55 protein-coding genes, 1 other RNA gene and 1 other annotated feature are annotated in these 57671 nt (G+C 56.1%); of the genes, 27 read left to right on the top strand and 29 right to left on the bottom strand.

Going from position 1 to position 57671, the window contains the following annotated elements; translation table 11 throughout:
- Positions 1-13: 13 nt before the first annotated feature.
- Both N5C09_RS18505 and N5C09_RS18500 read right to left on the bottom strand, forming a co-directional pair.
- The gene (locus tag N5C09_RS18505) at positions 14-895 is read right to left on the bottom strand and encodes a helix-turn-helix domain-containing protein (protein ID WP_279749627.1); all 882 of its coding nucleotides are present in this window, start codon (positions 893-895) and stop codon (positions 14-16) included.
- Positions 896-912: 17 nt separating this feature from the next.
- Positions 913-1518, bottom strand: a complete 606-nt coding sequence (locus N5C09_RS18500) for an NAD(P)-binding domain-containing protein (protein ID WP_063865309.1) — start codon at positions 1516-1518, stop codon at positions 913-915.
- Positions 1519-1638: 120 nt separating this feature from the next.
- Between N5C09_RS18500 and N5C09_RS18495 the strand changes: the two genes are divergently transcribed.
- Positions 1639-2550 (top strand): LysR family transcriptional regulator, encoded by a 912-nt coding sequence (locus tag N5C09_RS18495; RefSeq protein ID WP_347881079.1) that lies wholly within the window; start codon positions 1639-1641, stop codon positions 2548-2550.
- Positions 2551-2557: 7 nt separating this feature from the next.
- On the opposite strand, the gene N5C09_RS18490 is transcribed toward N5C09_RS18495, so the two are convergent.
- From N5C09_RS18490 to N5C09_RS18460, 7 genes are read right to left on the bottom strand one after another with little or no spacing between them, the layout of a single operon-like run.
- Positions 2558-4756: a sugar-binding domain-containing protein gene (locus N5C09_RS18490; RefSeq protein ID WP_279749625.1), complete on the bottom strand. Its 2199-nt coding sequence runs from the start codon at positions 4754-4756 to the stop codon at positions 2558-2560.
- Complete coding sequence (locus N5C09_RS18485; protein WP_279749624.1) at positions 4725-7421, bottom strand: response regulator; 2697 nt, start codon at positions 7419-7421, stop codon at positions 4725-4727. Before N5C09_RS18485 ends, N5C09_RS18490 begins: the two co-directional genes overlap by 32 nt.
- Before the next feature lie 2 nt (positions 7422-7423).
- Positions 7424-7858, bottom strand: a complete 435-nt coding sequence (locus N5C09_RS18480) for a globin (RefSeq protein ID WP_279749623.1) — start codon at positions 7856-7858, stop codon at positions 7424-7426.
- Positions 7855-9249: a DUF3131 domain-containing protein gene (locus N5C09_RS18475; protein ID WP_279749622.1), complete on the bottom strand. Its 1395-nt coding sequence runs from the start codon at positions 9247-9249 to the stop codon at positions 7855-7857. Before N5C09_RS18475 ends, N5C09_RS18480 begins: the two co-directional genes overlap by 4 nt.
- A complete protein-coding gene (locus N5C09_RS18470) occupies positions 9234-10781 on the bottom strand; it encodes a DUF3131 domain-containing protein (RefSeq protein WP_279749621.1) in 1548 nt (515 codons plus the stop codon). The genes N5C09_RS18475 and N5C09_RS18470 overlap by 16 nt, the downstream gene beginning before the upstream one ends.
- A complete protein-coding gene (locus tag N5C09_RS18465) occupies positions 10778-12109 on the bottom strand; it encodes a DUF3131 domain-containing protein (protein ID WP_279749620.1) in 1332 nt (443 codons plus the stop codon). Before N5C09_RS18465 ends, N5C09_RS18470 begins: the two co-directional genes overlap by 4 nt.
- Positions 12106-13920: a glycosyltransferase gene (locus N5C09_RS18460; protein WP_279749619.1), complete on the bottom strand. Its 1815-nt coding sequence runs from the start codon at positions 13918-13920 to the stop codon at positions 12106-12108. Before N5C09_RS18460 ends, N5C09_RS18465 begins: the two co-directional genes overlap by 4 nt.
- Before the next feature lie 284 nt (positions 13921-14204).
- Between N5C09_RS18460 and opgC the strand changes: the two genes are divergently transcribed.
- Genes opgC through N5C09_RS18435 form a run of 5 tightly spaced genes read left to right on the top strand, consistent with a single transcriptional unit; the run spans position 14205 to position 18311 of the window.
- Positions 14205-15422, top strand: coding sequence for an OpgC domain-containing protein (gene opgC / locus N5C09_RS18455; protein ID WP_193034839.1), 1218 nt, complete (start codon positions 14205-14207; stop codon positions 15420-15422).
- 10 nt (positions 15423-15432) lie between these two features.
- Complete coding sequence (locus N5C09_RS18450) at positions 15433-16332, top strand: hypothetical protein (protein ID WP_193527754.1); 900 nt, start codon at positions 15433-15435, stop codon at positions 16330-16332.
- A gap of 11 nt (positions 16333-16343) precedes the next feature.
- Positions 16344-17549, top strand: a complete 1206-nt coding sequence (locus N5C09_RS18445; protein ID WP_279749618.1) for a SpoIIE family protein phosphatase — start codon at positions 16344-16346, stop codon at positions 17547-17549.
- Entirely contained in the window at positions 17546-17884 is a 339-nt protein-coding gene (locus N5C09_RS18440) for an STAS domain-containing protein (protein ID WP_112792914.1), read from the top strand. Before N5C09_RS18445 ends, N5C09_RS18440 begins: the two co-directional genes overlap by 4 nt.
- Positions 17885-17891: 7 nt before the next feature.
- Positions 17892-18311 carry an ATP-binding protein gene (locus tag N5C09_RS18435; protein ID WP_279749617.1) on the top strand — a complete coding sequence of 140 codons (420 nt, stop codon included), beginning with the start codon at positions 17892-17894 and terminating at the stop codon, positions 18309-18311.
- An 87-nt stretch (positions 18312-18398) separates the two neighbouring features.
- Here N5C09_RS18435 and N5C09_RS18430 read toward each other — a convergent pair whose 3' ends face one another.
- The 6 genes from N5C09_RS18430 to N5C09_RS18405 form a co-directional block, all read right to left on the bottom strand.
- Complete coding sequence (locus tag N5C09_RS18430) at positions 18399-19574, bottom strand: cupin (protein WP_279749650.1); 1176 nt, start codon at positions 19572-19574, stop codon at positions 18399-18401.
- Positions 19575-19585: 11 nt separating this feature from the next.
- Complete coding sequence (locus N5C09_RS18425; protein ID WP_279749616.1) at positions 19586-20377, bottom strand: aldolase/citrate lyase family protein; 792 nt, start codon at positions 20375-20377, stop codon at positions 19586-19588.
- On the bottom strand, positions 20359-21102 hold the full coding sequence (locus N5C09_RS18420; RefSeq protein WP_279749615.1) for an alpha/beta hydrolase: 744 nt from the start codon (positions 21100-21102) through the stop codon (positions 20359-20361). The genes N5C09_RS18425 and N5C09_RS18420 overlap by 19 nt, the downstream gene beginning before the upstream one ends.
- A gap of 8 nt (positions 21103-21110) precedes the next feature.
- Positions 21111-21875 (bottom strand): SDR family oxidoreductase, encoded by a 765-nt coding sequence (locus tag N5C09_RS18415; RefSeq protein ID WP_279749614.1) that lies wholly within the window; start codon positions 21873-21875, stop codon positions 21111-21113.
- Between the two features lie 3 nt (positions 21876-21878).
- Positions 21879-23201 (bottom strand): histidinol dehydrogenase, encoded by a 1323-nt coding sequence (gene hisD / locus N5C09_RS18410; protein ID WP_279749613.1) that lies wholly within the window; start codon positions 23199-23201, stop codon positions 21879-21881.
- A 75-nt stretch (positions 23202-23276) separates the two neighbouring features.
- Positions 23277-24515 (bottom strand): MFS transporter, encoded by a 1239-nt coding sequence (locus tag N5C09_RS18405; protein ID WP_279749612.1) that lies wholly within the window; start codon positions 24513-24515, stop codon positions 23277-23279.
- A gap of 308 nt (positions 24516-24823) precedes the next feature.
- Between N5C09_RS18405 and N5C09_RS18400 the strand changes: the two genes are divergently transcribed.
- The 5 genes from N5C09_RS18400 (at position 24824) to N5C09_RS18380 (ending at position 30769) form a co-directional block, all read left to right on the top strand.
- Positions 24824-25894 (top strand): LacI family DNA-binding transcriptional regulator, encoded by a 1071-nt coding sequence (locus N5C09_RS18400; RefSeq protein WP_279749611.1) that lies wholly within the window; start codon positions 24824-24826, stop codon positions 25892-25894.
- The gene (locus N5C09_RS18395; protein WP_279749610.1) at positions 25891-26862 is read left to right on the top strand and encodes a nuclear transport factor 2 family protein; all 972 of its coding nucleotides are present in this window, start codon (positions 25891-25893) and stop codon (positions 26860-26862) included. Before N5C09_RS18400 ends, N5C09_RS18395 begins: the two co-directional genes overlap by 4 nt.
- A gap of 104 nt (positions 26863-26966) precedes the next feature.
- The gene (locus N5C09_RS18390; protein WP_279749609.1) at positions 26967-28109 is read left to right on the top strand and encodes an ester cyclase; all 1143 of its coding nucleotides are present in this window, start codon (positions 26967-26969) and stop codon (positions 28107-28109) included.
- Complete coding sequence (hisD, locus tag N5C09_RS18385; protein WP_279749608.1) at positions 28110-29405, top strand: histidinol dehydrogenase; 1296 nt, start codon at positions 28110-28112, stop codon at positions 29403-29405.
- Between the two features lie 53 nt (positions 29406-29458).
- A complete protein-coding gene (locus N5C09_RS18380; protein WP_279749607.1) occupies positions 29459-30769 on the top strand; it encodes an amidase family protein in 1311 nt (436 codons plus the stop codon).
- 83 nt (positions 30770-30852) lie between these two features.
- Here N5C09_RS18380 and ssrA read toward each other — a convergent pair.
- Together ssrA and smpB are read right to left on the bottom strand one after the other, a co-directional pair.
- Positions 30853-31216: a transfer-messenger RNA gene (gene ssrA / locus N5C09_RS18375) on the bottom strand.
- Between the two features lie 89 nt (positions 31217-31305).
- Positions 31306-31788, bottom strand: coding sequence for an SsrA-binding protein SmpB (gene smpB / locus N5C09_RS18370; protein WP_003863115.1), 483 nt, complete (start codon positions 31786-31788; stop codon positions 31306-31308).
- A gap of 156 nt (positions 31789-31944) precedes the next feature.
- Here smpB and N5C09_RS18365 point away from each other — a divergent pair, with 156 nt between their 5' ends.
- The gene (locus tag N5C09_RS18365) at positions 31945-32382 is read left to right on the top strand and encodes a type II toxin-antitoxin system RatA family toxin (RefSeq protein ID WP_003863117.1); all 438 of its coding nucleotides are present in this window, start codon (positions 31945-31947) and stop codon (positions 32380-32382) included.
- Positions 32372-32659, top strand: coding sequence for an RnfH family protein (locus tag N5C09_RS18360; RefSeq protein WP_131637726.1), 288 nt, complete (start codon positions 32372-32374; stop codon positions 32657-32659). Before N5C09_RS18365 ends, N5C09_RS18360 begins: the two co-directional genes overlap by 11 nt.
- Positions 32660-32718: 59 nt before the next feature.
- Here the strand turns inward: N5C09_RS18360 and bamE are convergent, their stop codons facing one another.
- From bamE to nadK, 3 genes are all read right to left on the bottom strand, one after another.
- Complete coding sequence (gene bamE / locus N5C09_RS18355) at positions 32719-33057, bottom strand: outer membrane protein assembly factor BamE (RefSeq protein ID WP_063450054.1); 339 nt, start codon at positions 33055-33057, stop codon at positions 32719-32721.
- Positions 33058-33195: 138 nt separating this feature from the next.
- Positions 33196-34857 carry a DNA repair protein RecN gene (recN, locus tag N5C09_RS18350; RefSeq protein ID WP_063450053.1) on the bottom strand — a complete coding sequence of 554 codons (1662 nt, stop codon included), beginning with the start codon at positions 34855-34857 and terminating at the stop codon, positions 33196-33198.
- A gap of 85 nt (positions 34858-34942) precedes the next feature.
- Positions 34943-35821: an NAD(+) kinase gene (gene nadK / locus N5C09_RS18345; protein WP_063450052.1), complete on the bottom strand. Its 879-nt coding sequence runs from the start codon at positions 35819-35821 to the stop codon at positions 34943-34945.
- Between the two features lie 122 nt (positions 35822-35943).
- On the opposite strand from nadK, the gene grpE reads away from it, so the two are divergent.
- The gene (gene grpE / locus N5C09_RS18340) at positions 35944-36537 is read left to right on the top strand and encodes a nucleotide exchange factor GrpE (protein ID WP_063865224.1); all 594 of its coding nucleotides are present in this window, start codon (positions 35944-35946) and stop codon (positions 36535-36537) included.
- 51 nt (positions 36538-36588) lie between these two features.
- Here the strand turns inward: grpE and N5C09_RS18335 are convergent, their stop codons facing one another.
- Complete coding sequence (locus tag N5C09_RS18335) at positions 36589-37875, bottom strand: HlyC/CorC family transporter (protein WP_063450050.1); 1287 nt, start codon at positions 37873-37875, stop codon at positions 36589-36591.
- A gap of 19 nt (positions 37876-37894) precedes the next feature.
- Positions 37895-38686, bottom strand: coding sequence for an inner membrane protein YpjD (locus N5C09_RS18330; RefSeq protein ID WP_107535614.1), 792 nt, complete (start codon positions 38684-38686; stop codon positions 37895-37897).
- Between the two features lie 166 nt (positions 38687-38852).
- Here N5C09_RS18330 and ffh point away from each other — a divergent pair, with 166 nt between their 5' ends.
- From ffh to N5C09_RS18295, 7 genes are all read left to right on the top strand, one after another.
- On the top strand, positions 38853-40214 hold the full coding sequence (gene ffh, locus N5C09_RS18325) for a signal recognition particle protein (RefSeq protein ID WP_003863132.1): 1362 nt from the start codon (positions 38853-38855) through the stop codon (positions 40212-40214).
- Between the two features lie 137 nt (positions 40215-40351).
- A complete protein-coding gene (gene rpsP / locus N5C09_RS18320) occupies positions 40352-40600 on the top strand; it encodes a 30S ribosomal protein S16 (RefSeq protein WP_022649067.1) in 249 nt (82 codons plus the stop codon).
- A gap of 15 nt (positions 40601-40615) precedes the next feature.
- Positions 40616-41155 carry a ribosome maturation factor RimM gene (gene rimM / locus N5C09_RS18315; protein WP_006811638.1) on the top strand — a complete coding sequence of 180 codons (540 nt, stop codon included), beginning with the start codon at positions 40616-40618 and terminating at the stop codon, positions 41153-41155.
- A 30-nt stretch (positions 41156-41185) separates the two neighbouring features.
- The gene (trmD, locus tag N5C09_RS18310) at positions 41186-41953 is read left to right on the top strand and encodes a tRNA (guanosine(37)-N1)-methyltransferase TrmD (protein WP_003863138.1); all 768 of its coding nucleotides are present in this window, start codon (positions 41186-41188) and stop codon (positions 41951-41953) included.
- Positions 41954-41996: 43 nt separating this feature from the next.
- A complete protein-coding gene (gene rplS, locus N5C09_RS18305) occupies positions 41997-42344 on the top strand; it encodes a 50S ribosomal protein L19 (RefSeq protein WP_002914145.1) in 348 nt (115 codons plus the stop codon).
- Positions 42345-42476: 132 nt separating this feature from the next.
- Entirely contained in the window at positions 42477-42881 is a 405-nt protein-coding gene (locus N5C09_RS18300; protein ID WP_063450049.1) for a DUF2946 domain-containing protein, read from the top strand.
- A 38-nt stretch (positions 42882-42919) separates the two neighbouring features.
- The gene (locus N5C09_RS18295; RefSeq protein WP_203463629.1) at positions 42920-44290 is read left to right on the top strand and encodes a PepSY-associated TM helix domain-containing protein; all 1371 of its coding nucleotides are present in this window, start codon (positions 42920-42922) and stop codon (positions 44288-44290) included.
- Between the two features lie 2 nt (positions 44291-44292).
- Here the strand turns inward: N5C09_RS18295 and N5C09_RS18290 are convergent, their stop codons facing one another.
- The 3 genes from N5C09_RS18290 to N5C09_RS18280 are packed head-to-tail and all read right to left on the bottom strand — an operon-like array spanning position 44293 to position 46537.
- Positions 44293-44775 carry an OmpA family protein gene (locus N5C09_RS18290; protein WP_063450047.1) on the bottom strand — a complete coding sequence of 161 codons (483 nt, stop codon included), beginning with the start codon at positions 44773-44775 and terminating at the stop codon, positions 44293-44295.
- Positions 44776-44787: 12 nt separating this feature from the next.
- Positions 44788-46008, bottom strand: coding sequence for a diguanylate cyclase DgcN (dgcN, locus tag N5C09_RS18285; protein ID WP_063865220.1), 1221 nt, complete (start codon positions 46006-46008; stop codon positions 44788-44790).
- On the bottom strand, positions 46001-46537 hold the full coding sequence (locus tag N5C09_RS18280) for a YfiR family protein (RefSeq protein WP_279749605.1): 537 nt from the start codon (positions 46535-46537) through the stop codon (positions 46001-46003). The genes dgcN and N5C09_RS18280 overlap by 8 nt, the downstream gene beginning before the upstream one ends.
- 478 nt (positions 46538-47015) lie before the next feature.
- Between N5C09_RS18280 and aroF the strand changes: the two genes are divergently transcribed.
- Genes aroF through N5C09_RS18265 form a run of 3 tightly spaced genes read left to right on the top strand, consistent with a single transcriptional unit; the run spans position 47016 to position 50151 of the window.
- Positions 47016-48086: a 3-deoxy-7-phosphoheptulonate synthase AroF gene (aroF, locus tag N5C09_RS18275; RefSeq protein WP_063450045.1), complete on the top strand. Its 1071-nt coding sequence runs from the start codon at positions 47016-47018 to the stop codon at positions 48084-48086.
- Positions 48087-48096: 10 nt separating this feature from the next.
- Positions 48097-49218: a bifunctional chorismate mutase/prephenate dehydrogenase gene (gene tyrA, locus N5C09_RS18270; protein ID WP_279749604.1), complete on the top strand. Its 1122-nt coding sequence runs from the start codon at positions 48097-48099 to the stop codon at positions 49216-49218.
- A gap of 60 nt (positions 49219-49278) precedes the next feature.
- Positions 49279-50151: an SMP-30/gluconolactonase/LRE family protein gene (locus tag N5C09_RS18265; RefSeq protein ID WP_193034711.1), complete on the top strand. Its 873-nt coding sequence runs from the start codon at positions 49279-49281 to the stop codon at positions 50149-50151.
- On the opposite strand, the gene pheA is transcribed toward N5C09_RS18265, so the two are convergent.
- The 4 genes from pheA to bamD form a co-directional block, all read right to left on the bottom strand.
- Positions 50148-51308, bottom strand: a complete 1161-nt coding sequence (pheA, locus tag N5C09_RS18260; RefSeq protein WP_063865216.1) for a bifunctional chorismate mutase/prephenate dehydratase — start codon at positions 51306-51308, stop codon at positions 50148-50150. The genes N5C09_RS18265 and pheA overlap by 4 nt on opposite strands.
- A gap of 30 nt (positions 51309-51338) precedes the next feature.
- Positions 51339-51464, bottom strand: a sequence feature (Phe leader region).
- Complete coding sequence (gene pheL, locus N5C09_RS18255) at positions 51416-51463, bottom strand: pheA operon leader peptide PheL (protein ID WP_100229775.1); 48 nt, start codon at positions 51461-51463, stop codon at positions 51416-51418. Its footprint overlaps the feature before it by 48 nt.
- 104 nt (positions 51465-51568) lie before the next feature.
- Positions 51569-51910: a ribosome-associated translation inhibitor RaiA gene (gene raiA, locus N5C09_RS18250; protein ID WP_008502470.1), complete on the bottom strand. Its 342-nt coding sequence runs from the start codon at positions 51908-51910 to the stop codon at positions 51569-51571.
- 267 nt (positions 51911-52177) lie between these two features.
- Positions 52178-52915, bottom strand: coding sequence for an outer membrane protein assembly factor BamD (gene bamD, locus N5C09_RS18245; RefSeq protein WP_063450041.1), 738 nt, complete (start codon positions 52913-52915; stop codon positions 52178-52180).
- 131 nt (positions 52916-53046) lie between these two features.
- On the opposite strand from bamD, the gene rluD reads away from it, so the two are divergent.
- The 3 genes from rluD to clpB all read left to right on the top strand — a co-directional run bounded on the left by rluD (position 53047) and on the right by clpB (position 57458).
- Entirely contained in the window at positions 53047-54027 is a 981-nt protein-coding gene (gene rluD, locus N5C09_RS18240) for a 23S rRNA pseudouridine(1911/1915/1917) synthase RluD (RefSeq protein WP_279749603.1), read from the top strand.
- Positions 54024-54755 (top strand): purine nucleoside phosphorylase YfiH, encoded by a 732-nt coding sequence (gene yfiH, locus N5C09_RS18235; protein ID WP_063450039.1) that lies wholly within the window; start codon positions 54024-54026, stop codon positions 54753-54755. The genes rluD and yfiH overlap by 4 nt, the downstream gene beginning before the upstream one ends.
- A 129-nt stretch (positions 54756-54884) precedes the next feature.
- Positions 54885-57458 carry an ATP-dependent chaperone ClpB gene (gene clpB / locus N5C09_RS18230; protein WP_279749602.1) on the top strand — a complete coding sequence of 858 codons (2574 nt, stop codon included), beginning with the start codon at positions 54885-54887 and terminating at the stop codon, positions 57456-57458.
- The last annotated feature ends 213 nt before the right edge of the window (positions 57459-57671 follow it).

Genomic DNA, 57671 nt, shown 5'->3' with positions numbered 1-57671 from the left:
CGCGGGCTTTTGCTCAAACTGTCGGGCTTTTGCTACGAACCATCGTCTTGCGATAGTGCGAGGGCGTCACGCCGTTATGCCTGAGGAAGACGGCTGCAAAGTGGCTGGGGCTGGTGTAACCCACGTTCAGGGCAATATTGATAATGGAATCAGTGGATTCCGACAGCATGCGCCGCGCTTCCTCCATGCGTAGTCGGATAAAATAGTGGGAAGGCGAAAGCCCGGTAGACTGTTTAAAGGCGCGGCTAAAATGGTATTCGCTCAGATCGGACAGCTTAGCCAGCCGTGCCAGGTCAAACGGCTGGGCTAACCCGTCACGCATTGCCGTGAAGACCCGGTGCAGTTTAAATGCCTGCAAGCCCCCGCGGTGTCGTTTCGCACGGGTGCCGTAGGTGCGAATAAGGTGTACCGCCAGCGCCTGTGCAATCCCCTGAATAAACGGGCCACTTGGTGGATTTTGCAAATACAGCTCGCGGCGTATCTGCTCCAGCAGGACGGACAGCGTTTCGTCGCGCGCGCCCGAAACCTCCCGCAATTCACACTCCTGCATCATGGCCACGCCGATGTAAACATGCATGACGACGAACGGTGTCTCTGGCTCGGCGCGCCAGCGCATTTCGCTTGGGTAGTCCGCCGTCGTGAGAAAAAAATCACCTGCGGCAACGCGGTTTGATAACCACGCTTCCCCGGGAGAGCGCTCCTCAACGACGGCATTACCTGAAAGGATCCAGACGATAAAAGGCTCCGGTACCGCCGGAATAATGACGTTTTCCTGAACGTGCCTTCGCGCCAGAATTTGCACGAAGACATCCCGGGAGGATTGCGCCCTATGCTCCCTGAGCAGTTCGCCGGGAAGGTACTCTTCAAACGTCTCTGCGGAAGTACGCTGCGTCATGTTTATCGTGCCTTTCGTTATGCCAGTTGCACCAGGTTTACCGCCGGAAGAGGCCCGCCGGGGAATTGCTGAAGCGTACCGCCGACCTCCAGGCTGCCTAAATCGATAGTTGCGAAACCGAGCTGCGCTGCCAGCGCGCTGACGTCCGCCTTCGCGTCTGGATGGTCTCCGGAGAGAAAGACGACACGACGACCACCCGCCTGCGCCGGATCCTGAGCCAGCACCCCTGCAAGCAGGGTATTAAAGGCTTTCACGACGCGTGCACCCGGCGCCCACTGGGTCACAACCTGGCTCGAGTTTTTCCCGCCCAGTTCAGCCAGCGTAAAGCCTGGCAGTATGACCGGGTTGGTCGCGTCAATCAGGATACGCCCATCCCAGTGAATACCCCTTAACGCGGCTTCGGTTTTGTCCCAGTTTGTGCTGACAAAAACGATATCGGCGTCAGCGGCCTGATGTACGGTGCCGGCGCGCGCCCCGTGTCCCAGTCTATCGACCACCGCAGCCAGGCTTTCCGGCCCGCGGCTGTTACTCAGAATAGCGTTTATGCCCGCTTTAACCAGCTGTCCTGCAAAGGCTTGCCCGATTGCGCCAGCGCCGATAATGCCTACCGTTGTTGTTTTCATGCTGAATATCCTTCAATGATGCGTAGTGAACATGCACAGAGAGTAGTAATCTTTAACCTATCTGAATAGCCTATATAATTAGATGGAATCCATCTGCTGGAGCGATACATGCTGGACGGTATGTCTGTTGATCAACTGCGCACCTTTATTGCCGCCGTTGATGAGGGCAGTTTTTCCGCCGCCGGGCGCAGGCTGCGGCGCGCGCAGTCGGTTGTCAGCGCGACGCTGGCCAATCTTGAGGCGCAGGTCGGGTTTCCATTATTCGATCGTTCCGGGCGCTATCCGAAACTGACGGAGGCGGGCGTCGCCATGCTGGAAGCGGCACGTCTTGCCGCTGCCGGGATGGATGCCTTTAAGGCTAAGGCGCGCACCTTAGCGGAAGGACTTGAGCCTGAGCTGGTGGTGTCCGTCGACGTGATGTTTCCCGTTGCACAGCTCACCGCTGCGGTGCAGGCGTTTCATCAGGCATTTCCTGACACGCCGCTGCGTTTGTATGTGGAGGCGCTGGGGGCGGTGCTCCAGCCTTTGCTGGACGGTCACTGCCGGGTGGCGATAACCGGATCGCTGCCGCATCTTCCGGCGGGATGTACCTCAGAATTCCTTCTCAGCGTGCCTGCGGTGGCCGTTGTCTCCCCTGAGCATCCGCTGGCGACCGCGTCTGGCCCGATCCTTCGTTCACTCTTACAGGAACACGTCCAACTGGTGCTGACCGATCGCTCCGCTCTCACCGTGGGCCGAAGCTTTGGCGTCATGTCGTCGAAGACCTGGCATTTGGCGGATATGGGCGCGAAGCACGCCTTCCTGCGTGCCGGACTGGGGTGGGGCTATATGCCGCTGCCAATGGTCGAGGAAGATCTCGCAGCGGGAAAACTGGTTACGCTGAACGTGCAGATGCAGCCCGACGTCGGGACCGGTTTTTCCATGCAGGCGGTGCACCTGGAAGAACATCCGCCCGGCCCGGCCGGGCGCTGGTTCGTTAACATGCTGAAAATGCAGGCTGGCATGGCGGGTAACAATAACAGCGTCGGGTAGCCAGCATTTATGGCTCAGGAGGGCTTTCCACCCTCTCAATGCGCTGGTTGGAACCCACGGTTTTACCGGCGCGATCCGAAATCACATACTCAATGGTAACGTTATGCCTGGTGGTCGGTGTGACGGTGATGTCCTTGATCCTGCTGCCCGAATCGGGGGGAAGCGTAAGGGTTGTATTGCCTTTAGCCAGCACCCGACCATGTTGCTTCACCTGCCACTTCAGACGACACGCCTCACAGGCGGACCAGGTGTCATTGATTGCCCACAGGCGAACCGTTGCTTCGTTCCCCTGACGCCACACCGCCGTCACGGGTTCAATCGACGGCAGAATGGGCTGATAGGCTTTTTGCAGCGCGTAGTAGCCCGCTTTCGGCTTACGCAGATAATCCACGACGCCCCAGTTGATGGAGGGCCAGGTTTCTACAAACATAAAGTGGAAGAGGGCGGTAACCGGCTGATAGCGCTGCCGGCGATAGCTCTCTGCCGCCATTGCCACCAGCTCCGCCTGGTAACGCTGGGTGTTGGCAATCATCTCCTGAATGGTATTACCCCGCGGAATATTGGCAAATTTAAAGGTCTGGAAGGGCTGGAAGTTATGGTATTTCCAGTGCGTCCAGCCGGGATCGTCGGCGGCGGTGCTTTTCGGCCACATCAGGCGGGCGGGAATGATGGTTTTCAGGGTTGAGAGTCGCGGTAGCGCCTGAGCGCCAAACTCCGTGATGATTGCGGTTTTGGCGGGGCCGAGCAAATCGCGCATGGTGCCAAAGTACCAGCCAGCCCAGTAGTGTTCTTCCACCGCGGAAAAACGATGCACAATGCGCGAGGTGTCTTGCGCAAGCGCGTCTCCCACGCGTTTCGTCAGGTTCTGGTTCAGGGTTTTATTCCAGTCGGGGAAGCGTTTTTCCATCCACGGTGAATTCCACGGCGGCTCGTTATGACCGCCCCAGACGATAATGGCCGGGGAATTGCCAAATTGTTCAACCATCTCGCGGGTCTGCCGCGCGGCATTGTCCGCAAAGGCGTCGCTGTTGTTGTAACCCCATTGCAGGGGGACATCCTGCCAGATCATCAGCCCCATCTCGTCAGCCACATCGTAAAGCGCCCGGCCTGCCACATGCGCGTGAACGCGTATCGCATTGGCGTTCATCGCCTGCACCAGCCTGAAGTCGCGGCGATATTTCTTGCGCGTCATGGTGCTAAGCCAGGGGGAACCGATGTAGTTGCTCCCCTTGATAAACAGGCGCCTGTCATTGATCAGCCAGCCTCTGTTGTCCGGCTGCTCCTCCATCTTGCGCAGCCCGGTTCGGGTCACCGCGGTATCCATCACCCCCTGTTCGTCCGCCAGGGTCGCACGCACCCGGTAGAGATTTGGCCTGCCATAGCCCACTGGCCACCAGAGCTTCGCGTCTTTTACGGGCAGCGTGACGCTGAGCGACCGCGGCTTACCGTCCGTTTTCGCAATCTGAACCGAAAACGCCTGCTCTGTGCGCTCGCCGATGAAATTATCAGGGGTTGCTGACAGGCGCAGCGTGACGTCACCGGCAGACAACGCCCGATAGCGGATCTCGGCGTGCAGCGCTGGTTTTTTCAGCCCTTCACGCCAGTCCGGACGCAGGATCACCTCGTCGATAGTCACGGCGCGACTCAGGTGTAGCTTCACCGGTGCCCAAATCCCACCTGAGTTGGCGTCCTGGCCATTCTCTGCCCACGCCCCGCCAGGGCGAGTATCGTGCTGATTAAGTACGCCTTTAACCATCGTTTTGTGCAGCGGCCAGATTGTTTTCGGATCTTCCCAGGGGCTGTCCACCCGCACGGCGAGCTTATTGTGTCGCTGCAAAGCATCGCTTATGTCTACGGAGAAGCGCTGGAAATACCCCTCGTGACGGGCAAGATGCCTGCCGTTGAGCGTGACGTCGGCAAAATAGTCCACGCCATCAAAGACCAGGGTGGCCATGGTATCGGGCGCGCGCCGGGGCAGGGTAAATTCGTGCCGATACCAGAGGGCACCCTGATGATCGTATCCGGCGCTGTACCAGTTGGCCGGAACCGCAATCGATCGCCAGTCGCGGTCAGGCGCGCTGGCGCCATCAAAGGTGCTGAGGTTGGCGTCATGCACGCGCCACATTCCGGCCAGTGACCAGGTGACGGGCTGGCTGGCCTGGGCCAGCAGAGGGCTAATTGCCAGCAGCAGAAGAAGCCTGATCATCTTTAACCTCCTGAGCTCTGCGGCGCAGCCAGGCCGCAGAGCGTCTGGCCTCCTCGATAAGCTCGCCATGTAAAACGCTCAGCCCCGTCTGGTTCAGCGAGACCGCCTGACTCTCCATTTGCTGAAGCACTTCTGAAAGACGAATGAAACCGAGGGTGACGGCTTCGCCGCGAAGCTTATGAGCGGCCCGCCGCAGGGCCTCGCGGTCATCATGCGCAATGTTCAGCGCTATGGCTGCCACCGCCTCGTCAAGACCGTTGCCGAACAGCGCCAGCAGCTCATTAACCAGTTCAGGATCGTCCGCGCACTGTTTTAACAGCTGTGCCTCATCCGGCAGACCCTTTTCTTCTCCGGCGACAACACGGGCTATCTCCTCCCTGAGCGCCTCCTGACTTACCGGCTTGGCAATATAGCCGTCGAAGCCCATTGCCAGACAGCGCGCCTTGTCGCCCTGCATGGCATGGGCGGTCATCGCGATGGTGGGCTGATGGTTACGCCCCCGCGCGAGCGTTTCTTCACGAAGCAGGCGAATGGCCGTTTCACCGTCCATTTCTGGCATTTGCAGGTCAACCAGCATCAAATCCCACGGCTGTTCACGCCAGCGTTCGAGGGCCTCCCGGCCATTGGATACCACTTCGCAACGGTGCCCGAGCTGCTCCAGCAGGCGTCTGGCCACTTTCTGATTCACCAGGTTGTCCTCAGCCAGCAGGATACGCAGACTGGCCTGCGCCGTAACGGGCGCAGAAGCGGGCACAGCCGCGGGGGAGGCAAGGGGGGCGGGCGCAAGGACGCTGGCAATGGTTTGATAAAGTTCACGTTGGGCAACCGGCTTATGCAGATAATGGGCGATCCCGATGCGCTTCAGCATGTTGGCGTCAAAATGACGGCTCATGGAACTGAGCATAATGATGTGGCTTTGCCCGGCCTGCGGCATAACGGAGAGCTCAAGGGCCAGCGATACGCCGTCCATATCCGGCATCTGCGCATCCAGCAGGATCAGCGGCCAGCATCCCCCTTTTGCGATCAGGCTTAACGCTTCCCCTGCGTTGTTAACACAGCTTGGCGTCAGACCCATCTGGCGAAGCATCGTGTCCAGCAGTCGCAGGTTGGTGCTGTTGTCGTCGACCACCAGGACCGATTCGCCGTTAAAGCGGGCTACAGGAGCACCGGGAGTGGAAGCAGCCAGCTGGCTCTCCAGCGGCAGAGTAAACGCAAATTCGCTGCCTGCCCCCGGCTCGCTCTGAACCGTCAGCTCTCCGCCCATCAGGCTCACCAGACGGGCTGAAATGGTCAGCCCGAGGCCAGTACCGCCGTAGCGGCGGGTGGTTGAGCTATCGGCCTGGCTAAACGCCTCGAAAATGGCTTTTTGTTTCTCCACCGGGATGCCAATGCCGCTGTCGCGAAGGCGAAAACGCCACTGACCTTCACGTTGTGCAGGCTCTATTGCCAGCATAACCTCACCCTGAGGGGTGAACTTCAGCGCGTTGCCCAAAAGGTTAGTCAGAATTTGACGTAGCCGGGGACCATCAACGATGAGCACGTCCGGCACTTCAGGTGCGATATCCACCAGCAGTTCGATGCCCTTTTCGCTGGCGGCGGGCATGTGCGGGCGGATCAGCGACTGCACAAAGGGACGGATCTCCAGCGGCTCTGTATCGACGGTCATCTTACCTGACTCAATGCGGGAGAAATCGAGAATGTCATTGATGATATGCATCAGTGACTGCGCTGAACTCATCACCAGAGACAGGTATTCCCGCTGTTCGGGGTTGAGATGCGTATCGAGGCAGAGCTGTGTCATGCCCAGAATGCCGTTCATCGGGGTGCGAATTTCGTGGCTCATGTTCGCCAGAAATGCACTTTTCGCCTCGTTGGCCTCCCGGGCGACTTTCGCCGCTTCAATGGCCAGCAGCTCGGCCTCCTTGCGGCGGGTAATGTCCTGTAGGGTGCCGATCACCCGTTCGGCCTGCTGCTGCATGCTGAGGGTGACCACCTGCCCCGAGATCAGCATCCAGCGCCAGACCTGGGACGCGTGCTGTACGCGAATTTCACATTCAAATACCGGCATATGCTCCTGTCTGGAGGCGATCATCGCGTTGCGCAGCACGGCGCGATCTTCTTCATGGACCAGGTTAAGTAAAAAGCGCAGCGGGTAGTGCAGGTGCGTACGCGACTGACCCACCATCGCCAGCAGGGTATCGTTTACCTCCAGGCTGTCTTGAGAGACCTGCCAGTTCCAGATGCCGATCTGAATGGACTCTGCGGTCAGTAAAAAATCATCGTGCAGCTGGTGGCGCGAACGCTGGGCGTCGTCAAGTTCGGTAATATCGGTATGCAGGCTGAGAATGCCGCCATCCGCAAGACGCTGATGCTGCACGTAGAGCCGCCGGTTTCCCGACTGCCGCACCTCACGATGGCTTGACTGGCGGCAGTTGCGAACGATCGCTTCCCGCAGGGTTCGGCGGCGGGTGGGGTCGATGTTATAGCCTGCATCAATGAATTTCTCCGCCAGGCTTTCAAGCGAAGCACCGGCGCTCAGCCAGGGGGTGATGACCGGGTAAAAGCGCGTTATCTGGTCATTCCAGGCCAGCAGACGCTCGGCGGGATCGTAAATCATTACCCCTACAGGCAGCGCGTTGAGATCGAACCGGGATGTGGATCGCATGGTTACTCGCCTCCGGTCTGATAGTGCAACTCCGCCTGGCGGCGCAGATACTCCAGCCCGGGCGCAATCGCCATCGCCCAGGCCGTAAGGATCTCGTCGTCGCAAAGGGGATCGCAGGCGCGCACCGTCCTGAGCATGGCCTCCCGCCAGAGTCCGAAAAATCGCGGCGGCAGGCGTAACCCTTCATCAGTCTGCTCCCGTGCCAGACGTTCCAGAAAATCCGGCACGAAGAGCGCACCGTCAACGGCAAGCATGGCGAAAAAGCACTTGAAGATCGTTTGCTGGCCATCCCGCCCCTGGCCCCGGGCAAAATGCTGCTCCGTTTCGGGGGACATATGGATAAACGTCTCCCAGAAAGCCTGCAAAAAGCGCCGTTTATCATTCTCCGGCAGAACGCGGTTCAGGCTGGCGTCAAAGAGATCGCGATAAAATTTCATGGTGCGGCCCTCGCGGCGCGTTCGCCCGGCAGGCAGAGGCCGGGCGGGTTGAAGGGATCCGACGTGCGGCGGGCAAAATAGCCATCGTTTTCCACCAGGCCATTTTCAAACAGCGGCCCGGCGTTGTGTTTGTACAGCAGCGCTTCCAGCACCATGGCGTTCGTCGAGAGGGTGAGCGTCGGGTTGATGTCGCCGGTTGCCTCAACGCGGCCCTCAAACCAGCCCTGTTTCGGATTATTCAGGTGCCGGGTAACGGCCATCAACGCGTCAGTGTAATCGGTCTCCCACAGCGCCCAGAGCACAAAGACGGCCTTCGTGCTCACCTGTGCCAGGCGGGGATAGCTTTTTCCGTCGTCGCCCAGGGTGTTCCAGGCATAGCCATTTCCCCAGACGGTGTCTTCTACGTGCCAGGGGGCCTGAGAGAGGTAAAAATCGGCGCGTGCGGTGAGCGCGCGCTCACGCTCCCAGCGCGTTTTCTGGCTAAGCCATACGGCTTCGGCCCGCGCGCGCAGCGTTTTATGAATATCGGACGTCACGCCGGGCGGTTGCCAGCCAAACTCCAGCCCCGGCAGCATGGCGGGGAGGGTGGAGAGCAGCGACGGCTGCCAGGTCGTTCTGGGATCGCGCGCGTCAACGGCGAGGCTACGCTGGTACAGAATGATGTTCTGAGAAGGCGGAGAGAATGCCTTATCCGATGAAAATCCCCACAGCCGAAACGCGCTGGCGGCATATTCGCTTTCACCCAGCCGCAGCTCGTCGCGCACCACCGGCTGCCCGTTTTGCACGGACGCAGACCACAGCTCCCCGTCCTTGTCCAACACCGGACAGAAATTCCAGCGCAGGATGATTTTATCCAGATATTCACGGTACTCAGGGGCACGCTCGGCTGCGAGCCGCAGCGCCAGCATCAGACGGGCCATATCTTTTGCCGACCAGCCGCGCGGGGCCGGTTTTCCTGTGAAATCGATGGGCGACGCCGTTCGGCTGGAATAGAGCCTTCCGGGGGTGCGGGTTTCGGTCAACGTCAGACGATTGAGGGTTCCGAGCAGGCGCGTCAGCCGGGCGTCGAATTCGTCCGCCTGGATAAGATCAAGCTCGCGGGCAGCCAGCAGGGCGATAAGCGTATCGCCCATTTGCCACAGCGTAACGCGCGGCTGTTTATCGCTGCCGTTGACCAGCCCTGTCTGAGGCTGGGTATTATTGTCAAAATAGCGCCAGGCGATACGCGCCCACTCCCGCTCCTGAGGCGTCAGGCTACTGACGCGTGCGGTGGTGTGCCAGCCACCTTTGGTCAGCCAGCGCCACCCTGCGCCCTCCTGGCGGAACAGGACGAAGGCGATAATAAGAATGAGGACGGCGGCAGCCAGCCCGCGGGCTAAGGTCTTAAGCATTGTGCGGTCACCGGCGGCAGTTTTACAGGCTCGTCCGTATTACAGGTGGCACACTGACAGGCCTGGCAACCGGGTTTGGTGCGCAGGGTGGTTCCGGTCTGTTCACACCATGTCTTCACCGCTGGCGTACTGTTCAGGAACGGGCGGTTGCGCGAGGCATTATTGGGTTCAAAGAGGTCCACCAGCTTTTTCTCCCACAGGGAAGGGGCGAAGTGGCGATCTTTGGGATTATCGCTGTTGAACTGCAACAGCTTGCCCTCTTTCTTGAACAACAGGGCTTCAAGCATGATCCCGTTGTTATTGGCGGTGAACTCTTTGATGGGGCCGTCGCCGTTTTCGTACAGCCCTTCGTAGTATCCTTTGTCTGCCTCGTTGGCGTTTTCAATGGCGTCCAGCAGGCGGTCGGTATAAGGCGAATTCCAGAGAACCCACATCCCGAGCGCCGCTTTCAGCGAGACGGCGGCCGTGTTGGGAACGTACACGCCTTTATCGGTAATGGTGTTCCAGTTGAAGCCGTCGCTAAAAACGGTGTCGTAGACAAAGTAGGGGGACTTATCGAGTTGATGCTCAGAGCGAGCGGATAAAATACCGGTGATGGCGTAGCGATTCTCCTGAGCCTGGTAAACCCTGTCGGCAAAGTTTTTCATCCACGGATGAGAGTAATCGCGTGGGCTGTTCTCCCTGTCCGTCGGCTTGTCGAAACCAAATTCCAGGCCGTAAAGCACATAGGATTCGGTGACGACGTAGTTATGCTGGCTGGTGAGGCGCGGATCGCGCGAGTCATAGGGCACCATGACGCAGTAGATCTCAGCCAGCTCGTAGGGCTGGGGCTGGCTCGACTGACAGGTGCCAAAGCCCCACAGCGCAAAGCCCGCAGCACCGTACTCTTCATAGCCCAGCCGCCCTTCCTGCACGTACTTTGGCTGGCCATTTTCCAGGTAGGCGCCGTACATCATCCCGCAGGGGTTGATGACGTTGGTGAAATTCCATCCCAGCATCACGTTATCAATGCTGTTGCTGTATTCCGGATAGCGCTCCTTAATGACCTTCAGCCAGATCAGCATCCTGCCGATGTCCAGCGCCGAGAAGCCAATCTCGCCAGGTTTGTTCTGGTAGTTAACCTTCTGGGCGGTGATGGTGTTATAGGCTTTGTTGGGCAGTTCGTTGCGGAACAAATCCAGTTTGTTCAGGGTGGCGAGTAATTTCAGCATTCTGCGATCGAATTCGGCTTTATCAATAATCCCCAGCTCCCTTGCGGCCGTCATCGCGGCCATATAGGAGGCGCTGTCCCACATGGTGGTTGAGGGAAATTTATTGACGGCATTCACCAGCCCGGTAGTGGGCTGGTAGTTCACAATGAAATATTGCCAGGCGTTTTTGGCAATGGTCATCTCCCGAGGCGTGAGTTCCCCGCTACGCGGCGGGTAATCTGAGGCGGGAAGGCTGGTCGCTGCCTGGGCCGCAGAGAGTGAGAGCCAGCCTGCTACAAGCCCGGCCAGAAGAGGAAAAAAGAGTATTGATTTCAGCTTCATGGCTTCGCTCCTGCTGAAGATGTGGGGGGAGTGGCGGGGCCAGGGCAGGCCAGACAAAGCATCTGACCGTGAGCAATGTACGCCAGGCTCTCAAGGACGACCGCATTGGTATCGGCGTCAACGATCTCGTTCACGCTGATGTTAAGGTTAAGCCCGCGCTGCCAGCCCTTACCCGGCACCTGTAGCTTCTGCACCTGCTGGCGCAGCGCTTCGCTCCAGCCGTTGCGGAACAGGGCGTACCAGGCAAAGGCGGTGCGGGTCGAGGTTATCGCCGTTTGCTCCGGCGTGGCGTCAAGCAGAGCGCTATTTTGCAGCGGCTGGCGATCGGGCAGATCGTTGACGTAATCCGGCGCGGGCTCGGCGTAATCTGTGCTGATCGGCGGCTTGCGGACCCGCAGGCCGTGACGTCGCTGCTGGATTTGCATTATGCGCCAGGCAATTTCGGCGCTCTGCGCGTCGAAACCCAGCTCAAGGCCCGTTAATAAATAGGGAAGGCTGATAAGCGAAGGCTGCCGACCCCACGGGGTGCGTAGCCCTTCATCAGGCACCATTATTCCGTCGATGTCGATCATCTGCTGCCCTTCCGGCGGGTTCGTCACCGCCAGCCCCGCCGCGCTGTCGATCAGCCGAAGCGTATGGCTGGCATACAGGCGATAGCCGAAGCTGTTTCGCGGCTCGTCCGTCGCCAGCGCCCAGTGGTGGAGCGGGACCGCGGCCTGGCTGCTGGTGTTGTGGGCAATCAGGGCGCCCAACTTCCAGCGATCTAAAAGATTGCGCACGTCGGCGGCATGCTGGGGGTAGCGCCACAGCAACGTTTGCAGGGCGTTAAGCAGGCGGCCCAAGCCGATAGCCGAGGCGTCCGGTTTCCCCAGGGCTTCCAGCGTGTCAGCATGGTAATAGGCGGCGGGCAGCCCCTGCGGGTTGAGCGGAAGACGGGTGAGAGCAGCCAGTGCAGCCGTGATGCGTTCATCAAATTCGTCGGGAGTAAGAATGCTGAGCTGCCTGGCGGCTACAGCGGCAAACAGATAGCTGCCGGTGCTCCACAGGCTGAGCCAGGGCTCGCCGTCGTGCGCATTGGCCAGACCATTCGGCTGCGTATTGTTCACATAATACTGCCAGGCTACCCGCCCCCAGATGGCCTCTTCGAATGTCAGCTCACGCGGAGCGGGCAGGGGCGGGAAATCGTTACTCAGCGACATCCCCGCGCTGCCTTCAACGCGTGTTGGCATCTGTTTTTCAACCCAGACGACGATGGCGAATCCCAGCAGAAAGCCGAGCAGGATCGTGAGGTAGCTGCGGGCTGACAAAAGCGCGTCGCGTTTTCTCATTCGCTCACCTCTTCTTCAGCTGGGGTCCACATGGCGGCGAAGATCAGCGGCAACATGGCGGCAATGTTGACTGCACCCCAGAAGATGTTAATGACGTAGCCGGAGGGATCGTCAACCTGCCCGCGAGCGACCTGAATCCCGCCCCAAATCAGCCCGGCCAGGGTGAGCACGACGATGGCGATTTGCGGTTTCACCAGATAGAGAAACCTGCCCGTCTGCCGCTCTTTCGGCGTGACGTGGAATTTGATCTGCTCACCGCGCAGTACCGTATCGAGCGCACGCAGGTTCATTGAGAAAAAGGAGAGATATGACGCTCTGCCGTCCCAGGCTGAAATCCCCCAGGTGCCGAACATAAAGGCCAGCTCCGACATGATGAAAAAGGGTAAAAAATGAAGATAAAAGGGCTCTGACCAGGCTGAAACAGGCGGAATGCCGGTAAACAGGTAAACAATGGGCGATATCAGGAAAATGGTGTTCCACACGCAGGCCAGATAGGACCAGAAGGTGGTGGCATACATCAGGGTCTGCGGCAGAGAAAGCTTAAAACGGCGGCGGCTAAAAATATTGTCGTGGAACAAAATATCCAGTGAACCCGCGGCGTATTTGAAGCGTTGGATCATCCACGTCAGCATGTCCTGCGGAGAGAGCATTTTCGATTCGATCCGCGGGTGCATCACCGAGCGCCAGCGGCGGGCGGCATCGCCGTGGAGCAGGATGGAGGTATAAATATCTTCCGAAACGTGAAACTTATAGGGCGTGAGCTCTGTGTCGAAAGCCACGTGAGGGCGCATGGCATCCTGAAGGGTTTCACGCATGACGGGATCGCGTATATCCCGCGTGTGCCGCTCAACCTCCTCTTCCACCGTCCAGACATAGCTGCGCAGCGCGGCCTGCATTACCGCTTCGCGCCTGTGTACAGAGGCCGCACCGCAGCAGAAAGCGGCGTTGGCCCAGTTTCGCCGGCGTAAAATCACGTCATAAAACATGCGCGGATCGTTAAAAAAGGGGTCACGGCCAATGGTCACCGTCCCGATGAACTTCTGCGCAAGCCATCCCAAACCGTATCCCGGTTTGCCCGCTTTTCGCCCAAGCCAGCGCGCCAGGTTTTCCCCTTCCGGCAGGTCGAAAAACCACTGCGGCGTCTGGACCCAGGCGACGTCAGGATCGCGAAAGTAGCCCAGCGTGTGGCTGAGCAGGGTGGGGAAGACCCGGGTATCGGCATCGCAAATGATCAGGAAATCTCCGTCAGTTTGCTCAAGACCGTTTCGCAAATTACCGGCCTTGAAGCCAATATTGGTCTGGCGGGAGATGTAGTTGGCACCTTCCTGATCGCAGACGGCTTTCATTTCTGGCCGTCGACCGTCGTCAAGCACGTGCACTTTATAGTCCAGCGGAACCGGGTAGACCATCTTCATGGCGTCCCGAATAGAAAGCCTGACCAGCTCCACGTCTTCTGAATAGGTTGCGATAAAGAGATCGACCTTCAGGGGTCTGGATGCTTCCGCGTCTTCGGGGCGCAGGCAGTCATTGATCTCAACCGGGGGTGAGTTTTGCGGCGGATCGTCCTCTTTCCACAGGTTAATGGTGAACAGCACAGTGCCGATCCAGGCCAGCGTTTCCGCCAATACCAGCGGAATGGCATACCACAGCGCATCGGTATTTAAGGAGGCTGTCCAGCGCCAGTAAAGATAATTAGCGCCTAAAATCAGCGCGGCAACCGCTAATACCTGCCATGTTAGCATTACCCAGCGCGGTGTCTTAAGCGGTTCAGGCGGCTGGCGATGTTCAAAACGGGAAAAATAAAAATCCATAGAGAAGGATATCCTGATTCCACGATGGCTATTAATAACTGACCCGTTACCGACAGGGAGCGCAAAACAGAAAATAACGTCCGCTAAAACAAAAAGTAAAGTAAGTGTAGATGGTGGATAAAATAATTCCAGAGGCGTAAAAAACCGATCTTTCAGGCATGCTTAAATAATCGTTAACTACGCTTAATAATATCGTAAGCGTTGTCAAAAATTGCCAGATGCTTTTCTTTACGCTATCTAAATAAAATACAAGAAACTTTTTAGCATGGAGAACGCGACGCCCCATGAGCCAGATTGCGCCTGTGCTTATAAGAAAAGATACTGAAAAACCAACAGCATGGCGTTACGTCCTGTCGGATAAACGTGATTTACGTATAGATTTTATGCGCGGTATCGCGTTAGTAATGATGGTGGTGGCGCACACGGAAGTGATGTCGATATTTAATATATTCACCTGGGAAAGGTTTGGTCTGGTCACCGGTGCTGAAGGGTTTGTGATCCTTTCCGGATTTATGCTGGGAATGTTAAACCGTGCCAGATTGCAAAAAGCGGTATTGTTGACGATATCCTGGGGGTTATATCTGCGCGCATGGAAAATATATCGCGTAAATATCATCATTATTCTTTCATTTTTGCTGTTAGGGTATCTTCCGTTTATTAACGTTTTTGAGGTTACCCATTTTACCGATCGTTACTCAGGTACAACCTGGGCATTGTATCCGGTGACACCGCAAATTAAAGAAACCTGGTTTAACATTGTCCTCTACCTGCAAATTGGTCCTCATCAAACGCAAATCCTGGGGCTCTATATTTTTCTTCTGCTGTTAAGTCCCCTGTTTTTGGGAATGCTCCAGAGAGGATACGTCTACTGGCTGCTGGGGTTATCGTTGCTCGTTTACGGTTGCTGGCAGATATGGCCGGTGCGCGTGACGCCGTCTCAGTTTGAATTCGCGTTTCCGCTGCTGGCCTGGCAGTTCATTTTTGTGCTGGGAATGTGCAGCGGCTGGTACAAAGAAGATTTGATCTCTTTTGCCCGCACCCCCGCCGGTAAGGTGGTGCTCGTGGCGCTGGTAATGATTGCGCTGGTGCTTGGCTTTATCGCCCAGAATCATACCAACCCGTTTATGCCCCCCGCGCTGCTCATGCACAGCCTTTCACCCGAGAACTTTAACGCGTTTTATCATACCTGGGCGGCAAAAAATGGCCTTGGACCCGTCAGGGTCGTGAACGATATCAGCCTGATGGTGACGGTCTATCTGCTGCTGACCTGGTGCTGGCAGCCGCTGTATCGCCTGGCGGGCTGGTTTCTCATCCCGCTTGGTCAGCATTCGCTTTACACCTTTATTTTGCACGTCTACGTCGTATTCCTGGTAAGCCAGTTCGTCACGTTCGATCTGTGGCGCCAGGACTGGGTTGTGAATACCTTCATCCACGCGGTGACGCTGGGCGTGCTGTGGCTGATGGCGAAATATAACGTCGCCGCGCGCTGGATACCTAACTAAGGAAGGGCAGATGCGGGATAAATTGTTGCTGACCTGTGCGCTGTTGTGCGTTGCCACCGGCACAGAGGCTGCGCCGAAGGACGATGCGGAATCGCTACGTGACAAGAACGGCGAGCCGGTGCAGGCTGGCGTGTTCACCAGCCGCTGGGGTCGCCTGTTCTCGGGGAATGAAGACGTCTTCTCTGGCGCGCTGAGCTTTAGTTCCGGACTGAAAGAGCAGTGGATGACCATCCCGAACAGCTCGGACAGCGCGGAGCAGAAACGTAAATACAACCAGACGCTCAATCTCAGCCTGCAATACTCACCCTACAGTTACTGGTTTGCCAACGTGACATCGCGGTTGCCGGTGACGGACACCAGCCGCTATACGGCTGATTTTCGTTACAGTTTTGGCTATGACGACTGGCATGCCAACACGGTCAGCCTGGTGTACAGCAATTACGGGGATAACCGCTTCTGGACGTCAGGAACCCGTCGTCACACCTATTTTGAGCAGGGAGCCGTGACGCTGGCGTATAAATTTTCACTGCCGAAGCCCGTGGAGAATACGCTCCTGATCAACAAAGGCGACTCCATCATTTGCCAGGTGGGCTACAGCTGGGTTCCGCGCTATTACGATCTGGACAGCAACGATATCCGCAAAAACAAGAACGTGGTGTTGGGCGGATGCGGTTATACCTTTAAGCAGCATTTCTTCGTGCGCGCTACGGCGTTCTGGTTCCCGGACAGCAGCCAGCAACAGCCCTGGAACGGCGACTATAGCTATAGCTTTGGCTACGCGGGCTATACGCCGGGTTCATTTTCCGTTCAGTACGCTAACTATTCCGGCACCCGTTACCCCGGCCACCAGAGCGGCAGCGGCAAATTCCGGGAAGGCACCGTCAGCGTCATCTGGTTCTTACCGCTTTAGGAGGGCGTAGGGTGTCACAGCACGTCCTGATAGTTGAAGATTCGCTGGTTTATCGTCGCCTGCTCAGCCGAATGCTGACGCAGTGGGGGTACATCGTCTACGAGGCGGAGAACGGCGTCGCCGCGCTTGAGATCCTTGAAAACCAGCCCGTCAGTCTGGTGATTAGCGACTGGGATATGCCGGAAATGGATGGCCTGATATTGTGCCGGGAGGTTCGCAGCCGTCAGTTTGGACATTATGTTTATTTAATTTTGCTTACCGCGCGCGAAGAGCCGGGCGATCTGACGGTGGGGTTTGACGCCGGGGCGGATGATTTTCTCAATAAGCCGGTCGAGCAGAGTGAGCTGCGGGCGCGACTGCACGCGGGGGCACGGGTTTTGTCCCTTGAAGCCACGCTTGCTGCGCGTAATGCGCGCCTCAGCGAGGCGCTAAGGCAGATAGAGCAAGACCTGGAGGTGGCGGCACGGATCCAGCAGTCGGTTCTGCCCGCGCATCAGCTGCGCTACCGGGATTATTTTGCCGACTGGATTTTCCTGCCGTCAGCCTGGGTGTCCGGCGATATTTTCAATGTCTTCCCGCTGGACAATCACCTGGGATTCTACTGCGTGGATGTATCCGGGCACGGCGTCGGCGCGGCGATGATGTCGCTTGCCGTGGCCCGTCAGTTTCTGCATGGCAGGGCGGTGGAGCGTTTTCTGTTTGCGGACGATAGCGATGTTGCCTCTCCCGCGGACGTCGTTCGGATCCTGAACGGTCGCTTTTGCAGCGAAGAGGTGGAGATAATGAGCTATTTCACCATGATTTACGGTGTTATCGACCTGTCGACAGGTGAAGGCAAGCTTTGCCAGGCCGGGCATCCCACTCCCTTTATTGTGAACCCTGGCGGCGAGATCAGGACGGTCGGTGAAGGCGGCGCGCCGGTAGGATTGATGCCGGATCTGAGCTGGACAGACGTGAACTTCTCGCTGGCACCGGGCGAACGACTTTGCCTGTTCAGTGATGGTATTACCGAGTGTGAGAATCCTGATAACGAACAGTATGGGCAGGCGCGATTGCAGCATCGGCTTCAGCGTGATGCCACGCTAGCGCTGGAACAGCTCTTACCGCAGTTTGCGCAGCACCTTGTTCACTGGCGCAGTGGGGAACGCCGGGAACCCCGGGCAATGGCCGACGATGTTTCCCTGTTAATTATTGAGCGTACTGGAGAAAGACAATGAATATTGATACAGAAAGGCATCCCGGCGTGAATATCATGACGCCCTCGGTGCGAAGACTTGACGCCTCGGTGGCGGCGGCCTTTAAAGATGCCGTCACCCGGGAGCTCGGTGAGGATCGTAAAGCCCTGATTGTCGACTTCAGCAAAATCGATTTCATCGACAGTAGCGGTTTGGGCGCGCTTGTATCGCTGCTCAAAATGATGAACGGTAAAGGTGACATGGTGCTGTGCGCGCTGAACCCCGGTATACGCAACATGTTCACCCTGACCCGTATGGATCGCATATTTCGCATTTGTCCGGATCGCGCTACGGCACTTGCGCTGCTTAATCAGTGAGTTGACCGTGGCTAACGACATCACGCTTCCCGCCTCGTTAAGCTCAGTCTCGCCGCTTGCGGTGTGGCTTGAACGTCAGATGGCTTCGCTGTCCGTCAGCGATGACTGGCGCTTTGCGCTCGATCTCGCCGCCTGTGAAACGGCAACCAATATTATTCGCCATGCGCTACATGAGGACCCGGAACGTTACTTCACCGTGGAGTTCATCGCTACCCGCTCGGGCGCGACGCTGCGTTTTACGGACGATGGCGATGCCTTTCCTGCTGAACGTCTCGCGGCGGGGCGTGAAGACGTGACGTTCGACGGCTGTCTTTTGGCTGAAAGCGGCAGAGGACTGAAACTCATTTTGCTGTATGCCGATAATTTCACGGTGGAAAACGTTGCAGGGAAAAATATTACCGTTCTGGAGAAGGCGATGGTCGGATAATGTTTGACCGTGGAGAAGGTCTGGTGAGGGCAGTATGGGCGCAGTTAACCATCTGCGCCAGTATCGTGATGACGGTAATAAACCCAGTCAGGCATCCGCCTGCCATTTCTCCAGTATTGCACCGGCCCGACGGGCCGTGGCGGGCAGGATGTCGGCATCGGCCACGTAGCCATCGGGATCGAGACAGCGATTGTGTTCTCTCGCCTGTTGCAGGATCGCCTCGTCCCAGTAGAGGCGCTTACGCCGATCGCCACGGGTAGTCAGAATACACTCCGCATTGCCGTCAACGGCGCGATAGCGACGCCAGCTGTTTGCCGGAATGGAGATCACCGAACGTTCCGGAGCGATAACGCTCACCTCTTCGCCCGCCTCGTTCCATGTGACCTCCAGCTGGCCTTTAAAGACCATGATGACCTGAATATCCGGGCACAGGTGTCGGCCCACAACGTGATCCTCAGCAAGACGCAGCCATTCGACGGAAAAACCGTGCGGACTCACGATAGCGGGAGCGGAATCCCGATCCTGTGAAATGCCAAAACCGATGACCGGCGCAATTTCGCCGCCGTGTCCCGGCAGCACCGAATCCAGCAGTCCCTGTGTTGACCAGCAGCGGTCATCGCCGGTTACCGCGCGCTGGCGCATCTCCTCAACGCTGTAGTCGCGCAGCCCGGCAATATAGGCCTCTGAAAGCGGCGTCAGCAGCGCTGCGGGATCAGGCTGCGGGTCGCCAGCCTCCTGCGCAATCAGCATGTTATCTTTGCTCAAATACATTCCGTATTCCCCTGCTGCCGCCAGCACGGAAGGGTGCCAGATGATCCCGCCCGTGTTGTCCCCGCCGAGCACGGTAAACACCATACCGCTGGTCTCTTCTTTACTGACGTTGGTGAAACCGCGGAAGATCCAGGTCGGTATTGAGAGGATGGTAGGCGCGCTAAATTCAGCTTCGTGCTCACCGTTGGCGCCCCAGCGAAAACGCCATGTCCCTTCATGGATCAGAAACACCTCGGCGGTGAAATGCAGATGCAGGTTATTGGTTACCCCTTTCGGCATTGCCGCCGCGCCAATGTTAAAGCCGTGCGGCTCGGGAATATTGACAACCTGCTCGCTGGACTGGGTTACACCCGGACCGATGAAGGAATAGTTTTGTTTGAGATGCGAACCGGGCAGCTTGCAATCAATAAACGCAAGATTGCATGAAACCATATCGTCGGGTGTGATCACCCGGCTTTTTGCCTGGCTCTGGGTAAGCGTAATGGCTTTCATCATTTCTCCTTTTAATAACCGGATGCACCGGTGTGAGGGATAGCGTTGCCGCGTGCGAGGGCAATGGCTTCACGTGAGGCGCGACCCAACTGCATGACATCGTTCGCGGGGGTGACAAACTGGAACCCCTGTTCAATACGCGCAGCGGCAGCCGCGCCGGAGGTACAGAAAATCCCGGCAATCTTCTGCTTCTGGCGGCAGCGGTCGATCACCCGTTCGATGGCGGCAACCATTTCCGAATGCCGTGATTCGGCGCTGGCGCTGCCGGTCAGCGTCAGTGAGAGGTCATTGGGGCCAATAAACACGCCGTCCAGTCCGTCGGTATCAAGGATGGCGTCAAGATCCGCCAGCCCTTCGCGGGTTTCGATCATCGCCAGCGTCAGGATCTCGTCGTTAGCGTGCTGGGGATAATCACTGCCGCCGTACAGTAGTCCTCTGGCCGGGCCAAAGGAACGAACGCCCAGCGGCGGATAACGACAGGCGGCGACAAAACGGCGGGCCTGTTCCGCGCTGGAGATCATCGGGCAGATTACGCCGTACGCACCGGCGTCCAGGACGCGCATGATTTGCGCCGGATCGTTATCTGCCACCCGCACCAGCGGCACGGCAGGCGTGGCCGATAGCGCCTGTAGCATCGACAACGCGCTGGCAAAATCAATCATGCCGTGCTGCAAATCGACGGTGACGGCGTCGTAGCCCTGATGGCCCATAATTTCCGCGCTGTAGCCGGACGGGATCGCCAGCCAGCCGTTAACGATCGGGGTATTTTCCCGAAATGCAGTCTTTAGTTTGTTGTTACGCACTGTATGCACTCCGTTATCCACTGGCGCAGCAGCGGCGCGATCTCATCCGGGGCTTCCAGCGGTATAAAATGCCCGCCAGCCTCCACCGTATGCCAGGTCACGTTCGGGTTGCCTGCTGCCAGGAGCTGATGATGATGGGGCGTGCAGATAACGTCCTGCGCGCCGTTTAGAAGCAATGTCGGGCAGGTGAGGGCGCTCCACGCCGCCCGGTTATCCTGCCGGTGAATGGCTATGTCGGTTTGCCGCGCAAAGGTCTCAATGCCGCACTCCTGCGCCATTCGGCAAATCACCTCTTGCAGGGGGTGATCGGACAGACGTGACGGGGCGACATAACTCTGCCAAAGAGAGGATGCCAGCCAGTCGGCCACGCCCAGCGCCCGTGCGGCTCGTACCGCTTCCCGGCGTGAAGCGAGGGTGTCTGGCGCAACGGGCAACGGATTAGCGGAAATCAGCGTCAGCCCGTTCAGTCTTTCTGGCGCGTCGGCGGCGATTTGCAGCGCGACAATCGCGCCGAGAGAAAAGCCCGCCAGCAGAAAGCGCGGTGGCAGCATGCCTAACAGCCGCTCTGACGCCTGCTTAGCAGACTCTGCGCCCGTCAGGGTGATGCTCAACACCGTCGTCACGTTCAGCCGTTCAGTAACAGGCTGCCAGAGCCTGGCGTTACAGAGAGTACCGCCAAGCAGCACCAGCGGCAGATCGGTATTGTCCAGAAGCGGATAGTGCATGGTGTCCCTCACGTTGCCGTCCAGCCGCCGTCAACCATCAGCGCGCTGCCGGTGATCAGCGCGGCGGCATCTGAGGCGAGAAAGACCACCGGACCCATAATGTCTTCCAGCCTGCCTAAACGGCGCAGCGCGATCTTGTCCAGCACGTAGTGGCGGAATGCCGGATCGGAGAGCGACGAACGTGACAGGTCGGTTTCAATGAAGGTCGGGCACAGCGTATTGACCCGAATCCCCGCATCGCCCAGCTCCAGCGCCATCGTTCGGGTTAACCCTTCAAGGGCGAACTTGGATGCGCAGTACACGCTACGCTCCGGGCCACCAACGTGTCCCATTTGTGAAGAGATGTGTATGATCGACCCGCCTTTACCACCCGCCCGTATTCGCCTGGCGACACGCTGGCTGACAAAAAAGGTGGCGCGCAGATTAAGCGCCATCACCGCATCGAAATTTTCTTCACTGACCTCAAGGAAAGGCTGGTGACGTGCCAGCCCGGCGCTGTTCACCAGAATGTCGACATCCGGCAGGTTTGCCAGCACGCGCTCAACGTCATGGGGTTGGGTGATGTCCAGCACTACCGGATGGAGAACAAGCTGGTGCGCTGCGGCCAGACTCGCGGCGCTTTCCAGCGCATCGCGGTCCCGGGCGGCAATCCATACCTCTGCGCCCGCCTGCGCGAGCGCAACGGCGGCGGCAAAACCGATTCCTCTGGAGCCGCCGGTGACCAGCGCGCGTTTGCCGTGTAGATAAAAAGAAGGCGTTTGCGGTAGCGTCATGGATCACACCTTTTCCCGAACCGGGGCAGGCATGGCGTAAGGCACCTCGGTCTGGCCGTAACGGCGTACGCGAATATTGGCCTGCTCGGCATGCCCCGCGAATCCTTCCAGCAGCGAGAGACGGGAACAATAGCTGCCGATTTCGGCCGTCGCTTCGTCGCTAAGCACTTTCTGGAAGGTGCAGGTTTTCATGAACTTACCTACCCACAGGCCGCCGGTATAGCGTGCGGCTTTTTGCGTCGGCAGCGTGTGGTTGGTGCCGATCACCTTATCGCCATAGGCCACGTTGGTGCGTTGGCCAAGGAACAGGGCACCGTAATTGGTCAGGTTGGCGAGGAACCAGTCGTCCCGGTCGGTCATCACCTGCACGTGCTCGGAAGCAATGCGATCCGCCTCCAGCAGCATCTCGTCGTAGCTGTCGCAGACGATGATTTCGCCGTAGTCCTGCCAGGACTGACGGGCAATGTCGGCGGTTGGGAGTTTTTCCAGCAGCCGCTCTACTTCAACGAGCGTCTCTTGGGCAAGCTGGAGTGAGTTGGTCAGCAGGATGGCGGGCGTAGTGACGCCATGTTCGGCCTGGCCCAACAGGTCCGTGGCGCACATTTCTGCATCGACGGTGTCATCGGCAATCACCAGCGTTTCCGTCGGACCGGCAAACAGGTCAATACCTACCCGACCAAACAGCTGGCGTTTGGCCTCCGCGACGAAAGCGTTACCGGGCCCGACCAGCATGTCGACCGGCGCTAACGAGTCGGTGCCCAGCGCCATGGCGCCAATCGCCTGAATGCCGCCAAGGGCGTAGATTTCCGTTGCCCCGGCCATTTTTTGCGCCGCGACAATGGCGGGAGCGGGTTCGCCGTTAAACGGCGGCGCGCAGCTGATGATCCTTGAGCAGCCCGCCACGCTGGCGGTGATGATCGACATGTGTGCGGAGGCCAGCAGGGGATATTTTCCGCCAGGCACATAACATCCTACGGCGTTTATCGGAATATTTTTATGCCCGAGAATAACGCCGGGACGCGTTTCAATTTCCAGATCCCGCAGACATTCTTTCTGCGCGCGGGCAAAATTCGCCACCTGCTGTTGGGCAAATTCAATATCCTGAATATCCTGGCGGCTTAACTGTTTAATACAGCGGTCGATCTCCGCAGGCGTCAGACGATAATCCTGACGGTCATAGCGATCGAATTTAATGGATAGTTCGCGAATGGCTTTATTTCCGCGTTTTTCAATATCCGCCAGTATGTGCTCAACCGTTTCTCTTATTTGCTGATTGGCCTGCTGGCGTTCTTCGGTAGATTTACCGGTTTTTAATTTCCAGGACACACGCTTCTCCTTACCTTTTTAAGATGTCAGTTATCCTCCCAGCGAGCCGGGACAGGGTGTTTACTTTAGAGTGGGCTATTGATCCGGCGCGGCGGCGTACGCACCGTTATTTAATAACTGGGATGACGTTTGTGCTTTACGGGCATATACCCAGCGTGCGGACAGCGGTGTGGCAATGGCGGCAATAACAGACAGGGCGGCAATTAATATATAACCGGAGGACAGATTAATATGTTGCATCATTACGCCCATCATCACCGGCCCGACAAACATGCCGCAGGAATAAATGGTCTGGAAGAGTCCCATTCGCGTGGATTGTTCGTCAGAGGTAGTATTCACCACGCTGAGTGACATAAAAGCGGCAAAGGCCATGCCGAACGAGAACCCCGCCAGCGCCTGCCACAGGTAAATGACATAGATATTGCTGGTGAAGGGAATGCCGAAGGTGGAGATCACCTGTAAAACAATGCCGAGCACGGCGGTTTTTACCAGCCCAAGGCGCTGATAAAACACCGAGCTGCACAGGGCAATGGCCAGACCGTAAAACAGAAGATGAATGTTACCCAGCACGGCGAGGATCCCCGCCCGGGCGCCGAGCTGCTCGGCATAGACCGGCGTCAGCGTGTCGCGGGTGGCGAAGGGCACCAGAATCACGATGGTGGCCAGGATACCGATCAGCCAGACGGAACGGTCGGCCAGCTGCTGACGCGCGCCGGTAATGCAGGCCTTAAGCGTGGGGGCCTGCACCGGGTCGTGCACGTCCTGGATGCGGGTTGTCAGGAACAATGCCACCAGAGCGGAGATGCAGGAAACAAAAAAGGCGATGTTATTGGCGAAATAGTGAATCAGTACCGCACCAATACAGTTGCCGAGAAAGACGCCGATGGGCCCGGCCAGCGCCAGCAGTGCGACGGCGGCAGGGGCTTCATTGCGGCCGAAGTAACGCATGAACAAGATGTTGTACAGCACCCAGGTCGCCGCCGTGACGCCGTCTGCCGCTTTCGCCAGATACAGCGTAATGGCGTTGGGCTCAAGCCAGGCAACAGGCCAGGCGATAATCGGTAACAGCAGGCCAATCTGGATAAAGATCCTGCGACTTTTCACCACGTCGGAAATAATGCCGAGCGGGAAGCGTATCAGAAGGGTTGCCAGCCCGGATGCGCCCATGATGATGCCCATAATCTGCGGTTCAATGCCCTGATTAATCATCATGGGGGCCAGGAAGGCATCAATGCTGTGAATACAGATGAAGAACAGGATACTGATGATAAAGAAGAGCCGGGCTTCACGACGGCGTAACAGTGCTTGAAACATGGTTTTGAACCTCTTGAGAAGTAATGGGTTATAACCAGTCAGGGACGACGTTTACCGGTTCAGTCCTTTGGGCGACTCCTGTTCTCTCCGGTACCATTGACGGTATGAAAACACTTTGCATACGTATTCAAGATTTGAAGTTACGAAAAGGTTTCAAGTTTGTAAAGTGATCTCGATCTTGTTGTGAGAATTTTAATTTTTTGTGTTGCATACGCATGCAAAGGTGGTGTAAGTATAAAAAACACCCACTTGCTAAGGCGGTTGAACACGTCAGAAAGGGGTTGGGAATTGAAAAGGAATCAGGGGTAATGAAACGTAAGACTTTTGCAGCAGTCACATCCCAACAGGTTGCCCAGCTGGCAGGGGTATCGCAATCTGCGGTGTCGCGAACGTTCACGCCGGGAGCCAGTATTGCGCCAGCGACGCGTGAAAAAGTGCTGAAAGCGGCGCGGGAGCTGGGCTATCGGCCAAACGCGATAGCCCGTTCGCTCAACACGGCGCGTTCGCGCATTATCGGTGTCGTCATTTCTTACTTTGATAATCCCTTTTACTCGCAGGTGCTTGAGGCGCTGGCGCAAAAACTGGATACGCTGAACTACCACCTGCTGCTGTTCGTCGGCGATCGTGAAGGCAACGTTGATCGTATTTTTGACCAGATCATGCAGTACCGGGTGGACGGCATAGTGCTGGCCTCGGTGACGCTGTCCCTGGAGTTATCTGAAGAGTGCCTCGCCGCCGGAATACCGGTAGTGCTGTTTAACCGCAGTGAAGAGAGCGGCATGGCTTCCAGCGTCAACAGCAATAACGAAGCGGCGGCGCGGCAGATTGCCGAGTTTCTGCTGGCGGGGGAGCATCAGCGTTTTGCTTATGTGGGCGGCGTGGCCGACTCTCCGGTCAATATTGCCCGCCAGCGCGGATTCATCTCTGCGCTCGAAGAGCATGGCATCACCGATGTGCGGGTTGTGCACGGCAATTACGACGTTCAGCAAACGACCCGGGCAGCCTATGCCCTGTTTTCGGCATCGCCCGCGCCGGATGCGGTCTTTGTCGCCAACGATCATATGGCCGTCACGGTGATGGACGTGGCGCGCTATGAATTTGGTTTGCGCATCCCGGATGAGGTCTCTGTTGTCGGGTATGACGATATTGGCCCTTCCGGCTGGCCCTCTTATGCGTTGACCTCGGCGTCGCAGCCGGTAGGCGCGATGGTGGATGCCACGGTAGAGCTGTTAATGAAGCAAATTGACAGCGGAACCATAGAGCCAGAACAGATTACGGTGCCCGGTACGCTGGTGATACGCCATTCGGCGCGTCGTCCACGCAGCGGCGTTATCGAAACCAATGGTTTAACGCTATTCCAGTCTAAGGAGCGCACATGACCAGATTGCGGGGGTTCAGCCCTCAATTCGACTCTATCCAGCAGTTCATTTTGACGCTGACGCACGTGGTATGGGAGCAGAAAGATATCGGCCAGCTGGCGGATTTTTACGCCACGCCGGTGGTCTTCACTACGCCGGAAAAACAGCTGCATGAACTTTCCCAGTTTATGCGCCTTACGCTTGAGGCGATGCACAGTTTTCCGCAACGGTCTGTACTGACGGAGGACATCCTGTGCAGCCAAAATCCGGGAGACGAGTACTATGCGGCGCAGCGCACCGTGGCGCGAATTCAGCACCAGGGGGAGGGCTTTTTCGGTCCACCTACCGGGAAAAATGTCTGGGTCCGCACCTGGGCGGATCGCATCTGTGTTGAGGGCGCCGTCCGCCAGGAATGGCTGCTTCAGGATCGTGCCGCGATTGTGGCGCAGCTGGGGCTGGATGTCCGGGAATTTGCCTTTAACCTGGCGACAATGCGCCAGCAGCTAGGGCTTGAGGCGGTCTCTGCTGAGACGCTGGATGCCCGCTGGGCGGGCGGACCCGAGGGCGACGATGTGGAAGGGGCCCTGGCAGGCGTGATTGAGCGCTACTTAACCATGTGGGCGGGCGGCAACAGCGGCGTGGTGCCCGGTCTTTATCATCCGGCGGCGACGCTGTACGCGCCGGGCCACTGCCTCTGCACGGGTGAACAGGACATTGGCGCACAGCTTTCCGGCTACCGCGCGTCGTTTGCCGACAGCGAAACGCAGCTTCATCATCTGATTGTGCGCAAAGATCCTAACGAACCCATTCGGCTTTCCCTGCGCTGGTCGTTATTAACCTGGCATGACGGTTACGGCAAATTTGGCGCGCCAACCCGTAAGCCCGTATCAATAACCGGCATCAGTCAGCTTGAATTACGTGATGGTTTAATTTTCCGAGAATATCTGGGGATCGATGAATTAACGATTTGGTCGCAACTATTTAATTAACGGGGCGGCAGCCCCCTTATTCTGGCTGCAAATATATCCATGTTTCTTTCACCCACACTCATGGGTGCGGGTTTTTATTGTCTGAAAACAGAGCAGGAGTTTATATGTCTTCCACCGAAGCAACAAATAAAGCACCAGCCGTACCCGAAAAAAGCAGTGTGAAAGGGCTTAAAGAGGAGCCCGTATTACAGGTAGAACGCCGTGATTTTGTCGATCTGGTACCGGAAAAACGTCCCCGCGTGCAATCATTACGCGGTTTTGATGACTGCTATACCGATATTGTCGATTATATTGTTCGCTGCACCCATAAAATATGGGACGAGCGCGACGTCGGCTTAATTTATTCTCATTATACCCATAACTGCGTGCTGTATAACGCGCTGGGCATATTATATAACCGCGAGCAGGTGGTGCAGGATACGCTGCAACGCTTAATTGCCTTCCCGGAACGGCGCGGAATGGCAACGCAGGTTATCTGGAACGGGAATGATGTTGACGGCTTTTATACCTCTCACCTGGTGACGGGAAGCGGGCGGCATACCCAGCACAGCCATTTAGGCAAGCCGACAAACCGCACGTTTGTCACGCGTACCGTAGCGGATTGCATGATCCACGAGAATAAAATTTACCGGGAGTGGGTGGTCAGCGACAACATGTCGTTGATGAAACAGCTCGGCCTGAACACCGATCAGATCGCGTTTAATATGGCAAAAGAGCAGTTTGATAAAGGCTTTCGCGTGATGGATATCGGCGAAAACGGCCGCATGCTGGGACAATATCCGCCGGAGATGGAGTGCGATGTTTCCATTGCGCATACCGATACGGAAGAGCAGTGCCTGCGCTGGCTGCATGAGATCTACAACCGTCGGATGTTCGGAAAAATCAAAGAGATTTACGCCCCGAACGTACAGTGGCATGGCCCGCTGATGAAAGAGCTTTACGGCACTGCGGCGGTAACGCATCAGACGCTGGCGCTGGTGGGGATGATCCCTGATGGCGCGTGGCTGCCGCAGCATATCTGTTCCAACCCGTGCGACGAGGGTGGGGTCAAAGTCGCCGTTCGCTGGATCATCGAAGGGCATCACCTGGGCTACGGCGAACTGGGCAAACCGACCGGAGAGCGGCTGTTCGTAATGGGGATGTCGCACTACCACATCGTCAACGGCAAAATTATTGATGAATGGGTTGTTTACGATCACCTGGCGCTGCTGGCGCAAATCAAACTCGGCCAGATGGAGGACGCGTAAATGTTAAATCAGGTGAGCTGGATTAAGCGCCCACAGGGGCAGGATGCACAGGCCGATCGTTCGCTGACGGAGAAGGTCAGCACCATCATCGAGCGCGTGAAAACCGAAGGCGACGCGGCGCTGAGAGCCTTTTCACAGCAGTTTGATCAGGTCGTGCCGGCGCAGTTTGAAGTGAGCGAGCAGGAGATCGCCGAAGCGCTGGCGGGGATGGATGCCCAGACGCGTCGCGACAGTGAGTTTGCCATTAATCAGGTGCGTCGTTTTGCGCAGGCGCAGCTGGCGACCATGCAGCCGCTGGAGGTAGAGACGCTGCCCGGCGTGCATCTCGGTCATCGGATCATTCCGATACAGACGGTGGGCTGCTACGTGCCGGGTGGGCGGTATCCGATTCTTTCCGCGCCGGTGATGTCGATTGTCCCTGCGACGGTGGCGGGCTGTGAACAGATTATCGCCTGTCTGCCCCCGGGCGCCCATCCTGCGATGATTGCAGTTTGCCATCTGGCGGGCGCACACCGCATTTTCAAAGTGGGCGGCGCGCAGGCCATTGCGGCTATGGCCTGGGGAACGGAGAGCATTCCGTCGGTGGACAAAATCGTTGGGCCCGGGAATGCCTTCGTGAACGAAGCGAAACGCCAGGTGTTTGGTAAAGTCGGCATTGATGCCCTCGCCGGACCAAGCGAGATTTTCACTGTCGCGGACGACAGCGCCGACCCGCGCATTCTCGCCGCCGATATGCTGGCGCAGGCAGAGCACGATATTCACACCCGCGTTGGGCTGGCGACGACCAGCCGGGATATTGCTGAGCGTACCCTGGCGGAGGTTGAGCGGCAGCTTGCCAGCCTGCCTACGGCGGCCACCGCGGGCGAGGCGTGGCGTCGGCAGGGTGAGATTGTGCTTTGCGAAGATGAAGCGCAGCTGATTGCTTTTGCTGACCATATGGCGACGGAGCATTTGCAGGTGCATACCCGCGGTCCGCACGCGACGGCGGCGAAGATCCGCAACTATGGCTCGCTGTTTATTGGTCAGAACGCCAGCGTGGTGTTCTCTGATAAATGTTGCGGCACCAACCATACGCTACCGACGATGGCGGCGGCACGCTATACCGGCGGTCTGTGGGTGGGGGCATACGTCAAAGTCTGTACCCATCAGTGGATTGACGAGCAGGGCATCCCGGCGATTGCCGAACCCGCGATCCGCCAGAGCCGTACCGAGGGGATGCAGGGGCACCGGCGGGCGGCGGAAATTCGTTTGCGTCCGCAGGACATTGACGCGATTACCACCGGTTTGCGGGACTAAAACGTATCCCGGGCAGCCTTCTGCCCGGCTACCAGCACGGGGAGCCTGAGACTATGAAGCGCCTGATACCGCCAGACGACTGTCCGGAGGAAATTGCCCGCCGTCTCGACGTCATACAGCAGCACCGGGCGCTCAACGCGATCCTCGGAGTTAACCCTGACGCCATGTCTCAGGCGGAACAGCGTCAGCAACAGCGTCGACGCGGGGAGCCTGTCGGCCCCCTGCACGGTATTCCGTTGATCGTCAAAGATAATATTGCCTGCGCGCCGATGCCCATTACCCTTGGCTGCCGGGCGCTGGCCTCCCTTGGCGCAACGACGGATGCGCGGGTCATACAGCGGCTGCGCCGGGCCGGGGCGATTATCCTCGCCAGGGCCAATATGTCCGAGTTTGCCTTTGACGTGCGATCGCGAAGCTCGCTGGGGGGCGATGTGGCGAATCCGCGTTGCCCGACATTAACCGCCGGAGGTTCCAGCGGAGGATGCGCCGCGGCGGTGGCGGCTGGAATGGCTGAGGGCGCGCTGGGAACCGATACCGGCGGCTCTGTCCGCATTCCCTGTAGCTATACCGGGCTGGTGGGGCTACGGCCTGCCTTTCGCCGTTCACAGCTGGACGGCGTTGCGCCGCTTTCGCCCAGCAAAGATACCGTTGGACCCATGGTACATAGCGTTGAAGATGCCGCCTTGTTGCATGCGGTCATCCATGGTCTGTCGCCAGTAGCGCTTCCTGTGCGTTCGCTGAAAGGCATTCGCTTTGGCGTGGTGACCGCGTTACAGGGAGAGGATGAGGTACAGCTGGAGGTCTGGCAGTCGGCGCTGCACACGTTGCGCCGTGCCGGAGCGACGCTGGTGGAGACGTCATTACCTTTCCTGAACGACGTCAGACAGGCAACCTGTCTGAGCGTGTATGAATTTCGCGTCGCAATGGACAATTGGCTCAGCAAACAGCCCGGTGCACCGTCAGGACTCACGGAAATTGTGGCTTCAGGCGCTTTTCTGCCGGAGTTCGCGCCGTTTCTTAAGCAGATGCTGGCCTGTGATATGCTGAAAACCCCGCTCTGGCTGGCGGGGCGGCGTTTTCAGCGCCAGTTGCGGCGGGATTTGTGCCGTGTGGCGGAGGCGCAGCGCATCGACGGATTTTTGTATCCCACCGTTCAACGATTACCAGAAAGTATGGCGAAGATGCCGCCCGGCTGCGCGCCGGAGCTGGCCGCCATCAGCGGTCTGCCGGCAATTACGTTGCCGTGCGGCGTGAGCCGCAAAGGGGTGCCGGTGGGTATGGAGATTTTATCGGTGCAGGAGGATGAGACGACGCTGATGATGCTGGCGCTGGCGTGTGAGGGGGTGCTGGGCGGGAGGGGGTAGACACAAAAAAGCCCGCAGGGCTTGCGCCGTGCGGACTCTTAGGACTTCATCGGATGACTCTGGTAATCACCGATGGAGAATTTTGGTGGAGCTGGCGGGAGTTGAACCCGCGTCCGAAATTTCTACATCCTCGGTACTACATGCTTAGTTTGTCTTTACATTCGCACGTCAGCTGCGGACAAACACGCCACTAACGAACTAGCCTGATTAGTTTTAACGCTTCAACCCCAGGCAGGGCTTCCACGCGATCTCTTTTGGGTTTGACCTCTCTTTGATCCCCGTCTTAAGAGCGGAAGCTAGGGAGAGAGGGCTCTTAGCAGGTTATTAAGCTGCTAAAGCGTAGTTTTCGTCGTTTGCGACTATTTTTTTGCGGCTTTTAACGAGGCAAACCGCCCCTCGGCATGCACCTTGGGTTTCGCAAATCCCGTCGAATCCAGAATCAGCCCCAATAGTGTTGAACTCAGTATACCAGATTTTACTTCCTCGATACCAGCCCGAAACGCTAACTTATTGAATAGTACAATAAGTGCGCAGAATCAACGTCCTGCGTTTTTCATAATACGTGCTTTGTCGAGCTGCCACTCGCGTGCTTTCAGGTCAGTACGCTTGTCGTGCTGTTTCTTACCTTTCGCAACGCCGATTTTCACTTTGCACCAGGCGTTTTTCCAGTACAAAGAGAGCGCAACCACGGTAAAGCCTTCACGGTTGATGCGTCCGTAAAGGGATTCCAGTTCGCGCTTGTTCAGCAGCAGCTTGCGGGTGCGGGTTGGATCGCAGACGTAATGTGAAGAGGCAACGGTCAGCGGCGTGAAGTTCGCGCCGAACAGAAAGGCCTCACCGTCTTTCAGGATCACGTAGCTGTCGCCAATGTTGGCTTTCCCGGCACGCAGCGATTTTACTTCCCAGCCCTGCAACGCAAGGCCGGCCTCGAATTCTTCTTCGATGAAATACTCGTGGCGAGCACGCTTGTTGAGCGCAATGGTCGCCGAACCAGGTTTATGTGCTTTTTTCTTCGTCATAAGTGTCGTAAAGCCGTCGGTAATCTGATTTTAAAAAGTCACCTCATTGCGTCCTGTGAGGTCTAACGCGCTATCTTAGCACGAGATAAGGCTTAGCGTTTTTTTAACAGGTGATAAATGTTATTATTTGTCTGTTGTGTGACCATGGAAAATGCTATGCCTCAGATTAGCCGTACTGCGCTTGTTCCCTACAGCGCGGAACAAATGTATCAGTTAGTGAACGACGTTCAGTCCTATCCGGAATTTATACCGGGTTGCACCGGGAGCCGGGTGCTGGAATCCGGCCCGACGCAGATGACTGCGGCCGTGGATGTCTCCAAAGCGGGGATCAGCAAAACGTTCACCACGCGCAATACCCTGACGAGCAATCAGAGTATTTTGATGCATCTGGTGGATGGTCCGTTTAAAAAACTGATGGGAGGGTGGAAGTTTACGCCGCTGAGCGCAGACGCCTGCCGCATTGAGTTCCATCTGGATTTTGAATTTACCAATAAGCTGATCGAACTGGCGTTTGGCCGTATCTTCAAAGAACTGGCCTCGAATATGGTTCAGGCGTTCACCACGCGCGCCAAAGAGGTCTACAGTGTCGCATAAGATTGCTGTTGAGGTGGTGTATGCGCTGCCGGAGAAGCAGTATTTGCAGCGCGTGACGCTTGAAGAAGGTGCCACCGTTGAGGCGGCTATCCTGGCGTCCGGCATTCTTGAGCTTCGCAGCGACATTGATCTGGCGAAGAATAAAGTCGGCATTTATAGCCGTCCGGTTAAGCTCGGTGATGTGCTGAAAGAGGGCGACAGGGTTGAAATCTATCGTCCGCTGATTGCCGACCCGAAAGAGTTGCGTCGTCAGCGAGCAGAGAAATCCGGTAAATAGCCAATAAACGTATACAAAAAGGTGCTCATTGAGCACCTTTTTGCGTTGCTGACGCCTGATTATTTGGTCAGGGCAGGCTTGTTGTCGATATTGGTCAGCACACCAGCGCTGCTGAAGGTCAGGGTCAGGGTTTGCTGGCTCACGTCTTCATGACCAGGCTGCTGGCGGAATACATAGAACCAGGTATTTGTACCGAACGGATCGGACATCATCGGGGTTCCCAGTGCATAAGCGACCTGCTGTTGTGTCATTCCCACACGGATTTTGGACACATCGTTAGGGGTAAGGTAGTTCCCCTGGTTGATGTCAGGACGGTAAACCACTTTCTCCAGAGTGGAACAGCCTGCGGTCAACATCAGAAGAACCGCTGCGGCAGCGGTCAGCGTTTTACAGCGCATAGTGATTTGATTCCTTTTCGGGCCCGAGCAGTACGCGGCTCATATGTAATATGCCGATGATAATAGACCTTGCCCCACTTTGAAACCGGTCTTGCGGCGTTTTTGTTGTTCTGTATGACCCTGAGATCCCGAAAAAGTTTATGCCGCCAGCAGTTCTTTCGCATTCGCGAGCGTATTACGCGTGACCTCACTGCCCCCGAGCAGGCGTGCCAGCTCCTGCAAGCGTGCGCGTTTATCCAGCGGCTTCATGTGTGTTTCCGTCATTTCGCCGTCGGTTTCTTTACTGACGATAAAGTGATGATGACCACAGCCGGCTACCTGAGGCAGGTGTGTCACACACATGACCTGCGTCGATTCACCCAGCTGACGCAGCAGTTTGCCGACAACGGCCGCCGTCGGGCCGCTGATACCCACATCCACTTCATCGAAAATCAGCGCCGGGGTTTCCATCTTACGGGCGGTGATCACCTGAATGGCCAGGGCGATACGCGACAGTTCACCGCCGGAAGCCACTTTCGAAATCGCCTGTAAAGGCTGGCCCGGATTGGTGGTGACGCGGAATTCAATGCGGTCTGCGCCTTCCGCCGTCAGGTGATTCTCTTCAAAGCGAACGTCAATGGTGAACACCCCGTGCGGCATCGCCAGCGTATGCATGCTGTCGGTAATGTGCTGGCTAAGCTCCAGCGCATAGTGCTGGCGCACGTCGTGCAGCCGTTTCGCCGTTTCCAGCGCCTGCTGGTGATGCAGATTTACCGCCAGAGACAGGGTTTCGAGGGAATCGGCCTGATCGTCCAGCTGTTGTTGTTCTTCCAGCAGAGACTGATAGTAATTCGGCAGTTCTTCCGGAGTAACGTGATGCTTACGCGCCAGTGAAATCTGACGGGAGATACGTTGCTCAAGTTCGAACAGACGGTTCGGGTCGAGATCCAGACGTTCACAGTAGTGGCGCAGTTCATCCCCGGCTTCTGAAATCTGAATCGCGGCCTCTTCGAGCATCTCCAGTACGCCAGACAGCTTATTGTCCATGCCGGTCAGCTCGGTAACAAGCTGGCGAACGTTGTACAGCTGGCTCTGCAAGTTCACATCCTCGCCATCTGCCAGCATGTTCAGGGCATTCTGGCTGGTGGAAAGCAGCTGACCGCTGTTGGCCAGACGCTTGTACTCCTCGTCGATTTGCTCAAATTCCCCCGCCTGCGGGTTAAATTCGTTCAGCTCTTTCAGCTGATACTCCAGCAGCTCGGCGCGGGCGGTACGCTCCTGGCTTTGCTGCTGATGCTGCGCAAGTTCGCGGCAGCTTTGATGCCACTGACGATAGTGCTCCGCCATCAGTTGAGTAAGCGCATACTCACCTGCGTAGCCATCAAGCAGGGCTTTCTGTTGTTCGGGTTTGATTAACTGCTGATGTGCATGCTGACCATGGATCTGGATGAGCAACTGGCCCAGCTCGCGAAGCTGGGAAAGAGGGACCGCCGTGCCGTTGATAAAACCACGGGAGCGGCCATCACTGCTGATGACGCGGCGAAGTAAACACTCACGTCCGTCTTCCAGCTGGTTCGCTTCCAGCCAGCGCAGGGCGGCAGGCGTGTCTTTTAACGAGAAGCGGGCGCACAGGTCTGCACGGGCTGCGCCTGTGCGCACCATATCGCCCTCTGCACGACCGCCGAGGCACAAGCCGAGGGCATCAATGGCAATGGATTTACCTGCGCCGGTTTCACCGGTAATCGCCGTCATTCCGCTATGGAAGTCGATCTCAAGCTCACGAACAATGGCAAAGTTGCTGATGGTCAGTTGTGCCAGCATAATTGTTTTCCTGTATGAAAAACCATAACTGTGTTTGCATACAGTATAAACTGGTTTTATATACAGTAAAGTGCTGGATACAAAATCAGAACAATTTTTTTGACCAGCCAAGCTTGGAGCTTAATGTATTGAAATAGCTGTAATCTTTCGGGTGAATGAGGTTCAGGTGGTAATCGCAGCGGCGAATGAGTACATCTTCACCTTCCTGAATAGGAAGCGCAATCTGGCTGTCGCAGCTAATCTCCAGGTCGCTGCGGCGATGGGAGAAACGCAGACGGATGGTGCTGTCGCCGTTGATCACCAGCGGACGCGCCGAGAGCGTGTGCGGGAACATCGGCACCAGGGTTATCGCATCCAGCGATGGCGTCAGGATTGGGCCTCCGGCTGAAAGCGAGTAGGCGGTTGAGCCCGTTGGTGTTGAAATAATCAGCCCGTCAGACCGCTGCGAGAACGCGAAGATTTCGTCGATATAGACTTCAAACTCGATCATGTGCGCCACTTTACCGGGGTGGAGAACCACCTCGTTAATGGCGGTGCTGATGCGCTTCTGGCAGTCCTGTTGACACACCTGGGCTTCCAGCAAAAACCGTTTTTCACTGATGTAGTGGCCTTCCAGCACGTCCGCCAGCTGCTGCTGCGCATTGTCCGGATCGAGGTCGGTCAGGAAACCGAGATTGCCACGGTTAATACCAATCACCTTAATATCATAGCGAGCCAGCGTTCGCGCCGCGCCCAGCATATTACCGTCGCCGCCGACCACCACGGCGAGATCTGCCTGCTGGCCAATTTCCGCCAGCGTGCCGGTTCTGACGCTTTTAAGCTGCAACTCCTGGGCGATTTGCTGCTCGACCATCACTTCATAGCCTTTACCACTCAGCCAGCGATACAACATTTCATGTGTCGTCAATGCGGTAGGGTGACGCGGATGGCCGACGATCCCAATACACCTGAAATGATTATTCATGTTCTGGAGGTCCTTGTGCCTGATGAATGATGACAATCTGCCTTGTTCCCTTGAATCCAGGAAACTGATCCCCATAATAAGCGAAGTTAGCGAGATGAATGCAGAAAAACGCGGAGAAATTCATGAGTAGTAAAGAACAGAAAACGCCTGAGGGGCAAGCCCCTGAAGAAATTATCACGGAACAGCACGATGAAGTTGAGGCAGTAGAGCCAGACGCGTCTGCTGAGCAGGTGGACCCGCGCGATGAAAAAATTGCCAACCTGGAAGCTCAGCTGGTAGAAGCGCAGAATCGCGAACGCGATGGCGTACTGCGCATCAAAGCGGAAATGGAAAACCTGCGCCGTCGTACCGAGCTGGACGTTGAAAAGGCGCACAAATTTGCGCTGGAGAAATTCGTCAACGAACTGCTGCCGGTGATCGACAGCCTGGATCGCGCGCTGGAAGTGGCGGATAAAGCTAATCCGGATAACGCGGCGATGATTGAAGGCATCGAGCTGACGCTGAAATCCATGCTGGATGTGGTGCGTAAGTTCGGTGTTGAAGTGATTGCCGATACGGATGTTCCGCTGGATCCAAACGTTCACCAGGCCATTGCGATGGTCGAGTCAGAAGACGTTACCGCGGGTAACGTGCTGGGCGTGATGCAGAAAGGGTATACCCTGAACGGTCGTACTATTCGCGCTGCGATGGTCACCGTGGCGAAAGCGAAAGCCTAATTTGCTACCTGTAGTGCCGGGTGGCGGCGTTCGCCTCACCCGGCCTACCTTCTATTCGGCAATACTTTCCCGAAGTGGCGTAACGGGCAGGACTTTCACCTGCTTAATCATGTTGTCCTGAACGTCCAAAATATCAATATCATACTGTTCAATACGCACACGCGTACCTGCCGCCGGGATCTCTTCCAGCGCTTCCAGAATCATGCCGTTCATCGTCCGCGCCTCGTCTTCTGGTAAATGCCAGTTGAACGCTTTATTGATTTCACGAATGTTGGCGCTGCCGTCGATAAGCACTGACCCGTCGTTTTGCGGGGTAACCTCTTCTGCAAGGGAAGGCGACATCGACGTGGTAAAGTCCCCGACAATCTCTTCCAGAATATCTTCCACCGTTACCAGCCCCTGGATGTCACCGTATTCATCCACCACCAGGCCGACTTTCTTCTTGTTGCGCTGGAACTTCACCAGCTGCGTGCTGAGCGGCGTGCCTTCCGGTACGTAGTAAATTTCGTCGGCGGCGCGCAGCATCACCTCTTTGGTGAACTCGTTTTTCTCGGTCATCAGGCGATAGGCCTCGCGCACGCGCAGCATGCTGATGGCATCGTCGAGGGAATCGCGATAGAGCACGATGCGCCCGTGCGGGGAGTGCGTCAGCTGGCGGACGATCGCCTTCCAGTCATCGTTAATATCGATTCCGACGATTTCGTTTCGCGGCACCATGATGTCGTCAACGCTGACCTTTTCCAGATCCAGAACCGACAGGAGCATGTCCTGATTGCGGCGGGAGATCTGCGAACGGGATTCGTTCACGATGGTACGCAGCTCGTCTTTACTCAGCGCGCTGCTGATGGTGACGTCGGCCTTGATACCGACCATGCGCATCAGGACGCGGGTCACCATATTCAGTAGCCAGACCAGCGGCATCATCAGAATAAGCAGCGGCGCTAGCAGGAAACTGCTCGGGTAGGCGACCTTCTCCGGATAAAGCGCCGCGATGGTTTTGGGCAGCACTTCCGCAAACACCAGCACCACAAACGTGAGCACCCCTGTGGCAATCGCCACGCCGGCGTTGCCGTACAGACGCATCCCGACGATGGTGCCCAGCGCAGAGGCGAGAATGTTGACCAGGTTGTTACCGATAAGCACCAGGCTAATCAGGCGGTCTGGCTTACGCAGCAGCTTTTCGACACGGCGCGCGGCACGGTTACCCTGCTTGGCCCGATGACGCAACCGGTAGCGGTTCAGCGTCATCATGCCGGTTTCAGAGCCAGAGAAATAAGCGGAGATGACCACCATGATGACCAGAATGACGATCAGCGTGGTGGTAGAGATGTGTTCCAGGGGGAACTCCTTTTGTTACTTAGCCAGCAAATTGCTGTATGAAGCGGCTACCAAAATAGGCAAGCGTGAGAATGCCGGCACCCGCAACGTTGAACCAGACCACGCGACGACCGCGCCAGCCTTCATGATAATGGCCCCATAACAGGACAATATAGACAAACCACGCAATGATGGAGAGAACTGCTTTATCGATATTCTCCACGCTGAACAGGTTCTTCATATAAAACAAACCCGTGCACAGCGTCAGCGTCAGCAGAACCACGCCGACCTGGGTGATGTGGAACATCTTACGCTCAATCACCATCAGCGGCGGCATTTCGTGGTTAAACGCCAGCTTTTTATTTTTCAGCTGGTAGTCAATCCAGGCGAGCTGCATGGCGTAAAGGGCGGCAATGATCAGCGTCGCGTAGGCGAAAAGCGACAGGCCAATATGCACTAGCATCCCCGGCGTGGCTTCCAGATGGGTAATAAACTCATTAGGCATGAACGTGGCTAACGCCAGGTTGATCAGCGCAAAGGCGTAGATTATCGGCAGCAGCAGCCAGCCGCGGTTTTTAGACGCGACAATGGTCATGACCGTACAGATCATCAGGCTGACCAGCGAGCCGACGTTCAGTACGCTCAGGTTTTGCACGCTGCCGTCGCCGGGAATGATGCGTGATTCCAGCGCAAACGCGTGGCTAATCAATGCGATCACCGCCGAAAGAATAGCCATGCGCCGCCAGCCGCTGTTTTTTTGCAGCAGGCCAGGAATGATCAGCGCGAGGCTGACAGAGTAGGCAACAAGGGCGATCAGTGCGAAAACAGGCATATAGGCGTCGACAGTTGTCTTAATAAGAAAGAGAAGCAGTATAACGTTACGTGACGCCTGCTCCAACCGTTGCATAACAACAAAGGCGCCTTCATGTTATACTCCGGCAAAATTCTGTGTATGTGTCGCCCAGGCGACCTAACGTTTCTACCCCAGGCGAGAGACAATGTTTGATAATTTAACCGATCGTTTGTCGCGCACGCTGCGCAACATCAGCGGCCGTGGACGCCTCACCGAAGAGAACATCAAGGAAACGCTGCGCGAAGTGCGCATGGCGCTGCTGGAAGCAGACGTTGCGTTGCCGGTCGTCCGTGATTTTATCAACCGTGTGAAAGAGAAAGCGGTTGGTCATGAAGTTAACAAGAGCCTGACCCCGGGTCAGGAGTTCGTCAAAATCGTTCGTAACGAACTGGTTTCGGCGATGGGCGAAGAGAACCAGGTGCTTAACCTGGCGGCCCAGCCGCCTGCCGTGGTGCTGATGGCGGGTCTGCAAGGTGCAGGTAAAACCACCAGCGTCGGTAAGCTGGGGAAATTCCTGCGCGAAAAGCACAAGAAAAAGGTGCTGGTGGTTTCGGCGGACGTCTATCGCCCGGCGGCGATCAAACAGCTGGAAACGCTGGCTGAGCAGGTTGGCGTGGACTTCTTCCCGTCCGACGTGGCGCAGAAGCCTGTCGACATCGTGAATGCCGCGCTGAAAGAGGCGAAGCTGAAATTCTACGACGTGCTGCTGGTGGATACCGCCGGTCGTCTGCACGTTGACGAAGCGATGATGGACGAGATCAAACAGGTGCACGCCTCTATCAACCCGGTAGAGACCCTGTTTGTCGTTGACGCCATGACCGGTCAGGATGCGGCGAACACCGCGAAAGCGTTTAACGAAGCTCTGCCGTTAACCGGCGTGGTGCTGACCAAAGTGGACGGTGACGCCCGCGGCGGTGCGGCGCTGTCTATTCGTCACATCACCGGTAAGCCGATTAAATTCCTCGGCGTGGGCGAGAAAACCGAAGCGCTGGAGCCGTTCCACCCGGATCGTATTGCTTCCCGTATCCTCGGCATGGGCGACGTGCTGTCGCTGATCGAAGATATTGAGAGCAAGGTCGACCGCGCGCAGGCGGAAAAACTCGCCAGCAAGCTGAAAAAAGGCGACGGCTTCGATCTGACCGACTTCCTTGAGCAGCTGCGTCAGATGAAAAACATGGGCGGCATGGCCAGCCTGATGGGCAAGCTGCCGGGCATGGGGCAGATCCCGGACAACGTTAAATCCCAGATGGACGACAAAGTGCTGGTGCGTATGGAAGCCATCATCAACTCGATGACGCTGAAAGAACGTGCGAAGCCAGAAATCATCAAAGGGTCGCGTAAACGCCGTATCGCAGCCGGCTGCGGCATGCAGGTGCAGGACGTTAACCGCCTTCTGAAACAGTTCGACGACATGCAGCGCATGATGAAGAAAATGAAGAAAGGCGGCATGGCGAAGATGATGCGCGGCATGAAAGGCATGATGCCACCAGGATTCCCTGGGCGTTAATCGGCCTTTTACAGCAGACTGATCAACTGCTGATTGCATTTTCCCCAAAAATCAGTAAAATTTTCGGGCTTTTAATATGACACCCGGGCTCCGTTCCTCGATGGGGCCCGGTTGTTTTATTCACACAAGAGGATGTTATGGTAACTATTCGTTTAGCACGTCACGGCGCTAAAAAGCGTCCGTTCTACCAGGTTGTTGTGACTGACAGCCGTAATGCACGCAACGGTCGCTTCATCGAGCGCGTTGGTTTCTTCAACCCACTGGCCTCTGGCGCAGAAGAAGAAACCCGTCTGGATCTGGATCGTATCGCTCACTGGGTTGGCCAGGGCGCTACTGTTTCCGATCGCGTTGCTACGCTGATCAAAGCAGCAAACAAAGCAGCTTAATCTGTCACGGTGGTCATGATGAGCAATAAAGCACCTGTTGAACCGATCGTATTGGGAAAAATGGGTTCTTGCTACGGTATCCGTGGTTGGCTCAGAGTGTTTTCCTCCACTGAAGACGCTGATAGCATTTTTAATTACCAGCCCTGGTTTATCCAGAAAGCCGGTAAGTGGGAAGAGGTCGAGCTGGAAAGCTGGCGTCACCACAATCAGGACATCATCATCAAGCTGAAAGGCATTGACGATCGTGATGCCGCGAATGCGCTGACTAATTGTGAAATTGTCGTGGATTCGTCGCAGTTGCCGCAGCTGGAAGAGGGCGACTACTACTGGAAAGACCTTATGGGTTGCCAGGTAGTGACCACTGAAGGCTACAGCCTGGGGAAAGTCATCGACATGATGGAAACCGGGTCAAATGACGTTCTCGTCATTAAGGCAAACCTGAAAGATGCATTTGGCATCAAGGAGCGGCTGGTCCCGTTCCTCGATGGACAGGTTATCAAGAAAGTCGATCTCGCTACTCAAACCATTGAAGTAGATTGGGATCCTGGTTTTTAATTCTCCGGATAAACGGTAAAAGACGGCGCTATGTGGATTGGCATAATTAGCCTGTTTCCTGAAATGTTCCGCGCGATTACCGATTACGGGGTAACTGGCCGGGCAGTAAAGAATGGCCTGCTGAGCATCCAAAGCTGGAGTCCGCGTGACTTCACGCATGACCGGCACCGTACCGTGGACGATCGTCCTTACGGCGGCGGACCGGGGATGTTGATGATGGTGCAACCCTTACGGGACGCCATTCACACAGCAAAAGCCGCGGCAGGTGAAGGCGCGAAGGTGATTTATCTGTCACCTCAGGGACGCAAGCTTGATCAAGCGGGCGTGAGCGAACTGGCGACGAATCAAAAGCTGATTCTGGTCTGTGGTCGCTATGAAGGGATAGATGAGCGCGTAATTCAAACCGAGATTGACGAAGAATGGTCTATCGGCGATTACGTTCTCAGCGGTGGTGAGTTACCCGCAATGACGCTGATTGACTCCGTTGCCCGGTTTATTCCGGGTGTTCTGGGCCATGAAGCTTCGGCAACGGAAGATTCCTTTGCTGATGGATTGCTGGACTGTCCACACTATACTCGTCCTGAAGTGTTAGAAGGGATGGAAGTACCGGCGGTGTTACTGTCAGGAAACCATGCCGAGATACGTCGCTGGCGTTTGAAGCAGTCGCTGGGCCGAACCTGGCTTAGAAGACCTGAACTTCTGGAAAACCTGGCTCTGACTGAAGAGCAAGCAAAGTTGCTGGCCGAGTTCAAAACTGAACACGCGCACCAGCAGCATGAACATGATGGGAAAGCGTAATACGCTCCCGAATATCAGTTTACCCAGGATAAGAGATTAAATTATGAGCAACATTATTAAGCAACTTGAACAAGAGCAGATGAAGCAGGACGTACCTTCCTTCCGTCCAGGTGACACCGTGGAAGTGAAAGTATGGGTTGTTGAAGGTTCCAAAAAACGTCTGCAGGCATTCGAGGGCGTGGTTATCGCTATTCGTAACCGCGGTCTGCACTCTGCATTCACTGTTCGTAAAATTTCCAACGGCGAAGGCGTTGAGCGTGTCTTCCAGACTCACTCTCCGGTAGTTGACAGCATTGCTGTTAAACGCCGTGGTGCTGTACGTAAAGCTAAACTGTACTACCTGCGTGAGCGTACTGGTAAGTCTGCTCGTATTAAAGAGCGTCTGAACTAAGATTCGCTTAAGCGACATCCTGTTAGAAAGGGCTGGCCGAAAGGCTGGCCCTTTTTTTATCCCATCGCACCTCTCGCGTTAACCCTTCCGTTATAAATCATTTACAATGTTGGCCTCTTGGGTGGAGGGTAAGTGGATAACGTACTGCATCAGCATAGATGGAAACGCGCAGCGGCATTGACCGCGCTGTTTGCGATCCTGCTGATCGTCGTGGCGCCGCTGATCTCCGTCTCGCTGCAAAAAGATCCCATGAGCGCGATGCCTGGCATGCACCATGACATGAGCATGATGTCGATGGACGAGCATCACGGCGATATGCCACACACGATGCCGGTTGACCATGCGGAGGCGTGCGGCTACTGCGTGCTGCTGGCGCACGTGCCGGGCGTGATGCTGGCGCTTATCGTTCTGCTCAGCGTGGTGTTGCAGCGGCTGCGCCTGAAGCCGCCACGTCAGGCGGTTAGCCACTGGCACTTCTTCCCCTGGCTTTATCCTGATACCCGCGCGCCGCCGCGGCGGTCTGCTTTCTCCCTTTAAAACAAAATCACTCACTTTTTGCCTTAAAAAGGAAAAGTATGACTACCTGCACTCCGCGCGCGGCATGGGGAAACCTGCTGCGTCGCCTCCATTTCTACATCGGGCTGTTTGTCGGTCCGTTTATCTTCTTCGCCGCGCTGACCGGTACGCTGTATGTGGCAACGCCGCAGCTTGAAAATGCGTTGTACCGTAACGCACTCCACACGGATGCCGTGGGTGATGCGCAGCCTCTTGCTGAACAAATTGCCGTGGCAGAAAACGCCGTGGGTTCAGCGCTGCGTTTACATGCCGTTCGTCCGGGGCTGGAAAAGGGCGAAACGACCCGCGTGATGTTTGCCGACCCGAAGCTTGGTCCCTCCGAGCACCGGGCGCTCTTTGTTGATCCTGTTAGCCTTGAGTTACGAGGGGATATGACCGTGTACGGCACCAGCGGGATTTTACCGCTGCGCCAGACAATCGATTATCTGCATACCTCGCTGATGCTGGGCAACCTCGGGCGTCTCTATAGCGAGTTAGCCGCCTCCTGGATGTGGGTTGCTGCTTTGGGCGGTATCGCGCTGTGGTTCTACACCCGGCCAAAGCGCCGCATTAACAACCGTTTCCAGAATCGTCGTCGCCTGCATGTGATGTTAGGCTGGACGCTGCTGGCGGGAATGCTGCTGTTCTCAGCCACTGGTTTAACCTGGTCACAATGGGCCGGGGGTAACGTTGATAAGCTGCGGGCAGAGATGAACTGGCTGACGCCGCAGGTTAATACCCAGCTTTCCGGTGCGCCGGAAATGATGGATGAACACGCCGAACACCGTGGTCATCACGGTGCAATGACGATGCCTGACATGCCGGTCGAGCTGTCGCTTTTTGACAGCGTGTTGCAGGCTGCTCGCCAGTCGGGGATTGATGCGAACAAAGTTGAGATCCGCCCGGCAAAAAGGGCTGACCAGGCCTGGACGGTGACGGAAATCGATCGCAGCTGGCCGACGCAGGTTGATGCCGTTGCCGTGGATCCCCACTCTCTGAAGGTGCTGGACGGCACTCGCTTCGAGGATTTTCCACTGATGGCGAAACTCACCCGCTGGGGCGTGGATTTCCATATGGGGATCCTGTTTGGTCTGGCAAATCAGCTGGTGCTCATCGCGTTTGGTGTTGCGCTGTGCGTGCTGATTATCCTGGGATACCGGATGTGGTGGATGCGTCGGCCTGCAACGTCAGCCGCGAACCCGGTCCAGACGCTCTGTCAAAGCTGGCTGGCATTGCCGCTGTGGGGTAGGGGAGTGACCTTGCTGATAAGCGTTCTGCTGGGGCTGGCGTTGCCGGTGATGGGCGTCAGCCTGGCGGTGTTCATTGCGATTGACTGGCTGCGCTGGCGAGCGGCTTCAGGCGTGTCGCTCGCCGGATCATCTGTTAAATAGCCTTATGGCGTGCTGATGACCACCGCAACCCGGCGGTTTTCAGCGCGCCCTTGCGCAGTGCGGTTGCTGCTGACCGGGTATTTTTTACCTAAGCCCCGCGTGGTGAGGTTGCTGCGCGGGATGTTCGCGCCCTTCGCCCAGGCATCCGCCACGACGTTGGCGCGTTTTAACGAAAGCGCTTCGTTGTAGCGCTCTTCACCATAGTTATCCGTATGTCCGTCCATCCGGGCGTGATTCAGACCGGTTGCTGCCAGACGTGAGGCCATAGTCTGGATCTGCGTTTCACTTTCCGGGCGCAGTCTGGCGTCATTTTTATCAAACAGGATCTTATCCGACAGGCCCAGAGACCAGTCGCCGTTCAGTTCGTTAAAGCCGTAGGACTTCATGGCCGCAATTTGCGCTGGTGTGAATTTACCGTCCGGCGTCTGACATCCGGACATAGCCAGAGATGCCAGTAATAACGGCGCAAAGTATCGCTTTAACATATCGTCTTCCTTTCAGGATATTGTTTTCGAACGCTGGTTCTTGACCAGATACATATTGCGATCGGCTTGCTCCAGTAATGCCTCAACGGAGCCATTTTCCCACGCCAGAGCAAAGCCAATGCTGAGTGACATTGATGCTGTGTGCCCGTTATGCAGATCAAACGGACGGATAAATTGCTGCGACAGCGCGGCGCAAATATATTCCACCTCACGCTCGGTATGGACGCCGTACAGGATCATGGCAAACTCGTCGCCGCCGAGACGGTAAGACTGATGACGCTTTTCGCCAAACTCGACCATCCTTTTTGCGGCTTCGATCAGGACGCAGTCACCCGCGGCATGACCCCAGGTGTCGTTGATAAACTTGAAGTTATCACCGTCCAGGAAGAGCAGGGCAGAATTGGTTTTTGCCGAAGCGTCATTCATCAATGCCGCAATGTTGTTGCGAAACGCAGCGCGGTTTGCCAGCCCCGTGAGCGGATCGTGCATGGCGGTACGCAATAGCTGCGCGTTTTTGGCCTGTAGCTTGAGCTGCCACTCCTCCATTTCATCCAGCAGGCTGTTGAAGTCTTCGCCAAACTGGTGAAACTCTTCAATGCGGCCTTCCGTTACCCGGCGAGAGAAGTTGCGGTTGGTGCGGACATCATGCACAACGTCAGTGATGTTTTGCATTTCAGCGACCATGCCATGGTGTAGCGAGCGGGTGATGGTTAATGCGACGGCAGAGGCAATAAGAATGCAGCCGGTGAGAACCGCAAATGACAGCCAGATAAAGTGGCTAATCAGGCTGTCTCGTGCGGTCAGTCGAATTTCGCCAATCACATTGCCGTTATGCATGATGGGCTGTGCGACAGGAAGAGGGAACAACCAGCGGCTGACCAGCGCGCCCAGCGTGTCGGTATTATCCGCCGGGTTCCATGACCACCAGGCAAACCGTTTATGATGCGCGTTAAGCACTTCCGCCACGGCAAACTGCCCCTGCTTACCGAGGGTCGCGAGCGTTTCGTTTGCCGCCACGGCATCGTTGAACACCAGAGAGGCTTCAAGGCTGTGGCTCATGGTGGCGCCGGTGAGTTCGAGGTTTTTTTGCGCGTATTGCTTTAATGTCACCACGGAAGCGAAACACAGCAGCAGCCATATAAACGTCATCGTTATAACGACGCTTATCATGCTGATTCGCCGCAACGTTCTTTTAAACGTCGGACGCGGTGTTGATATGACATCCTTATTCATGCTTCTTATTCCGCGCGAGCATTAATACATCCGGATTGACTCTTACGCCACTGCGCGCCAGCGCGTCCAGATTTACGGAAAACCTGACCTGGTTGGACTCTATTATCAGACAAAATGCGCTGCCAATAACGCATTCAGGATTTTGCTCTGACATTAATAGCAACGCATGGCCTTGATATTGATTTATTATTTCCTGTTGATTTGCCGGCGACTCACTCCCGAAATAGAGGGCATCACACCTTGCCGCGAGCGCTTCCCGATCGCTGTGCACAATGACAGCGGTATAGGGCAACGGGTTATTTACATCTTCACTGCTGAGCGCCTGTCTGTAACGGGAAGAGGCATAAATACAGAGCTTCGGCTGGCCGGACAGTGCTGGCCATCGGGTGTAGCTCACAATACCGGAAACAATCGAACGTACCGATTTATCCGTTTCCGTAAACGAGCCTGCCCTTGCAGGACTCACTAAAATGAACAGCATTAGCGCCAGGGGGAGGTGAAGCAAAGCGATCAAGAATGTATTTCTCATCAGAATCCGCCAAACCGCCCCGGAAATAGATGCCCTTAAGAATTTCCGGCAGAATACCATTGTTTCTTAAAGCCGTCATTATGTCAGAAATATCCCTGTATTGACCTAAGCTAAATCTTGCTGCGAATTATATTCCCGAGAATGAAGCCAGTTTCGATTAAGTCTGCTGGAATTCATAATTTCATTCATTCTTTGTTTCCTGGATTCATGTGCCACGTAAGTTTCCCTCCGATTCATCAGAGAGTTATTAAGCTAACGGCCAGCGCCTGGATAGTGTTCCTTGCGTGAGCGTAGACGGGCAGTAAATGCGCATGTGTAATTTTATGTTTACGATCCCAACCTGATTTTTTGGCATTAAAATGGTTTCCGTAAACTAAAGTGTACGTATTTTGGATTGAAATCTTTACTTGTTGTGGTATCGTTGTGTCACCTCCTTGAGGAAACCACTATCGCAAACGAGTTTTACAGGATCGCAATCATGCAAAAAGACGCGCTGAACAACGTACATATCACTGACGAACAGGTTTTAATTACCCCGGATCAACTGAAGGCGGAGTTTCCGCTGAGCGCCGCGCAGGAAGCTCAGATTGAGCATTCTCGCCAGACCATTTCTGACATTATTGCTGGCCGCGATCCGCGTCTGCTGGTGGTATGCGGCCCTTGCTCTATTCACGATCCTGAAACCGCCATTGAGTACGCACGTCGATTTAAAGCATTAGCGGAGGAGGTCAGCGATAGCCTCTACCTGGTGATGCGCGTCTATTTTGAAAAGCCACGCACGACGGTTGGCTGGAAAGGGTTGATCAACGATCCGCACATGGATGGCTCGTTTGACGTGGAAGCAGGACTGAAAATTGCGCGTCGCCTGCTGGTGGAACTGGTCAGCATGGGCCTGCCGCTGGCAACCGAAGCGCTGGATCCGAACAGCCCGCAGTACCTTGGCGATCTGTTTAGCTGGTCCGCGATTGGCGCGCGCACCACCGAATCACAAACCCACCGCGAGATGGCGTCTGGCCTGTCTATGCCGGTTGGTTTTAAAAACGGTACCGACGGTAGCCTGGCGACGGCGATTAACGCCATGCGCGCCGCCGCAATGCCGCACCGTTTTGTTGGGATCAACCAGGCGGGCCAGGTATGCCTGCTGCAAACCCAGGGCAACCCGGACGGTCACGTGATCCTCCGCGGCGGTAAAGCCCCGAACTACAGCCCGGCGGACGTTGCGCAGTGTGAAAAAGAGATGGAACAGGCAGGACTGCGTCCGGCGCTAATGGTAGATTGCAGTCATGGTAATTCGAATAAAGATTACCGTCGCCAGCCAGCGGTTGCAGAGTCTGTGATTGCACAGATTAAAGATGGCAACCGTTCAATTATCGGCTTGATGATTGAAAGTAATATTCATGAAGGCAATCAGTCATCGGAACAGCCGCGCAGCGCGATGAAGCCCGGCGTCTCCGTTACGGATGCCTGTATCAGCTGGGAAACCACCGATGCGCTGCTGCGTGAGATCCACAAAGATTTGAACGGCCAACTGGCGACGCGTCTGGCTTAAGAGGGTAGTTATGGTTGCTGAATTGACCGCACTGCGCGATCAAATTGATGAAGTGGATAAGGCGCTGCTGGATCTTCTGGCGCGCCGCATGGCGCTGGTTGCTGAAGTCGGCGAAGTGAAAAGCAAATACGGCCTGCCGATTTACGTTCCGGAGCGCGAGGCCTCTATGCTCGCCTCCCGCCGTAAAGAGGCGCAGGCCCTGGGCGTTTCACCTGATTTGATTGAAGACGTCCTGCGCCGCGTGATGCGCGAGTCCTATTCCAGCGAAAACGACAAGGGCTTCAAAACCCTCTGTCCGTCGCTGCGTCCGGTGGTTATCGTCGGTGGCGGCGGGCAGATGGGGCGTCTGTTTGAAAAAATGCTGACGCTCTCTGGCTATCAGGTGCGTATTCTGGAGAAAGAGGACTGGCCGCACGCGGCGGAGCGGATGAAAGACGCCGGTATGGTTATCGTCAGCGTGCCGATACACGTGACGGAGCAGATCATCGGTAAACTTCCTCCCCTGCTGGAAGATTGCATTCTGGTGGATTTGGCCTCCGTTAAAAATGGTCCGCTACAGGCCATGCTGGCGGCACACACCGGCCCTGTGCTTGGGTTACATCCGATGTTTGGCCCGGACAGCGGCAGCCTGGCGAAACAGGTCGTGGTTTACTGTGACGGACGGCAGCCGGAAGCCTACCAGTGGTTCCTGGAACAGATTCAGGTCTGGGGGGCGCGTTTACACCGCATTAGCGCGGTAGAGCATGACCAGAACATGGCGTTTATTCAGGCGCTGCGCCACTTTGCCACTTTCGCCTATGGGCTGCACCTGGCGGAAGAGAACGTTCAGCTTGAACAATTGCTGGCGCTTTCCTCGCCAATCTATCGTCTCGAGCTGGCGATGGTCGGGCGACTGTTTGCGCAGGATCCACAGCTTTATGCCGACATCATTATGTCGTCTGAAAACAACCTGGCACTGATCAAACGTTATTATCAGCGTTTTGGCGAAGCGATCACCTTGCTGGAGCAGGGCGATAAACAGGCCTTTATCGACAGTTTCCGTAAAGTGGAGCACTGGTTCGGTGATTACGCCACGCGATTCCAGAGTGAAAGCCGCACCCTGTTGCGCCAGGCAAATGACAGTCGCCAGTAATCGGATGATGTATATACTGAAAGCCAGCATTGCTGGCTTTTTTCTTTTTGGGGATCTGTTATGGCTGAACCGCAGCTGCTGTTGAACTATACCGGGCATCTGCCCGAATGCCCGACGTGGAGTGCAGAAGAAAATGCGCTCTACTGGGCAGATATTCTGGAAGGGGAGATCCATCGGTATCATCTGCCCACCGCGGAACACTCGGTGCTCTCATTCCATGAAGAAGTCGGGTGTTTTGCCCTGCGTGAACGCGGCGGATTTATCGTCGCGATGCGTAACGCCATCTGGCTGGCCGATAAACACGGCCTTCTCCAGCGTAAGGTTTGCGATAACCCGTCTAATCCGCTGCTTGCACGCTTTAATGACGGTGGCACCGACCATCTGGGACGGTTTTACGCGGGCACCTTCTGGGGGCCGGGAGATTATAACGGCGCCATGCTGATGCGTATCGACAACGACCTGACGCCGAAAGTGATCCAGTGCGATATTCAGGGGCATAACGGTTTAGCGTTTAGCCCTGACAAACGGTGGATGTTTACCTCTGATACGCCGAACGGCGTGATCTACCGTACGCCGCTTGATGAGCAGGCTGAACCCGGAACGCGCGAAGAATTTCGCCGTTTTAGCGAGGGAGAAGGTATTCCCGACGGTGCGGCAATGGATGAAGAAGGCTGCTACTGGAGCGCGCTGTTTGACGGCTGGCGTATAGCGCGGTTTTCCCCGCAGGGAGAACAGCTGGAAGAGCACCGGCTGCCGGTACGTTGCCCGACAATGGTCTGCTTTGGCGGCGACGATATGAAAACGCTGTTTATCACCACCACGCGGGAAAACATGGAGGCGGAGGAACTGGCAAAATTCCCGCTTTCCGGGGCTATCTTCACCCTGCCCGTAAATGTGGCAGGGATGAAGAAAAGCCGCTTTATCGAACGTTAAGCCGGATCGACCGGGACCACGTTTTCGCTCGGATAGCATCCCAGCACTTTCATGGAGCGGGTGATCTCGCCCAGCTCGCGCAGGGCTTTCTGCATGGATGCAGATTCCAGGTTGGCCTGGACGTCGAGATAGAACATCTCTTCCCACGGATTGCCGTGGATTGGGCGGGACTCCAGCTTCGTCATGATCAGGTTGTGATTACGCAGCACCAGCAGCGCTTCAACCAGCGCGCCCGCCTGCTGGCCGGTCGCCATCAGCAGGGTGGTTTTCGCCGGTACCTGATCGGACACATTGATGGCCTTGCGGGCCAGAACCACGAAACGGGTGATATTCTGCGTCTGGTTAGCCAGATTGCGCTCCAGCACCTGTAAGCCATACAGCGCGCCGCCCGCTTCGCTACCGAGTGCCGCGACGGCAGGGGAGTTTGCCTGCGCCACTTTTTCCATCGCCGCCGAGGTGCTTTCGGTGTACTCAATTTTCCAGTGCGGATAACGGTTCAGGAACTGGCTGCACTGCTGGAACGGCTGCGGGTGGCTGTAAACCGTTTCGATCTGACTCAGGTCCGTTGAGCCAGCGACCAGCACGCAGTGATCGATAGGGATAGTCAGCTCACCGACCAGCGACAGGCTGGTGTGCTGGAGCAGATCGTAAACATCGTTGATGGCGCCGGAGCTGGTGTTCTCGATAGGCACCACGGCGTAATCCGCCTGGCCGGTTTCGACCTGGTTGAAAATGTCTGCAAATTTCGCACAACCGCTCTCAATAAACTCTTCGAAATGGCGGGCGGCGTACTGGCGAGCCGCCAGGTGAGAATAGGAGCCTTTCGGGCCGAGAAATGCGATGCGCGCAGAGTGCGGGTTAGTTTTGTTCAGATGCTGCTGGAGCAAGGCTTGCTGCGTCAGAACGGAATCTTCGATGATGAGCTGGAACAGGCGGGTGATGTAGTGGGCATCCAGATGATGCGCTTTGCCGAGCTGAATCAACCGTTCCAGTAAATCACGTTCGCGATCGATATCGCGTACCGGCCGATGGGAATCCAGCTTGGCTTTGCCCACTTCAACGGCGAGGGCGCGGCGTTCTGCCAGCAGAGCCAGTAATTTTTCATCGAGAGCGCTGATCTTTACGCGCAAATCCAGGAGCGGGTTTTCCGGTGTCATAGTGTTGTCTGTCTCAATTTATCGTTATCAATAAAAAAGGCCTCCCGGTGTGGGAGGCCTTGTTGTTCGTCTTCGCATTCTTTATCACACGACGAAACGCCTCCCGGTCAGGGGAAGGTAAAAAAGAATGCGAAGAAAAACGGCGTCTGTTTCATAAGGTCGTCCTGAAATTGATAGGGTTAAAGTACCTGTACTGTTTTGATCCTGTCAATAAAAAACGCGCCCGGAGGCGCGTTGTCGGTACACTCAATTTTAGAGGATTACTCTTCTTCAACTTCTTCCGCGAAGCTGGCGTCTTTCACCGACGTTGTGGCGCGACGGGCTTCACCTTTGTGTTGCACTTTATTGAGCTGCCGTTCCAGCTTGTTAATCAAATCGTTAATTGCGGTGTACATATCCTCGTGTTTTGCGCTGGCGACCAGATGGCCGTTTGGAGTATTGATAGTTGCATCAGCGATGAAACCCTGCGGCTCCTTGGACAGGATGATATGTGGGTTAATCAAATGTGTTTGCCATTTATCCAGTTTGGCGAGACGGTCTGCGACGTGCTGGCGGATTGCCGGAGTAATTTCCATTTGTTTACTGGTAATGTTCATTGTCATAAATTTTACCTCTTGTCTTTCCGTCTTGGTGATTCCAGCATACCCGACCTAATGTCAAAATGTGTGATTTAGATCACGTTATTTTGTCGGTTTTTGTCAGGGAATCTTTTTTGTGAGGCAGGGCAGGAAGAGGTGAGATTTACCTTGTCGAAGCCAGCAATTGCGGTCATAGTTGACTGGATGTGTTGAGGCTAAACCGCTTCAGCGGAAGTCTGGATGAATAAAAAAACGGCAGCCTGCGGGCTGCCGTTTTGCGTTGTAGCGGTATCAGGTATTGCTGCTGTTCGCGGCAATAATTTTCGCCACTTTGTCAGCCTGAGCCGTCATCTGCATCTGGCGATATGCATTCTCCATCAGCTTCAGGCCATCACGCGTGGCCTGTGTATCCGGATAATCGCGCAGCATGCCTTCTACACGGTTAACCACGGCAACCCATGCGCCGCGACGGGTGTAGTATTCCGCAACGGAGTACTCGTATTTCGCCAGACGATTTTTCAGGAACACCAGACGCTTAGTGGCATCGGTAATGTACTGGCTGTTCGGGTAGCTACGCACCAGTTTGGAGAAGTCATTGAAAGCATCACGCGCATGTTGCGGGTCACGGTCAGAACGATCCACCCCGAAGAAGCCCTGCAATGCACTGTCATCCAGCGCCATGTTAGTCAGGCCGCGCATGTACATCACGTAATCGATGTTAGGATGGGTAGGGTTCAGACGCATGAAACGATCGATGGTTGCCTGAGCCAGCGGCAGATCGGCGTTTTTGTAGTAGGCGTAGATAAGATCTAACTGTACCTGCTGCGAATACGGACCAAACGGATAGCGATTATCCAACGCTTCCAGTTGCGTTATCGCCTGTTTCCAGTTACCGTCCTGCAACTTTTGTTGTGCAGTCGCATAGATTTCATTCGGCGGATTGTCAGGGACCTGTTCATTCGAACCGGAGCAGCCCACCAAAGCCAGGCTCAACGTGGCCGCTGCCACCAGATATTTCATGCGCGTCATGACGTTTTGACTTTCCTCAAATGTTTGTCCGGGAGAAACTCAGTTCCTGCTCCCGATTAAGACCAGCTACAATAGCACACTATATTAAACGGCAAAGCCGTAAAACCCAACGTTAAACGAAGAAGCAGTTTATGGCACAACGAGTAGAACTCACCGCAACAGTCTCCGAAAATCAGCTCGGTCAACGCTTAGATCAGGCTTTGGCCGAATTGTTCCCTGATTATTCGCGTTCACGCATAAAAGAATGGATCCTTGACCAGCGCGTGCTGGTAAACGGCAAGATCTGGGACAAACCTAAAGAGAAAGTGTTTGGTGGGGAAGCTGTCGCCATCAATGCTGAAATCGAAGAGGAAGTTCGCTTCGAACCGCAGGATATCCCCCTGGAGATCGTCTACGAAGATGACGATATTCTGGTCATCAACAAGCCGCGCGATTTTGTTGTTCATCCGGGCGCGGGCAATCCTGACGGTACGGTACTTAACGCACTCCTTCATTATTATCCGCCGATTGCTGACGTACCGCGTGCCGGTATCGTTCACCGTCTGGATAAAGACACTACGGGTCTGATGGTGGTGGCGAAGACGATTCCTGCACAGACTCGCCTGGTGGAATCTTTACAGCTGCGCGAAATCACGCGTGAGTATGAGGCGGTGGCCATTGGTCATATGACCTCTGGCGGCACGGTGGAAGAGCCGATTAGCCGTCACCCAACCAAGCGTACGCATATGTCCGTGCACCCGATGGGTAAACCGGCGGTGACCCACTACCGCATCATGGAGCATTTCCGTATTCATACGCGCCTGCGTCTGCGTCTGGAAACCGGGCGTACCCATCAGATCCGCGTGCACATGGCGCATATTACCCATCCGCTGGTGGGTGACCCGGTTTACGGCGGTCGTCCGCGTCCACCAAAAGGGGCGTCGGATGAATTCATCTCCGTGCTGCGTAAATTCGATCGTCAGGCGCTGCATGCGACGATGCTACGTCTTTACCACCCCATTACCGGAATTCAGATGGAATGGCATGCGCCGATCCCACAGGATATGGTGGAACTTATCGACGCGATGCGCGCAGATTTCGAAGAACATAAGGATCACGTGGACTGGTTATGACCAAGCTGATTGTCCCGGAGTGGCCGCTGCCTGAAGGCGTGGCCGCCTGTAGTTCGACCCGTATCGGTGGCGTGAGCCAGGGCGCATGGGAGTCTCTGAACCTCGGCGCGCACTGTGGCGATAACCCGGAACACGTCGAAGAGAACCGTAAGCGCCTTTTTGCTGCGGGAAATCTCCCTTCAAAACCGGTCTGGCTTGAGCAGGTGCACGGTAAAGCGGTGCTGACGCTGTCGGGTGAGCCTTACGCGTCTAAACGCGCCGATGCCTCGTACAGCAATACGCCGGGAACGGTTTGCGCGGTGATGACCGCCGATTGCCTGCCTGTGCTGTTCTGCAATCAGGCGGGAACTGAAGTGGCTGCTGCCCATGCCGGATGGCGCGGGCTGTGCGAAGGCGTGCTGGAAGAGACCGTCGCCTGCTTCCGGGACACTCCCGCGAATATCATTGCCTGGCTTGGCCCGGCGATTGGCCCGCAGGCGTTTGAGGTAGGCCCTGAAGTGCGCGAAGCCTTTATGGAAAAAGATCCGCAAGCGGTTGACGCGTTTGTGGCTTCCGGTGACAAATATCTGGCCGATATTTATCAGCTGGCCCGTCAACGTTTGAATAACGTTGGGGTTACGCAGATCTTCGGTGGCGATCGCTGTACCTTCACCGAAAAGGGTGATTTTTTCTCCTATCGCCGCGACAAGACGACAGGCCGTATGGCAAGTTTCATTTGGCTGATATAACCTAAAGAATCAAGACGATCCGGCACGCGCCGTTTTCTTTTCACATAATTCAGGTTATTAACCTTGAATAATTGAGGGATGACCTCATTTAATCTCCAGTAGCAAATTTGACCTGTTATGGGAGGAGTTATGCGTCTGGATCGTCTTACTAATAAATTCCAGCTTGCTCTCGCCGATGCCCAGTCCCTCGCACTGGGGCACGACAACCAGTTTATCGAACCTCTTCATTTAATGAGCGCCTTGCTGAGTCAGGAAGGGGGATCGGTACGTCCTTTATTAACGTCCGCTGGCATTAATGCCGGCCAGTTACGCACCGCCATCGATCAGGCGCTGAGCCGTTTACCACAGGTAGAAGGTACCGGTGGCGACGTCCAGCCGTCGCAGGATCTGGTGCGCGTGCTGAACCTTTGCGACAAGCTGGCGCAAAAACGTGGGGACAACTTTATTTCGTCAGAGCTGTTTGTTCTGGCGGCGCTTGAATCACGCGGTACCTTGACCGACCTGCTGAAATCCGCCGGTGCAACCACCGCCAATGTGACCCAGGCGATTGAGAAAATGCGCGGAGGTGAAAGCGTGAACGATCAGGGAGCCGAAGACCAACGTCAGGCTTTGAAGAAATTTACGGTCGACCTGACCGAACGTGCCGAGCAGGGCAAGCTTGACCCGGTGATCGGCCGTGACGAAGAAATTCGCCGGACTATCCAGGTACTGCAACGTCGTACCAAAAACAACCCGGTGCTGATTGGTGAGCCCGGCGTCGGTAAAACCGCCATCGTTGAAGGGCTGGCGCAACGTATCGTTAATGGTGAAGTGCCTGAAGGGCTGAAAGGCCGCCGGGTGCTGGCTCTGGATATGGGCGCGCTGGTGGCCGGGGCGAAATATCGCGGCGAGTTCGAAGAGCGTCTGAAAGGCGTGTTGAACGATCTGGCGAAACAGGAAGGTAACGTCATCCTGTTTATTGACGAACTGCATACCATGGTTGGGGCCGGTAAAGCTGACGGCGCAATGGATGCCGGGAACATGCTGAAACCTGCGCTGGCACGTGGTGAACTTCACTGCGTTGGTGCCACCACGCTGGACGAGTATCGTCAGTACATTGAAAAAGATGCCGCGCTGGAGCGTCGTTTCCAGAAGGTGTTTGTCGCTGAACCAAGCGTTGAAGACACCATCGCTATTTTGCGCGGCCTGAAAGAGCGCTATGAACTGCACCATCACGTGCAGATCACTGACCCGGCCATCGTTGCGGCGGCGACGCTTTCGCATCGTTATATCGCCGATCGTCAACTGCCGGATAAAGCCATCGACCTTATCGATGAAGCCGCGTCCAGTATCCGCATGCAGATTGACTCGAAGCCGGAAGAGTTAGACCGACTCGATCGCCGCATTATCCAGCTCAAGCTGGAACAGCAGGCGCTGAACAAAGAGTCTGATGAAGCGAGTAAGAAACGCCTCGATATGCTCAACGAAGAGCTGGATGAGAAAGAGCGCCAGTATTCTGAGCTGGAAGAAGAGTGGAAAGCCGAGAAAGCCTCCCTCTCTGGCACCCAGACAATCAAGGCTGAGCTGGAGCAGGCGAAAATTGCCATTGAGCAGGCGCGTCGCGTAGGGGACCTGGCGCGGATGTCCGAGCTACAGTACGGTAAGATCCCTGAGCTGGAAAAACAGCTTGAGATCGCCACGCAGTCGGAAGGCAAAACCATGCGTCTGTTGCGTAATAAAGTGACGGATGCCGAGATTGCCGAAGTGCTGGCGCGCTGGACGGGCATTCCTGTGGCTCGCATGATGGAAAGCGAACGCGAGAAACTGCTGCGTATGGAGCAGGATCTGCATCAGCGCGTTATTGGCCAGAACGAAGCGGTCGAAGCGGTATCTAACGCCATTCGTCGTAGCCGTGCAGGGCTGTCCGATCCGAATCGTCCAATCGGCTCGTTCCTGTTCCTGGGGCCAACCGGTGTCGGTAAAACCGAGCTGTGTAAAGCGCTGGCTAACTTTATGTTCGACAGCGATGACGCGATGGTGCGTATTGATATGTCCGAGTTTATGGAGAAACACTCCGTCTCGCGTCTGGTCGGTGCGCCTCCGGGATATGTCGGTTATGAAGAGGGCGGTTACCTGACGGAAGCGGTACGCCGTCGTCCTTATTCCGTCATCCTGCTGGATGAAGTGGAAAAGGCACACCCTGATGTGTTTAACATCCTGTTGCAGGTACTGGATGATGGACGCCTGACGGACGGGCAGGGGAGAACGGTCGACTTCCGTAACACGGTGGTGATCATGACCTCTAACCTGGGTTCCGATTTAATTCAGGAACGCTTCGGTGAGCTGGATTACAGCCATATGAAAGATCTGGTGCTGGGTGTGGTCAGCCAAAACTTCCGTCCGGAGTTCATCAACCGTATTGATGAAGTGGTCGTGTTCCATCCGCTGGGTGAGAAACACATCGCGTCGATTGCACAGATCCAGTTGCAGCGTCTGTACAAGCGTCTGGAAGACCGTGGGTATGAAATCCACATCTCGGATGATGCGCTGAAACTGCTGAGCGAGAATGGTTACGATCCTGTTTATGGCGCGCGTCCGTTAAAACGTGCTATCCAGCAGCAGATCGAAAACCCTCTGGCGCAGCAAATCCTTTCCGGAGAGCTGATTCCGGGCAAAGTTATCCGTCTGGAAGCCAACGACGATCGCATTGTGGCAGTGCAGTAAGTCACAAAACGCAAAAACGGGCCGCTTGCGGCTCGTTTTTGTTTAAAAACCAGGCGAAAATTGAGGTCTGAAGAGTGATTTGCCTGGAAAGTGAGCGGTCAGTAAATAATTTTCACTTTACGCTTGCAGGTTCAGAATTACTCCCTATAATGCGCCTCCACTGACACGGAACAACGGCACGCAAGCCGCCGGGTTAGCAGAGAAAAGCGAAAT

This window comes from Enterobacter sp. GD03975 (assembly GCF_029838645.1).
GTDB classification, from domain to species: Bacteria; Pseudomonadota; Gammaproteobacteria; order Enterobacterales; family Enterobacteriaceae; genus Enterobacter; species Enterobacter quasihormaechei.
The sequence above is the reverse complement of the archived record's forward strand: the minus strand, read 5'-3'. Positions and strand labels throughout refer to the sequence as shown.

Coding starts and splice junctions, on each gene's coding strand:
- N5C09_RS18505 (WP_279749627.1), bottom strand. CDS start 895: ATGACGCAGCGTACTTCCGCAGAGACGTTTGAAGAGTACCTTCCCGGC.
- N5C09_RS18500 (WP_063865309.1), bottom strand. CDS start 1,518: ATGAAAACAACAACGGTAGGCATTATCGGCGCTGGCGCAATCGGGCAA.
- N5C09_RS18495 (WP_347881079.1), top strand. CDS start 1,639: ATGTCTGTTGATCAACTGCGCACCTTTATTGCCGCCGTTGATGAGGGC.
- N5C09_RS18490 (WP_279749625.1), bottom strand. CDS start 4,756: ATGATCAGGCTTCTTCTGCTGCTGGCAATTAGCCCTCTGCTGGCCCAG.
- N5C09_RS18485 (WP_279749624.1), bottom strand. CDS start 7,421: ATGCGATCCACATCCCGGTTCGATCTCAACGCGCTGCCTGTAGGGGTA.
- N5C09_RS18480 (WP_279749623.1), bottom strand. CDS start 7,858: ATGAAATTTTATCGCGATCTCTTTGACGCCAGCCTGAACCGCGTTCTG.
- N5C09_RS18475 (WP_279749622.1), bottom strand. CDS start 9,249: ATGCTTAAGACCTTAGCCCGCGGGCTGGCTGCCGCCGTCCTCATTCTT.
- N5C09_RS18470 (WP_279749621.1), bottom strand. CDS start 10,781: ATGAAGCTGAAATCAATACTCTTTTTTCCTCTTCTGGCCGGGCTTGTA.
- N5C09_RS18465 (WP_279749620.1), bottom strand. CDS start 12,109: ATGAGAAAACGCGACGCGCTTTTGTCAGCCCGCAGCTACCTCACGATC.
- N5C09_RS18460 (WP_279749619.1), bottom strand. CDS start 13,920: ATGGATTTTTATTTTTCCCGTTTTGAACATCGCCAGCCGCCTGAACCG.
- opgC (WP_193034839.1), top strand. CDS start 14,205: ATGAGCCAGATTGCGCCTGTGCTTATAAGAAAAGATACTGAAAAACCA.
- N5C09_RS18450 (WP_193527754.1), top strand. CDS start 15,433: ATGCGGGATAAATTGTTGCTGACCTGTGCGCTGTTGTGCGTTGCCACC.
- N5C09_RS18440 (WP_112792914.1), top strand. CDS start 17,546: ATGAATATTGATACAGAAAGGCATCCCGGCGTGAATATCATGACGCCC.
- N5C09_RS18430 (WP_279749650.1), bottom strand. CDS start 19,574: ATGAAAGCCATTACGCTTACCCAGAGCCAGGCAAAAAGCCGGGTGATC.
- N5C09_RS18420 (WP_279749615.1), bottom strand. CDS start 21,102: ATGCACTATCCGCTTCTGGACAATACCGATCTGCCGCTGGTGCTGCTT.
- N5C09_RS18415 (WP_279749614.1), bottom strand. CDS start 21,875: ATGACGCTACCGCAAACGCCTTCTTTTTATCTACACGGCAAACGCGCG.
- N5C09_RS18405 (WP_279749612.1), bottom strand. CDS start 24,515: ATGTTTCAAGCACTGTTACGCCGTCGTGAAGCCCGGCTCTTCTTTATC.
- N5C09_RS18400 (WP_279749611.1), top strand. CDS start 24,824: ATGAAACGTAAGACTTTTGCAGCAGTCACATCCCAACAGGTTGCCCAG.
- N5C09_RS18395 (WP_279749610.1), top strand. CDS start 25,891: ATGACCAGATTGCGGGGGTTCAGCCCTCAATTCGACTCTATCCAGCAG.
- N5C09_RS18390 (WP_279749609.1), top strand. CDS start 26,967: ATGTCTTCCACCGAAGCAACAAATAAAGCACCAGCCGTACCCGAAAAA.
- hisD (WP_279749608.1), top strand. CDS start 28,110: ATGTTAAATCAGGTGAGCTGGATTAAGCGCCCACAGGGGCAGGATGCA.
- N5C09_RS18380 (WP_279749607.1), top strand. CDS start 29,459: ATGAAGCGCCTGATACCGCCAGACGACTGTCCGGAGGAAATTGCCCGC.
- smpB (WP_003863115.1), bottom strand. CDS start 31,788: ATGACGAAGAAAAAAGCACATAAACCTGGTTCGGCGACCATTGCGCTC.
- N5C09_RS18365 (WP_003863117.1), top strand. CDS start 31,945: ATGCCTCAGATTAGCCGTACTGCGCTTGTTCCCTACAGCGCGGAACAA.
- bamE (WP_063450054.1), bottom strand. CDS start 33,057: ATGCGCTGTAAAACGCTGACCGCTGCCGCAGCGGTTCTTCTGATGTTG.
- recN (WP_063450053.1), bottom strand. CDS start 34,857: ATGCTGGCACAACTGACCATCAGCAACTTTGCCATTGTTCGTGAGCTT.
- nadK (WP_063450052.1), bottom strand. CDS start 35,821: ATGAATAATCATTTCAGGTGTATTGGGATCGTCGGCCATCCGCGTCAC.
- grpE (WP_063865224.1), top strand. CDS start 35,944: ATGAGTAGTAAAGAACAGAAAACGCCTGAGGGGCAAGCCCCTGAAGAA.
- N5C09_RS18330 (WP_107535614.1), bottom strand. CDS start 38,686: ATGCCTGTTTTCGCACTGATCGCCCTTGTTGCCTACTCTGTCAGCCTC.
- ffh (WP_003863132.1), top strand. CDS start 38,853: ATGTTTGATAATTTAACCGATCGTTTGTCGCGCACGCTGCGCAACATC.
- rpsP (WP_022649067.1), top strand. CDS start 40,352: ATGGTAACTATTCGTTTAGCACGTCACGGCGCTAAAAAGCGTCCGTTC.
- rimM (WP_006811638.1), top strand. CDS start 40,616: ATGATGAGCAATAAAGCACCTGTTGAACCGATCGTATTGGGAAAAATG.
- trmD (WP_003863138.1), top strand. CDS start 41,186: ATGTGGATTGGCATAATTAGCCTGTTTCCTGAAATGTTCCGCGCGATT.
- rplS (WP_002914145.1), top strand. CDS start 41,997: ATGAGCAACATTATTAAGCAACTTGAACAAGAGCAGATGAAGCAGGAC.
- N5C09_RS18295 (WP_203463629.1), top strand. CDS start 42,920: ATGACTACCTGCACTCCGCGCGCGGCATGGGGAAACCTGCTGCGTCGC.
- N5C09_RS18290 (WP_063450047.1), bottom strand. CDS start 44,775: ATGTTAAAGCGATACTTTGCGCCGTTATTACTGGCATCTCTGGCTATG.
- dgcN (WP_063865220.1), bottom strand. CDS start 46,008: ATGAATAAGGATGTCATATCAACACCGCGTCCGACGTTTAAAAGAACG.
- N5C09_RS18280 (WP_279749605.1), bottom strand. CDS start 46,537: ATGAGAAATACATTCTTGATCGCTTTGCTTCACCTCCCCCTGGCGCTA.
- aroF (WP_063450045.1), top strand. CDS start 47,016: ATGCAAAAAGACGCGCTGAACAACGTACATATCACTGACGAACAGGTT.
- tyrA (WP_279749604.1), top strand. CDS start 48,097: ATGGTTGCTGAATTGACCGCACTGCGCGATCAAATTGATGAAGTGGAT.
- N5C09_RS18265 (WP_193034711.1), top strand. CDS start 49,279: ATGGCTGAACCGCAGCTGCTGTTGAACTATACCGGGCATCTGCCCGAA.
- pheA (WP_063865216.1), bottom strand. CDS start 51,308: ATGACACCGGAAAACCCGCTCCTGGATTTGCGCGTAAAGATCAGCGCT.
- raiA (WP_008502470.1), bottom strand. CDS start 51,910: ATGACAATGAACATTACCAGTAAACAAATGGAAATTACTCCGGCAATC.
- bamD (WP_063450041.1), bottom strand. CDS start 52,915: ATGACGCGCATGAAATATCTGGTGGCAGCGGCCACGTTGAGCCTGGCT.
- rluD (WP_279749603.1), top strand. CDS start 53,047: ATGGCACAACGAGTAGAACTCACCGCAACAGTCTCCGAAAATCAGCTC.
- yfiH (WP_063450039.1), top strand. CDS start 54,024: ATGACCAAGCTGATTGTCCCGGAGTGGCCGCTGCCTGAAGGCGTGGCC.
- clpB (WP_279749602.1), top strand. CDS start 54,885: ATGCGTCTGGATCGTCTTACTAATAAATTCCAGCTTGCTCTCGCCGAT.